This window comes from Paraburkholderia phytofirmans OLGA172 (genome assembly GCF_001634365.1).
Taxonomy (GTDB): domain Bacteria; phylum Pseudomonadota; class Gammaproteobacteria; order Burkholderiales; family Burkholderiaceae; genus Paraburkholderia.
Genome location: NZ_CP014579.1, coordinates 2,926,542 through 2,984,212, shown reverse-complemented (window position 1 = coordinate 2,984,212; position 57,671 = coordinate 2,926,542). Strand labels below are relative to the sequence as shown.

The following is a 57,671-nucleotide window of genomic DNA, read 5'->3' as shown; positions in this document are numbered from 1 at the left end:
GCGCTGCAAAAGAGTCTCGGCGCCGATATCAGCCTGCTCGACAAAGGCGCGTTGCAAGTGCGCTTTCCCTGGCTCAATACCGAAGACCTTATCGCCGGTGCTTTTGGCGAAAGCGGTGAGGGCTGGTTCGACGGTTACGGCCTCGTGCAGGCGCTGCGCAAGAAAGCGCAGTCACTCGGCGCGCGCTATGTTGCCGCCGACGTCACCGCGATGCATCGCGACGGCAAGCATGTCACGCAAGTGCAAACCGCGAATGGTGAGGTCTACGCCTGCGACTTCGTAGTGAACGCTGCGGGCGCCTGGTCGCGCAAAATCGCGCTGATGGCCGGCATCGACCTTCCGGTATTTGCACGACGCCGAAGCATATTCAATGTCACATCGCCCGCGCGGCTCGAACGGTGCCCTTTACTTATCGATCCGAGCGGTGTGTATTTCCGGCCCGAGGGCACAACGTTCATTTGCGGTACGTCGCCGTCACCGGACAACGATCCCGACGATTTGCCGCTCGATGAAGTCGATCGCGCGATATTCGACGACGTGATCTGGCCGACGCTCGCGCATCGCGTGCCGCAATTCGAAGCGCTGCGCGTGCAGAACTGCTGGTCTGGCTACTACGAATACAACGTGCTCGATCAGAACGCGATCATCGGCTATCACCCGGACGTCGATAACTGCATTTTTGCCAATGGTTTTAGCGGGCACGGTTTGCAACAGGGCCCGGCAACCGGCCGCGGCATCAGCGAATTGATTCTGCATGGCCGCTACACCACGCTCGATCTGGGTTCGCTGAGCTTTACCCGGGTACTCGAAAACCGGCCGATCGTGGAGAAGAACGTGGTTTAGCCGGCGCATTCGAGCGCCATCTGCCGCGGATCGTCGATGCCTACGCCGTGAAGTGCCGCACGTTGTGCGATGCGCTCGGTGAGCATTTGGGTGACGCTATTGCGTTTCATCGATCTGGCGGCACTGCGCTTGTCATTTGCAGCGTCGGGCGTAACCGATATCGAAACCGGCGTGCAGAAAATGAAACAGGTGCTCGCACTCGTTTGATGACGGATAACACGGCTAACTCAATATTGGCAGAAAAGCCGTAAGCGCAATACCTGAAATAACCCGGCGAGCACGCGGTGCGCAGCCGGGTTTTTTATGCAAGTGTTAAATCGTAAAGATTTAGCATAGACATCCCGATCGGGTAAAGCAGCGTAATGTGTCACACGCGTCCTGACTACGTTCGCGGGCTTTCGTCTGCTCCGCTCAAGGCAGCGGGCGCACATACCGCTTTGTATGCCGTCGCCTCCTCGCGTGCCGTTTTAACTCAAACTGCCCGCTCGATCGGACGCGTTTTTCCAATGGTTTATATCCTCCCGTTCAATATTTCCATCAAACTCCTGAAACATGGCTAATTGTTAAATGGAGAGCGCTGCCGGTTTCGATCAAAAAATATCGGTTATCATCGCTGCCATTCGGCGAATGATCCTGATGAGTTAATTCATCGGCCATCCACGTTAATACCGTCGCATCGAACCAGAAAAAATCAGATGAAGATGTCACGTAAAAAGATTGCAATCCTGGTGGTCGGTCTTCTGGTCGTGGCCGGCGTGATCATTCAGGCGGTGTGGCGTCCATTCGCGCATCGCAAAGCCGGCGAGACCGGCGAAATCGTGCTCGATATTCATCACCCGGACGCGGTGATCGACAGCGAAGCGCTCTCGCGTTTGCCGCGCGACATCTTGCGCGTGCCGCTGTTGCACGACGTGCTGACTCAGGACTTCGTCGACTATTACGAATCGAACGACACGCGGCTGTCCACAGAAGGCGCGCTGCGGCGTCTCGCATTCGAACATCAACTGGACTGGCGCGACGAACTGCTCCGCCGCGTATTCGACGAACCCGCGCATGTGTTGCTGTGGCGCTCGCCGGATGGCCGTCTGGGTTACTGGGTGATGTCGATGCGCCGTAACGGCCTGGCGAAGCTACTGCAAGGCTTCGGCAACGTCGCCGCGAGCGACTCGCAGTTGAGCCAGGTTGCCAGGCTTTCTGGCGACGTGCCCGTTTATGCATTGAAGCTGGCGGTTGGCCGCACGATTCTGTTCGCGACGAAGGACGACCGCCTTGTCTTGATGTCCGCCCCCGGCGTGCTGCTCGACGCGAAAGGCGGCTTGCTGAGCGAGCGGGCCGACGCCGTGTCGGAGATGCTGTCGTCCGGCCGCGACGACGCGGCGCGCGCCTATCAACTCGACGCGCCCGGCGATGCGCCGAAGGGGCATCGGCTGGTGGTGTCGGCGAATTATTTGTCGTTTGGCTATCAGGCATTTTTCTCCGGTATCGATGCACTGCGATTCGATTTTTCGCCGAACGCCAATCCCCCGAGTGGACTTCCTTCGGGGCGCGCGGCCGCGAACTGGCAGACCTCCGCGCTGATCGAGCCGGGCAAGTTGCCGCAGGCGTGGAATAGCGCCGACTTGTGGCGCGCTGTGCCGGCCAATCCAGCGGCGTGCACGAGTTTGCCGGCCGACTGGAAAGAAGCGTCGGGCCTGTTGGGCAAGGTTGCGGAGGTTGGCGCGGAGGGCGCTGCTGCGATCGGCGATCAGCTCGCCGGCCCCGCGGCCGTCTGCTGGTATGCGAAGTCCACGCTGGTCGCACCGGTGTTCATCGCTCGCGTGAAGACGCAGGACGTGGCGAGCATCGCTGCGTTGAAGACCGCGCTCGGTAAGACCTTTGGCGACGTGATTGGCGCGTACGAGGCGAAGGCCGCCAAATCCGGCGACGCCGATTCGGGCTATCGCCGTTTGCCGGTCACGAAGCACGATCAGGGCGCCGACGTCGCCGTGTGGCAACGGCCGGTTAGTGCGCGCTCGGGTACCGCTTTGTCCAGCAAGGCGTTGTTCGCGTCGCAGCTGTCGGCGGAGCGCTATTTCCCGGTGACGCTCGCTCTGGCGCACGGTTATTTAATCTTCTCCCCCGATTCACGCCTGGTCGACGACACGCTTGCCGTGCTCGATAAGCGCTATCCGGCGCTCGCCGATACGCTTGCGCCGCAACGCGTGCCACGCACGATTCTGACCCTGACGCCTTCGTCCGCGGCTGCGTTGATCGAACGCGAAGCGGGTGCGGCGTTGCCGGCGGATCAGGAAGCAGTGTTCCGCAATGCGTCGCGCACCCATCTCGTGCCGAAGTTGCATGCGCTCGCACACTACCCGCCGGTTTCGTTGACGCTGCCGCAGAACTTGCCGGGTTCGACGGGTTGGGTGCCAGTGGAGTGGTGGTTCGATCGCGCGAAGGCGGGGACGGATGGCGGTGCGGACGCGGGTGTGGCTGATGCGCCTGTGGATCAGCCCGGCACCGAGGGCGATTGAATGCGCCGCCTTCATGTCTTCAACGTGGCGTTCGCGACGTATGCACGCGAGCAGGCGCATGAATATGAATCGCGTGAGCGGGCGCTAGCTGCGCATTCCGCCACTGGCGCGGGCGACGCACCCGCCACGACTGACGTGGCTGCTACTTCGCAGATGACCCACGCCATCGCCACCACGCGCCGCATCTGGCTCAGTCGTGCGGCTTTCTCGGTTGTGATGGCCGGCCTCGCGCCGTACGCGAACGCGCTGACCAGCACCGTCTCCGCACCCGACCCCGACGCGCTCTCGCCGCAGCAATCCGCCGCATTTCGCGCCTGGTTCGTGCGCATCGTCGACCAGCAAATGCGCCGCGGCCCGACGCCGCGCTGGACGCAACGCGATTGTGCGGGCCTCGTGCGCTTTGCCGTCGGCGAGACGCTCAAGCCGCATGACAGCAAATGGCTGCGCGCCAATGGCATGACCAGTCTCGCGGACACCAGCAGCATGCCGCCCGAACTGCAACTGTCCGCATCGCAACGCGGAATCGCTAATCGCTGGACCCAGCTCGACGGTTCCACCGGCGCGTACGCGTCGGCGATCGCGCTGATTCAACGCAATAGCCGGTTTGTTTCGAAGGACGTGAACCAGGCGCTGCCCGGCGACCTGCTGTTCTTCGACCAGGGCGACGATCAGCATCTGATGATCTGGCTGGATCGCTACATCGCTTATCACACAGGCACCGTTACGCCGACCGATACCGGTCTGCGCGCCGTGGCCGTCTCCGACCTGATGCAATGGAAAGATTCCCGCTGGCAGCCGCTCGACGGCAATCCGAATTTCGTTGGCGTGTTTCGTTTGGACTTTTTGACACCATGACCCGAATGAATTCCGTCACCGCGTCGCGCGCCTGGCTCGGCAACTTACATCGTCGCGTGGGCGTCACGCTAGTCGCGCTCTTCGCGGCCATCACGCTCGTCATTGCACCGGCGGCCCATGCCGACGACAGCGCATCAAGCACTTCCGCCGATGCCAACATCGCCGCGAACCCGACGCTGCAAACAGCGCCGTCGAGCAGCTTCGCTTCGCAGAAGGTCGATGGCCAGCCGTTCTTCCTGCTCTCGGATGCGAGCTTCGGCAGCGATCAGTTGGCGCAGGTGCGGCTGGAGGCGCCCGGCCGCGAGTTCAAGGATGCGCTGCAAGCGTACGGCGGCGCGGACATCGTCGTGTATCGCGTGCCGAAGCCGTTGGACTTTTTGAAGGCGCAGAAGAACCTGCATCGCCTGAATGTCGCGCCGAATTATCAGGGCGAAGGGCTGGCGAATACGCTGGCTTATCTATGGGACCGCTGGTTCACCGAAGCACGCCGCGCCTGGCAGCGCGTGCTGTCGTTCGCGACGCGCAGCAAGGCGACCCAAGCCGAGCCGCAATTCAAGCTCGGCGAGCAGACCGGCAAGCAGACGCAATTCCAGCAGAACTCGCAGTTCGCGCCGCTGAAAGGCTATGACATGGTCGCGCGCTTTCGCTATCCGATCTGGGACGCAAAGGTGATCGAGCCGCCGAAGGGCGTGAATCTTGAAGGCAGCAGCAGTAACTTCATCGAAGCGGGTTCGGGCAACGTGATGATTCCGGTCGGCAAGCTGCCGCCGGGGCTGTATATCGTCGAGGCGGTGATCGGCAACTATCGCGCGCATACTTTGCTGTTCGTGTCGGACACGGTCGCGGTCGTGAAGGCGGCGTCGAGCGGCATGCTGGTGTGGACTACACGGCGCGACAACGGCAAGCCGGTGCCGAATACCGCCGTGAGCTGGACCGATGGCGTAGGCGTGCTGCAAAGCGGTACGACCGGCAACGACGGCGCGCTGGTGTTGCAACACGTGAGCCCCGAGCGCAGCTACGTGCTCGGTACCGATCCGCAAGGCGGCGTGTTCGTCTCGGAGAATTTCTATTACGACAGCGAGATCTACAACACCAAGATCTACGCGGTGACCGACCGTCCGATGTATCGTCCGGGCGACGCGGTGCATGTGAAGTTCATCGGCCGCACGTTCAAGAACGCGACGCAATCGACCGCGCCTGCCGATGCGGATATCAAGCTCGACGTGCTCGATCCGAACGGCTCGCCGGTGGCGAGCAGCAAAGTGCATTTCGCTTCCGATACGGGCGCGGATACGTCCTTCACGCTTCCCGCCGATGCTACCGCCGGCGGCTATACGCTGCGCTTCGATTACAACGGCGATGTATACGGCAGCGCATTTCGCGTCGCCGAATACGTGAAGCCGCATTTCGACGTCAATCTGTCGATGGATAAAGCCGACTATGCGACGGGCGAGCAACTGAAGGGCAAGATCCAGTTGCGCTATCCGGACGGCAAGCCTGTGCGCGACAGCAAGGTTTCGGTCACGCTGCGTGCGCAGAAAGTGACGATCGTCGACGGTGAACTGCGTTATGCAGGGTTGTTTCCGGTCAAGCTGGAACAGCAGGAACTCACGACCGATAGCGACGGCAACGCGAGTCTCACGCTACCGGCCGCCAAAGAACCGAGCCGTTATGCATTGACGCTGTTCGCGCAGGACGGCGCGGCCTACAAGGTGCGCGTGACGCGTGAGGTGCTGATCGCGCGCGGCGCGACGCCTTATCGGCTGTCGAGCGCCAAGTCGTTTTCGCAACCGAAGGAAGCGGTCAACTTCGATCTGCAAGCGCTCGGGTCGATCGATCCCTCTTCGCATGCGCCGGCCAAATGGGAATGGACTCGCCTCGAATCGCAGACACGCGGAGAAGGCGCACTCAAAGGCACGACGGCAGGCGGCAAGCTGTCGTTTCCGGTGCAGTTCGACGAACCGGGCTCGTACATGCTGTCGGTCACGGACGACACGGGCAATCTGCTTGCCGCCGCGAGCCATTGGGTGGCGGGCGATGGCCTGAAGGCGATTCCGGGCAGCGTCGAGATCGTGTTCGACCGCGACAGGTACAAGATTGGCGATACCGCCGAAGCGCTGATCACCTTCCCGCTGCCGGTCGACGATGCCTTGCTGACGCTGGAGCGCGACAACGTCGAACACCGCGCGTTGCTGACAGCAGGCGGCGACTGGCTGCAACTCCAACGCGTGGCTCCCTCGCAATGGAAAGCGCGCATCAAGGTCGGCGAAGCATTCGCGCCGAACATGACGTTCTCGGTGCTGTACGTGCATGCCGGCGAATACGTGTTCCAGAACGCGGGCATCGTGGTCGCGCAACCGCAGATCGAACTGAATGTGAAAAGCGACAAGCCGGTGTACGGTCCGGGCGATACGGTCACGCTGAACTTCGACAGCACGCTGAACGGCAAGCCGGAAGCGGCGAACCTGACGGTGAGCGTGGTCGATGAAATGGTCTATGTGTTGCAGCCGGAAATCGCGCCGAATATCGTCGACTTTTTCTATCACCCGCGCCGCAACAATGTGCGGACGTCGTCGAGTCTCTCGTTCATTACGTACGACCTTGCGCGCTCGCCGTTGAAGGGCGCGCCAGGCGGCCCGCAACGCGCGAACTACAACGAGCGCGGCGTGAAAGTGCTCGAACGGCCGCGTCGTGACGATCAGGACACGGCCGCGTGGGAAGGCACGCTGAAGACCGACGTGAACGGTCACGCCACCATGACGTTCAGGATGCCGGACTCGCTTGCGCGCTGGCGAGTCACCGTGCGCGCGGCAGCGCCGGACGGCATGGTCGGTCAACGCACCGCCTATGTGCGTTCCGACAAGGCGCTGTATCTCAAGTGGAGCGGGCCTTCGCATTTCCGCGTCAACGATAAGCCGGCCATCGACATGATCGCCTTCAATCAGACCGACGCGGATATGGACGCGGAGTGGGTGGTCGACGGCGGCGGTCTCTCGTTGAACCAGAAGGTCACGTTGAAGCGTGGCGCCAACTATCTGCGTCTGCCGAGCGGCGCGCTGAAGGCGGGTGTGATCGACGCGACCTTGCGTCGTGCGGGTAAGGATGTGGATCGCTTGCAGACCACCATCCAACTCGATGCGAGTGGCTGGCTCGATCTGCATCAGAACACGGTGGCGCTCGACGGCTCGAACAAGCCGCTCAATCTGCCGCAAGATGCGCAGGACGTCAGCGTGCGTTTCATCGGCAGTGCGGCGAGCCAATTCGCACGCGTCGCCGACGATCTGATCAACTATCCGTACGGTTGCGCCGAGCAGACGTCGAGCCGCCTGATTCCGTTGGCACTTGCACACGATGCGATCGGCCGCGGCGACAACGCGAGTGCTACGCAGGGGCTCGAAGCGCTGTTGCGCAATCAGCGGCAACGTCTGGCGATGCTGGCGGGTGTCGGCGGCACGTTCGGCTGGTGGGGCGATACGACGGGCGGCAGCTCGCTGATCACCGCCTACGCGTACTACGCCGACTGGCTCGCGAGCCGCAGCCTCGGCATTACGCTGCCCGCCGACAACTGGCAGCATGCGATGGACGTCTATCGCGATGCCGGTGCGAAAGAGCCGCTGTTGCATCGCGCGTTGGCGCTGTGGTTTATGCAGCAGATGGGCTTGCCGGTCGCGACGCCGGTGTCGGGCGTGGCGGCGGACTTGATGAGCGATGCAGCGGCCAGCGGCAATCCCCCATTCCCCCAGAATCCCCCAAAGGGACTTCCTTCGGGGCGGGCGGCTTCTGGCAACGCCGCATATGGCGCGTCGGACAGCATCGTGTTCGCGCAAGCCGATTCGCCGCGCGGCAAGCAGCTGGCGACGCTGCTGATCGCCAACATGGCGCGTAGCACGAGTGCTCAACTGCCGGACGGCTTCGATGCTGCGGCAAGTGCCGCGCGTACGGCATTGGCGAACGATCCTGCACCGCTCGTGCAAAGCCTGCTTTACATGACGGGTGGCGCTGGCGGCGCGGCGGCCGATGCATCGGCCTTGCTCGCGAAGAGCAGCGCAGACTACCCGACGCTCGATCGTGCATTGACCTTGCTATGGGTGCGTAAGGCGCTTGGCGGTGACTCGGTGCCGGCTTCGCTGCCGTCGCTGCAAGGCGCGGGCTGGACGCGCGCCGTGACGCCGACCGGCACGCCGCTCTGGAAGTGGACCGGCGCGGCGCGTTCCGAAGGCAATCCTCTCGGGAGATTGCCGGCCACGCTCGATGCAGGCGGCGCGCGTACGGACGTGAACGCACTGGTCTCGTTCCGCAGCCATACGAGCGAGGATAGTCGCCTGAACATCACTGTCGAACGCCGGTTCTACAAGCTGGAGCCGCTCGAAGTGAAGGTCGATCCGAAGAAGGCGGGTGGCGCAGAGAGTCAATTGGGCCGCTCGGCATTCACCGCACGTCGCGTAAAACCAGGCGATGCGATCGACAGCAATGCGCTGTACGTCGATGAAGTCACGCTCACGCCGCGCTCCGGCAACGCGTACCACTATGGTCTGCTCGACGTGCCGCTGCCGCCGGGCGGCGATGTCGAGGCGACCAGCTGGGGCGTGTCGATCGACGGCTTGCCGGGTGAGAAGGAAGGGGTAAGCGGCCCGCAGCCGTTCGCGCGCGTTGCGTCGTATGAGATGGGTGAACTGGCTTATCACCAGCCGGTGCCTTTGCTCGATCGTCCGGTAAGGCTGCGGCAACTCGTGCGTTTTGCATTGCCGGGCACGTTCGCGTTGCCGCCGGTTCGCTACTTCCGCATGTATCAGCCGGACGCCAAGGCGTTCGAAGGCGGCAAGAGCGATCGCGTGACGTCCCTGCGTATTCAGTAAGCGAGACCGCTATGTTCCGTGCTCTTCGGCATACGCGCGATCGTCTGGCAGCTAGGTTGCGGGTCGCGCTCGCGGTGGGGGCGGGGTGTTTTTTGGGTGGTGCGGCTGTGGCGGCGACTGCGGTGATGGCATCGTCGACTGCGCCACTGGCGGCGGCAAGCTCGTCGCTGATCGCGTCGTCAAGGTCGGCGCCGAGCTCATCGCTAAATGTGCCGTCAATGTCGTCTCCAAGCTCTTTGCCAAGATCGACGTCGGCCACATCGCCAACCTCGCTGTCTGCCTCACCCCCGGCAAACATGCTGCACTTCGCCTGGTTGCGCGATGGTCAATCGCAGCTTTGGCAATTCAAGGCCGGCGCCGCCGGCGACGGCCTTGCGCCGCAGTCCGCACGTCCCTTGCCGGCGACGCTGGAGACGCCGCTTGGCAGCGTGTGGAAATTGTTCGTCTATGGTTATCTGGTCGATCGCAATATCGCCACGCCGGATTACACCTGCAGCGGCGGCGATCCTGAAGAAGTGTATTGCTGCATGAAGGGTGGCCACGTCGACCGCGAACATGCGCTGGTGCAATCGTGCGGACGCTTTTTCGAGCCCGCGCGTCTGCAACTCGATCCCGCCGATTGGCGCAGGTATTGGACGGCCGCGCATGCGCCTGCCTGGCTGCGCGACCTCCACGCGATGACGCCGACGCACCGCGTGCCGGTGACCGACTTGCTCGCCGCATTGCAGTCGATGCCGGCACGGCCGCGCGAAGCGGCGGCGAGCACGCTGGTGTCCGTGCTGACCAGCGGACGCGGCGAGGGCACGGTGTCGCTATACGGCAGCGTGCTGCGCGCCAAAACCTGGACCATGCCAGATCCGGCTCGGCCAGGCGCCTCGATCGGCGGCGCGGCAGGCTGGCTCGCCGACGGCACGCCGGTGTGGCTAAGCGGCCCCGGCGGCAGTGCGCGTGTGCTGGCGGCCGCCGCCCCGCGCATCGCGCCGTTGCTCACGCAAGCCGCCGTGCCCGACGACAACGCCTGTGTGCTGGTCGACTTCTTCAGCCGTTATCCGGTTCGTCAGGTGCTCGGCGACAAAGGCCCTGCAGCGGCGCCCGAGGGTCCGCTGCGTGGCGATTTCCGGGTCGGCTTCGAGAACGGTAACTGGGCGCGTGTGGAAAGCCGCGGCGAGCTGCGGCTGGATCGCGACGCGGCAGGTGCGCCGCAACTGGTCGGCCGCTTCGGCATGAACGACTACGTCGCACGGGTGGTCGAGAGGGAAGGCGACACGAGCCAGCCGGAAGCGGCGAAAGCGTTGGCGGTGGCGGCGCGGACCTACGTCGTGCAGCACGGCAATCACGACCACGGCTGCTTCCGTATCGACGACAGCAGCAGCACGCAGCGCGTCCTGCCGCGCGCGCCCACCGCTGCCGCGCGCCGTGCGGCCGATCTGACCGACGCGCTGGTGCTCACCGGCGTGCCGGTTCAGTATCACCACGACAAGGCCGCTCCTGGTCAGATGAGCTGGCTGGCCGCGAAGGCATCCGCGCAAACCGGCCTCACTTTCGACGCCATTCTCTCGCGTATTTGGCCGCAAGCGACCTTGACGTCGTTCGAGAGCCCGTTGTCCGGCGATTGCATTCAAGTGGCCGGCGCCCAGCAATGGCTGCAGCGCAACGCGCCGCTGTGGGCGCGGCGCATGGACGGCGTGGCGGGCTACGAGACGCCCGATCTGCCGGCCGTGTGCGCGGTGCGCGAAGGACGGCCCTATGCGGACACGCAGCGCAATCGCGTGTACGTGTACCGCTTGCAGACCGAAGAGGACCGCATCGCGCTGGCGCATGAATATATTCACCTCGCGTTCCAGCATCATCCGCGTGGTCTTGATGAAGAATTTGTCGAGCGCACTGCGCGCACGCTGGTCCGGGACGGCAGCGGCTTCGACGTCGATTCGGTGGACGGCGTGGGGGCGGGCATATTTCGTCGGCGGCGCCCGAGCATGGTACGTGGCTGTTCTTTCCGCACTACTGGGGCAACTTCGATTCGACCGGCTACAACTTCGACGCCGCCGCGCATGAGCGCAATGCGGTTGCCGCGACGTTGACGCTGGTCTTCAATGAAAACACGCCGAACGAGCGGTGTGAAACGATGGTCATGCGCGCTGCGCGAGATCGGCGACCTGCAGCTCGTGAAAAGCGAGCGACGCTGACAGAGGGATAGGAGCAGTGACGATGAAGGTCAAGACGACGGGTTGGGTGAAGGTTGGCTGGATGATATTCGTCATCGCCTGTTTGCAGGCTGCGACGGTGGCGCACGCGAGCGATATCGACTTCGGCGCGCCGCTGAACGGCTGGCGCAACACCAGCGGCGACAGCGAGCGCTATACGCAGGACGTGCACTACCCGGCGGTGTTGGTGACGACGCCGGAAGGGCAGTCGAAGTTCGCGCTGATCGAAGGTCAGATCCGCAACGCGCCGAAGAAGAAGGGCACCACGGTAGGCACGCTGGTGGTCGACGGTACGCCGTTGCCGCAGCGCGTTGAGGAAGATGGCAAGTTCTCGCGGCCTTATGCGTTTCCGTCCGGCAGCAACAGCGTCGAACTGCGGGCGCCGGATGGCTCGCGCAAGCGCGTGCAGTTTTACGACGCGTACAGCGGCAAAACGCAGCCGAAGTTGCGCGTGGTGCTCGCATGGGACACCGATGGCACCGATCTGGACTTGCACGTGGTCTCGCCAGACGGTGTGCATACCTGGTATGGCGACCGCGTTGCGCCGAACGGCGGCGCGCTCGACGTGGATGTGACGACCGGCTACGGGCCAGAGATTTACTCGTCTGCGGCGCCGTTGAAGGGCACGTATCTGGTCTATGTGAATTACTACGGCAACGGAAACAGCGGCAGCGATATGACCGTCGCGCAGGTGACGATCATCACGAACGAAAATACGCCGAACGAGAAGAGCGAAACCATTCGGGTGCCGATGCGTAAGCCGGGCGAGTTGACGCTCGTGAAGACGTTTGTGATGCCTTAAGCCTGAGCCTGGCCTGCGCGTTTTTTGCCCGCGGAGCCGCGCGCTCCACCGCTTGCGACCCGGTGCGAGCAGAGGATGAAATCCCAACGCGCTCAACGACTTGCGTGAGTCTTGCGCAGGATATCCACAGGCTTGCGAACAATTTGTGTGGATAAATGAAGCAGTTGCCGGTGAAAGTTACGCGGCCCGGCTCGGTCGAGCGCGTCAAGGACAATCGGCAGAGGCGATTCAGCCTCAATCGGAAACAGGAAACGCCTCGATGTCATCGAAGGTCAGCGGGACGGAAGGCTATGCAGAGGAGGCCGAGGCACTGTTGCGGCATTGGCGGGCGATTCCGTTCGCTGAGTTGCATCGGCCCGTCCTGCATTTGATTCCCGGCGCGCCGGCTCGAATTCTGGACATCGGATCGGGTGCGGGTGGCGACGCAGCCTCGCTTGCTGAAATGGGACACACCGTCGTCGCCGTTGAACCGGTCGACGCGCTGCGCACCGCGGCAATGGCCATGTACACGTCACCCAGGATCGAATGGCTCGACGATAGTCTTCCCGATCTGGCGACGGTGCATGCAAGAAAGCAAACGTATGACGTGGTGATGCTCACCGCGGTGTGGATGCACCTGGATGCGCAGCAGCGTGCGCGGGCGATGCCGAGGGTAGCTGCGTTGGTGCGCGAAGCGGGCGTGGCGATCATGTCGTTGCGACATGGGCCGGTGCCGTTGGGGCGCCGCATGTTCGAGGTGTCTGCGCGGGAGACGATAGATCTTGCCGCTTTGCACGGCTTGCGGCTGGTGTTGAATCTCAGCGTGGCATCGATTCAGCAGGCTAATCGCCTGAGCGGCGTACGCTGGACGCGCCTCGCTTTTGAAAAGCCCGGCGCGAACTAGCCAATCGACATGGTTCGCGATTGAACCGCGCGGTGTTCATTGTTCACGGCATGCGCTTGCCGTGCATGACACACGGCAAGCGCAACTGCTTGCTTAACGGTCGAGGAACGACTTCAGACGGTCTGCGCGGCTCGGATGCATCAGCTTACGCATTGCCTTGCTCTCGATCTGACGAATCCGCTCGCGCGTGACGTCGAACTGCTTGCCGACTTCTTCAAGCGTGTGGTCCGACTTCGTGTTGATGCCGTAGCGCATACGCAGCACCTTCGCTTCGCGCGGCGACAGCGAGTCGAGCGCGTCGTCGATGGCGGCGCGCAAGTCGGCCTGCATCGCTGCGTCGGCCGGCGAGGAAGCGGCCGAATCTTCGATCATGTCGCCGAGCGTGGCGTCGCCGTCGTCGCCGACCGGCGTTTCCATCGACACCGGCTGCTTGGCGATCTTCAGAATGCCGCGCACTTTCTCTTCCGACAGTTCCATGCGTTCAGCCAGCACCGACGGATGGGCTTCCTGACCGGTCTGCTGCAGGATCTCGCGCGAAATACGGTTGAGCTTGTTGATCGTTTCGATCATGTGCACCGGCACGCGAATCGTGCGCGCCTGGTCGGCTAGCGAGCGCGTTACGGCCTGGCGAACCCACCAGGTTGCATACGTCGAAAACTTCCAGCCGCGGCGGTATTCGAACTTGTCCACCGCCTTCATCAAACCGATATTGCCTTCCTGGATCAGGTCGAGGAACAGCATGCCGCGGTTCACGTACTTCTTCGCGATCGAGATTACGAGACGCAGATTCGCCTCGATCATCTCGCTCTTGGCCTTGCGCATCTTCGACTCGGCCGCGACCATCTGACGATTGATCTCTTTCAGATGCTTGAGCGGCAGCGAAACGGTCGCCTCGATCTCGATCAGCTTTTGCTGTTCCGACTGGATTGCCGGCAGATGGCGCTCCAGCGCTGCACCGAACGACGACGAGCCGCGCGCGGCACGCTCGGTCCAACCGAGGTCGGCTTCGTGGCCCTTGAAAGATTCGATGAACTGCTCGCGCGGCATACCGCTCTTCGTCACGACGATTTGCAGAATGTTGCGCTCGATCGCGCGAACCTGCGCGACCTGGCTTTGCACGTCGCCGCACAGGCGGTCGATCGTGCGAGCCGTGAAGCGAATCTTCGCGAGGTGCTGCTGGATCTCTTCGCGGGCGCGCAGGTAAGCCTTCGAGCTGACGTCGCCGCGCGTGTGCGAAGCGTTCATCTGATCGGACAGGATGCCAACCTGGGTGAAGATTTCGAGGCAGTCGCTCGTGAGTTGCTTCAGACGTGCTTCGTCCGCTGCCGAGGAGTCGGCCGGACCGGCATCGTCGTCGTCTTCGCTATCGCTGTCGTCATCGTCGGTCGCTTCGGTGTCAACGTCCGCCACGGCGTCCGCGCTCGCGTCTTCCGCGGTGGCCGTGTCTTCATTCAGACCGTCGACCAGTTCGTCAATGCGCATTTCGCCGTCCACGACCTGTTGGGCGCTGGCCAGAATCGCGGAGATCGCGAGGGGGCAAGCGGCAATCGCCTGCACCATTTCGTGAAGACCGTCTTCGATGCGCTTCGCAATCGCGATTTCGCCCGCGCGGGTCAGCAGCTCGGTTGCGCCCATTTCGCGCATGTACATGCGCACGGGGTCAGTCGTACGGCCGAACTCGGAATCGACGGTCGACAACGCGACTTCGGTTTCCTCGTCTGCCTGATCGTCCGACACTACAGCGGGGGTGTTCGAATTGAGCAGCAGGGTTTCTGCATCCGGAGCCTGCTCATAGACCTGCACGCCCATGTCGTTGAAGGCGCTGACGATGCTGTCGATCGCCGCCGTCTGCGCGAAGTTGTCGGGCAGGTGGTCGTTGATCTGCGCGTGGGTCAGGTAGCCCTGCTCCTTGCCCAGCTGGATCAGCGCGCGCATCTGGCGCTGGCGCTCTTCGGCTTGTTGCGGCGGCAGTTCAGCCGCTACGGGGATCGCTTTGCCTGCGCCTTTGCCCTTGGCCGTACGGCCAGCGGGCACCTTGGCGGTGTATCCGGCAGTTTCGTGTTGCGAATCTTCGCGATCAAAAGGGTTCACGTATTCTCCTCTAGAGGCTTCGCTTTGAGACGCAAGACGCTACCGTCAGGCGTTTCGAGCATGGCTCAACATCACCTGAGTGACTCAACGCGGTTGTTTGGCTGTGCTCTGGGGAGCAAAAAAGATGAGCCCGCACGAAGCGGGCCGATAGAAATGCGCGAAATTCGCGCGGCTCGCATTATATACGACCTTGCGCTTTTGCGCTCATTATGAGCACACCTTTTGTCGTGCTCTCCTGCCGCAGGTGCCTTCATCGCCTGTCATCCTTACGTTCAGGTGGGGGCGGAAGGCGGCACTTCAACTGCTCGCCGTGCGCGTATGCAGGCTCTTAACTATAGGCGAAGTCGGTCGCTCTCGCACGACGGAATGATTGCCGTCGATCTTGCTACATATAGTGGTGCGCATGTTTTGCCGCCAAATCTCACTTGCCCAAAAGAAAATTCACAAAAGGGGGTTGACGACCTGTCGGTCGTTCTTCATAATCTCGTTTCTCTGCTGCTGATGCAGCGACGCAGAACGAAGCGGTGCCGGGTGGTTGTGATGTGATGCAACGCGGTGCTGGTTCGGTAGTGAATGCGTACTCGATCTTTAAAAATTAACAGCCGATAAGTGTGGGCGCTTGATGCGCGACGCGCCGGTGGGTTCTTCGGAGTCTGCCGGGAAGCGAAAGTATCAAGTCTCACACTAGTATTAAAGGAAGGTTTTCCTGCTGGGGTGAATTCACGCCGGCAGGATGATCATTCGTCAGTACGTTGAGTGAGCGACCGGGTTCGCAAGAGCCCGAAAAACAGTAACAGGTTTGAACTGAAGAGTTTGATCCTGGCTCAGATTGAACGCTGGCGGCATGCCTTACACATGCAAGTCGAACGGCAGCACGGGGGCAACCCTGGTGGCGAGTGGCGAACGGGTGAGTAATACATCGGAACGTGTCCTGTAGTGGGGGATAGCCCGGCGAAAGCCGGATTAATACCGCATACGCTCTACGGAGGAAAGGGGGGGATCTTAGGACCTCCCGCTACAGGGGCGGCCGATGGCAGATTAGCTAGTTGGTGGGGTAAAGGCCTACCAAGGCGACGATCTGTAGCTGGTCTGAGAGGACGACCAGCCACACTGGGACTGAGACACGGCCCAGACTCCTACGGGAGGCAGCAGTGGGGAATTTTGGACAATGGGCGAAAGCCTGATCCAGCAATGCCGCGTGTGTGAAGAAGGCCTTCGGGTTGTAAAGCACTTTTGTCCGGAAAGAAAACCTCCGCCCTAATATGGTGGGGGGATGACGGTACCGGAAGAATAAGCACCGGCTAACTACGTGCCAGCAGCCGCGGTAATACGTAGGGTGCAAGCGTTAATCGGAATTACTGGGCGTAAAGCGTGCGCAGGCGGTCCGCTAAGACAGATGTGAAATCCCCGGGCTTAACCTGGGAACTGCATTTGTGACTGGCGGGCTAGAGTATGGCAGAGGGGGGTAGAATTCCACGTGTAGCAGTGAAATGCGTAGAGATGTGGAGGAATACCGATGGCGAAGGCAGCCCCCTGGGCCAATACTGACGCTCATGCACGAAAGCGTGGGGAGCAAACAGGATTAGATACCCTGGTAGTCCACGCCCTAAACGATGTCAACTAGTTGTTGGGTCTTCATTGACTTAGTAACGTAGCTAACGCGTGAAGTTGACCGCCTGGGGAGTACGGTCGCAAGATTAAAACTCAAAGGAATTGACGGGGACCCGCACAAGCGGTGGATGATGTGGATTAATTCGATGCAACGCGAAAAACCTTACCTACCCTTGACATGTATGGAATCCTGCTGAGAGGTGGGAGTGCCCGAAAGGGAGCCATAACACAGGTGCTGCATGGCTGTCGTCAGCTCGTGTCGTGAGATGTTGGGTTAAGTCCCGCAACGAGCGCAACCCTTGTCCCTAGTTGCTACGCAAGAGCACTCTAGGGAGACTGCCGGTGACAAACCGGAGGAAGGTGGGGATGACGTCAAGTCCTCATGGCCCTTATGGGTAGGGCTTCACACGTCATACAATGGTCGGAACAGAGGGTCGCCAACCCGCGAGGGGGAGCCAATCCCAGAAAACCGATCGTAGTCCGGATCGCACTCTGCAACTCGAGTGCGTGAAGCTGGAATCGCTAGTAATCGCGGATCAGCATGCCGCGGTGAATACGTTCCCGGGTCTTGTACACACCGCCCGTCACACCATGGGAGTGGGTTTTACCAGAAGTGGCTAGTCTAACCGCAAGGAGGACGGTCACCACGGTAGGATTCATGACTGGGGTGAAGTCGTAACAAGGTAGCCGTATCGGAAGGTGCGGCTGGATCACCTCCTTTCTCGAGCTAACGTGTCAATGCGTTGAGCGCTCACGCTTATCGGCTGTGAACAAGACAGACTCAGGGGTCTGTAGCTCAGTTGGTTAGAGCACCGTCTTGATAAGGCGGGGGTCGATGGTTCGAATCCATCCAGACCCACCACTGTTTCTGCGGTGGCTGCGCTAATGACTGAAACCCCTGAGTAGATCAGTACGGATAGGGATGTATTGATATCTGTGTGACTGGGGGATTAGCTCAGCTGGGAGAGCACCTGCTTTGCAAGCAGGGGGTCGTCGGTTCGATCCCGTCATCCTCCACCAATCTTCAATGCTGGTTTATCTGCGGCGCACGTTGAAAGACGTTGGCGGTGTAGTGAAACAAGCATTGGCGATTGAGCCAGTCAGAGTGATACGTGGTTATAGCAACCGCGATATCGGCTGTCGTTCTTTAACAATCAGGAAGAAGTAGTAAAGAGATTCACGAAAGATCACTTAGAGATGGGTGATCGAGTAGGTGAATCAGGGTTGTGATTGTATCAATGTATGAAAAGGTGATCGAAAGATCGCTTTGGAATACGGCGCAACACGAATACTCAACCTGTAGCGATTGTGGCGAGCGTTGCATTCCCAGTGGATGCGACATGAGACACACCCGTTATAGGGTCAAGCGAACAAGTGCATGTGGTGGATGCCTTGGCGATCACAGGCGATGAAGGACGCGGTAGCCTGCGAAAAGCGGTGGGGAGCTGGCAAACGAGCTTTGATCCACCGATATCCGAATGGGGAAACCCACTCCTTATGGAGTATCCATAGCTGAATACATAGGCTATGCGAAGCGAACGCGGTGAACTGAAACATCTAAGTAACCGCAGGAAAAGAAATCAACCGAGATTCCCAGAGTAGTGGCGAGCGAAATGGGATCAGCCTGTACTCTTTATCTTCATTGTTAGTCGAAGGCTCTGGAAAGTGCCGCCATAGCAGGTGATAGCCCTGTAGACGAAAACAGCGGGGAAGAACTAGGTGTACGACAAGTAGGGCGGGACACGTGAAATCCTGTCTGAAGATGGGGGGACCATCCTCCAAGGCTAAATACTCGTGATCGACCGATAGTGAACCAGTACCGTGAGGGAAAGGCGAAAAGAACCCCGGGAGGGGAGTGAAATAGATCCTGAAACCGCATGCATACAAACAGTCGGAGCCTTTGAAAGAGGGTGACGGCGTACCTTTTGTATAATGGGTCAGCGACTTACATTCAGTGGCAAGCTTAACCGATTAGGGCAGGCGTAGCGAAAGCGAGTCCGAACAGGGCGTTCAGTCGCTGGGTGTAGACCCGAAACCAGGTGATCTATCCATGGCCAGGATGAAGGTGCGGTAACACGTACTGGAGGTCCGAACCCACTAACGTTGAAAAGTTAGGGGATGAGCTGTGGATAGGGGTGAAAGGCTAAACAAACCTGGAAATAGCTGGTTCTCTCCGAAAACTATTTAGGTAGTGCCTCGTGTATCACCTTCGGGGGTAGAGCACTGTCATGGTTGTGGGGTCCATTGCGGATTACTACGCCATAGCAAACTCCGAATACCGAAGAGTGCAATCACGGGAGACAGACATCGGGTGCTAACGTCCGGTGTCAAGAGGGAAACAACCCAGACCGCCAGCTAAGGTCCCCAAATATTGCTAAGTGGGAAACGAAGTGGGAAGGCTAAAACAGTCAGGAGGTTGGCTTAGAAGCAGCCATCCTTTAAAGAAAGCGTAATAGCTCACTGATCGAGTCGTCCTGCGCGGAAGATGTAACGGGGCTAAGCAATATACCGAAGCTGCGGATGCACATTTATGTGCATGGTAGGAGAGCGTTCCGTAAGCCTGCGAAGGTGCATTGAAAAGTGCGCTGGAGGTATCGGAAGTGCGAATGCTGACATGAGTAGCGATAAAGGGGGTGAAAGGCCCCCTCGCCGTAAGCCCAAGGTTTCCTACGCAACGTTCATCGGCGTAGGGTGAGTCGGCCCCTAAGGCGAGGCAGAAATGCGTAGCTGATGGGAAGCAGGTTAATATTCCTGCACCATTGTTAAATGCGATGGGGGGACGGATCGCGGAAGGTTGTCCGGGTGTTGGAAGTCCCGGTTCCTGTGTTGGAGAAGGCGCTTAGGCAAATCCGGGCGCGGAATTCAAGGGCATGGGACGAGTGATCTAGGTCACGAAGCAACTGGAAGTGGTTCCAAGAAAAGCCTCTAAGCTTCAGTTTAACAAGACCGTACCGCAAACCGACACAGGTGGGCGAGATGAGTATTCTAAGGCGCTTGAGAGAACTCGGGAGAAGGAACTCGGCAAATTGGTACCGTAACTTCGGGATAAGGTACGCCCCTGTAGCCTGACTGGCCTGCGCCAGAAGGGTGAAGGGGTTGCAATAAACTGGTGGCTGCGACTGTTTAATAAAAACACAGCACTCTGCAAACACGAAAGTGGACGTATAGGGTGTGACGCCTGCCCGGTGCCGGAAGATTAAATGATGGGGTGCAAGCTCTTGATTGAAGTCCCGGTAAACGGCGGCCGTAACTATAACGGTCCTAAGGTAGCGAAATTCCTTGTCGGGTAAGTTCCGACCTGCACGAATGGCGTAACGATGGCCACACTGTCTCCTCCCGAGACTCAGCGAAGTTGAAGTGTTTGTGATGATGCAATCTCCCCGCGGCTAGACGGAAAGACCCCATGAACCTTTACTGTAGCTTTGCATTGGACTTTGAACCGGTCTGTGTAGGATAGGTGGGAGGCTTTGAAGCGTGGACGCCAGTCTGCGTGGAGCCGCCCTTGAAATACCACCCTGGTTTGTTTGAGGTTCTAACCTTGGTCCGTGATCCGGATCGGGGACAGTGCATGGTAGGCAGTTTGACTGGGGCGGTCTCCTCCCAAAGTGTAACGGAGGAGTACGAAGGTACGCTAGGTACGGTCGGAAATCGTGCTGATAGTGCAATGGCATAAGCGTGCTTAACTGCGAGACCGACAAGTCGAGCAGGTGCGAAAGCAGGTCATAGTGATCCGGTGGTTCTGTATGGAAGGGCCATCGCTCAACGGATAAAAGGTACTCTGGGGATAACAGGCTGATACCGCCCAAGAGTTCATATCGACGGCGGTGTTTGGCACCTCGATGTCGGCTCATCTCATCCTGGGGCTGTAGCCGGTCCCAAGGGTATGGCTGTTCGCCATTTAAAGAGGTACGTGAGCTGGGTTTAAAACGTCGTGAGACAGTTTGGTCCCTATCTGCCGTGGGCGCTGGATATTTGAAGGGGGCTGCTCCTAGTACGAGAGGACCGGAGTGGACGAACCTCTGGTGTACCGGTTGTCACGCCAGTGGCATCGCCGGGTAGCTATGTTCGGAAGAGATAACCGCTGAAAGCATCTAAGCGGGAAACTCGCCTTAAGATGAGATATCCCCGGGGCTTCGAGCCCCTTGAAGGGTCGTTCAAGACCAGGACGTTGATAGGTCAGGTGTGGAAGCGCAGTAATGCGTTAAGCTAACTGATACTAATTGCCCGTAAGGCTTGATCCTATAACAGGTGTGTGTCGGCAGCCGTTAGTGCTTCAGCACTTATGGATGCCCACCCTGCGCCATGCGCAGGGTCTTGAGACCACATGCACAGGTTGAGATCGATGTTGTGCCTCGAACAACACAGCCCGAGCTTGCTGAAAGCTCCTCTGGTGAGCATCACCAGAAACTACTTCTTCCAGATTGGTTGTGTTGACAAAGTCAACACGACAACAAGTCATGCCTGATGACCATAGCGAGTCGGTCCCACCCCTTCCCATCCCGAACAGGACCGTGAAACGACTCCACGCCGATGATAGTGCGGATTCCCGTGTGAAAGTAGGTAATCGTCAGGCTCCCCAGCATGTCCAGAAACCCCACCCCACAAAGGTGGGGTTTTTGCGTTTACGGCCGTAAAAAGCGGCGGTAAATTCCGGCTTCTCGCTAGCCGATATCGAGGCGCCGTGTATTAGCGTCGCGATCGATCTGCTGGAGGAGGCGCTCAAGCAGAAGCTCGAAGGGATCGTCAGCGGGCCGTTGTGCGATCCGCAGGCGGTCGCGGCGCTGATGGCAGCAGGGCGTCGGCAGCACGGTGACGGTCTGCAACAAGGTCGCAAGCCGCGCGGAGACCCCGCAGCGGCCGCTTGCCGTGACCGGCGTAGCGCGTGCGCTAACCAATGGCAAATACGTGATCAGCGGCCCGACCTATACGCGCCAGCGTGCGTTCATGGGGCGCGCGGTGCTCGACACCGGCACGGTCAAGCTCGTGATGACGGAGCACACGCACGAACCATGGGATCTCGGCGACTGGGTGTCGACGAACTGAAGCAAGTTCACCGCCGAACCGCGCGACTCACTGCGCGACGAACCGATGGACCCCCGCTCGAGAACATACTTGCCGTGTGGGGTTGTGCGACGCGCAATGAGTCTCTATAATTCGCGCCTCTAAAGGCTCGTAGCTCAGTTGGTTAGAGCACCACCTTGACATGGTGGGGGTCGTTGGTTCGAATCCAATCGAGCCTACCAACGCATCAGTGACGTAGACGAAAGCGGCTCCGCTTTCGCCTACTGTCCTGTTCGCGCATCACATCGGCGCACATTGTCATCGTGCGGCTGTCCTGTCAGTCTCCCCCTTCTGCATTGCCTGTATTTCGCCACTGTCCGACTCGTTCGTTGATGCCTTCGCGCGGCTGCGGTCTTCGCATGTCGATGCGTTTTCACTAGCGCACGCTGGTCAGTATGCCGAGGCATGTGCGCCGGTACCGTCGCCGCTTCACGTCGCAATGCGCGGTACAGTTGAGCCTCCAGGTCTCGCAACTGCATAAACTGCCGTGAGCTCGGAACACAGGGCCGGCGGCTTAAAAGGAAGCTGACGCAATGAAGAAGCTCATCAACGAGGTCTCCGCGGTTGTCCCGGACATGCTCGACGGACTCGCGGCGCTCAATCCCAATCTCTTGTTGTTGCAAGGCAGCACGATCGTCGTGCGCGCCGACGCCGAGGCTGTTGCCGCGCGCGGAGAAGTCGCGCTGATCTCGGGTGGCGGCTCGGGCCACGAACCGGCTCATGGCGGTTACGTAGGTCATGGCATGCTGAGCGCCGCGGTAGCGGGCGAAGTGTTCACGTCGCCCTCCACGGATGCCGTGCTCGACGCGATCCGCGCAGTAGCCGGCACTGCGGGCGTCCTGCTGATCGTGAAGAACTACACGGGCGACCGCTTCAACTTCGGCCTTGCCGCCGAGATTGCGCGTGCCGAGGGAATCCCCACTGAAATGGTCATCGTCGCCGACGACGTCGCCTTGGCGGCGAGCGGTGACCATGCGGGCCGTCGCGGGCTTGCGGGGACCGTGCTGGTTCACAAGATCGCCGGCGCGGCTGCCGCAGCGGGACGCCCGTTGGCCGAGGTTGCACAGATTGCGCGCGACGTGGCCGCCTCGCTCGGCACGATGGGTGTCGCGCTCACGCCGTGCACGGTGCCGGCGGCGGGCAAGCCCGGTTTCGAGCTGGCCGACGGCGAGATCGAATGGGGTCTCGGCATTCACGGCGAACCCGGTGTAGAGCGCGGCGCGATGGAACCAGCAGATGTGATCGTCGAAAGGCTGCTCGCGAAGATCGTCGGCGACTTGTCGTTGCAATCTGGTGCGCGGGTAGCTTTGCTGGTGAACAATCTCGGCGGGACGCCTTCGAGCGAATTGAACATCGTGGCCGGGTCCGCGCTGCGTTATCTGGCGGCACGCGGCATCCATGTGGAACGTGCGTGGGCCGGCACGTTCCTGAGCGCGCTCGAGATGGCGGGCGTCTCGCTGACATTGCTGCGCGCGGACGATGAGCGGCTTGGCTGGCTCGACGCCGCCGCGCACACCACCGCATGGCCCGCGTTGAGCGGACGCGTCGCGCAGGTTTCCGTGCGGCCCGCACCCGCCACGCCGGATCGTAAAAACGGCGCGACGCTCACGCGAGAAGCCACGATGCGCCGCGTGATCGAAGCCGTTTGCGCGAGCCTGCTCGAAGCCGAGCCGATCTTGACCGACATGGATCAACGCGTCGGCGATGGCGACCTCGGCATCAGCCTGTCGCGTGGGGCGCGCGGCATTCTCAATGAACTCGATGCTTATCCTGCGGAAACAACACCGGGTGCGGTATTGCGCAGCATGTCCGCAACGATCCGGCGCGTGGTCGGTGGCACTTCGGGCCCGCTTTACGCGGTGATGTTGTTGCGCGGCGCGGTCGCGCTCGACCAGGCGGGCGGAGCGTCGGCGAAGGCGTGGTCGGCGGCGTTCAGTGAGGGTGTCGCCGGATTGATGGCGTTAGGCGGTGCGCATCCGGGCGATCGCACAATGGTCGATGCGCTGAAACCTGCCGCCGACGGGTTGCAAGCCGCGCTCTCAAAGTCAGAAACCGGGCTCGACGCGGCATTGAAAGCCGCGGTCGATGCAGCAACCGAAGGTGCGGCGCAAACCGCGTCGATGCATCCGCGGCGCGGGCGCTCAAGTTATGTCGGCGATCGCGCACTCGGTTACGCGGACCCTGGTGCACATGCCGTGGCGTTGTGGCTCGCTGCGATTCGCGCGGCGCTGGTTCCTTGAGCCGTGAAGTCCGGCTACGGCCGGAATAGATCGAAGCCAGCCAGTGCGACGATGCCGCTCAAGACGATCAGCGATACCGAGTGTTGCCCGAAGTAAAGAATGGCCGCGGCCGACCAGGTCGCGGCGGAAAATGCTGCAATGTGTTTCATAACTGATTTAAAACCCCAATACGATAGCCAGCAACCCGCTGATAACCCCGCAAACCACGACCGCCAGCGTCACCACCGTCAGCACGCGCGTCGGAAACGAGCGGCCGAGCATCGCCATAGACGGCACGCTGATCAGCGGCAGCGTCATCAGCAAAGCGCCGGCCGGGCCGGCGGCCATGCCGAAGGAGAGCATGGCCTGAATGATCGGCACTTCGCCCGCGGTCGGAATCACGAACAACGTTCCGGCGATCGCCAAAGCGACGATCCACAGCAGGCTGTTATCGATGCTGGGTCCGATGTGCGGAAACAGCCATGCCCGCGCCGCGCCGAGAATCAGCACCAGCACGATGTATTCGGGAATCAGCCGCAGCGTCATGGTGCCGAGGATTTTCACCCAGCGCGTGAACGCGGTGCCTGGTTCGTCGGTGGAAACGAGTTGCGCCATCGCTTCGCGCGATGCTTCGGCCTCCTTCGGCGTAACCATCCGGTTCACCAGATAGCCGAGGCCGAACACCATCACGAGGCCCAAGGCGAGCCGCAAACCCATCCATTGCCAGCCGAGCACGAAGCCCATGAAGATCAGCGTGGCCGGATTGAGAGCCGTGTTGCCCAGCCAGAACGCGATCGCCGCGCCCGGCGCCGCCTGACGGGCGCGCAAGCCGGCCACGACCGGCGCCGCGCAGCACGTGCACATCATGCCCGGCAACGACATCAGGCCGCCCTTCACCACGCTGCTGAAGTCGGTCCGGCCGAGCGCACGCGCGACCCACTGCGGCGGAATCAGCGCCTGCACCGCCGAGCCCAGCAGAAGGCCGAGCACCATGGCTTGCCAGATCGCCTTGCCGTAAGCCAGCGCGTAATCGATGGCCGCCTGCCATGAGGCCGGCGGTGCGCTCGACGACGCGCCCATCAGGATCGATTTGCCGATGGAATGCTGGCTCGCGGCGACGAAGGCGCGGTTGTAGTACGGGAACCACTTCACATAGAAGAGGCCGACGACGGCGATCAGCAGAAACACGATCCAGCCAAGGGCGACACGGGGCTGCCGAAGGGTTGATTGCATGATGGAGGGTCTTGGACGTTAGTTATTAATCAGATGACAGCGAGCGCGCTGTTATCGAGTTGAGCAAGGAGCGCCTTTGCCTGCTCAACGACATCGGCCCCATTGGGCCGAAAATTCATTTGCAACGCGTGCGGCAACTGGACGAAATGCTGGTGGCTGCTGCGCGCGTACGCCGGATCATAATGCTGTTCGATCAGCTCGCGAGCGAGTTCGGCCCGGCTATTTTCATCGACGAGGCGTTGCCAGCCCGCGACACGCTCCCGGCTATGCAGACCGATCATCTTCTGCAGTTGCGCTTTTAGCGATTCGGGATCGTCGAACAGATGCGCGTAGTCGTGCAGCAGGAAGGCCGCGCGGTCTGCGTGGCTCGACAACACTTCGACGCAGGCGCCCTGGTGGAACGTTTCGAGGAGCGCGAGCGGCAGGGCAATCGAACCGATCCGCCGGCTCTCCGCTTCGACGAAAACCGGCCGTTTGGGATCGAATGTGCGCAGCGCGCCGACCAGCAGCGTGTCGAAGCGCTTTTGCGAAGGCTGCGCAACGCCCGCCCACGCACCTAATAGCGAGCCGCGATGGGCTGCCAGCGCTTCGAGGTCCAGTATTTGCGCCCCGGCCTGATGCAGCGCTTCGAGCAGACGCGTCTTGCCGCTGCCTGTCGGGCCGACCAGCGCGATGTAGCGGAACGTCTTCGGCAACGATTCGAGGGTGTCCAGCGTCGCGCGCCGGTAGCCTTTGTAACCGCCGTCCAGCTGACGTGCCTGCCAGCCGATCATATTGAAGAGCGTCGTGACCGAACCCGAGCGTTTCCCGCCGCGCCAGCAGTAGATCAGCGGCCGCCAGTTGCGCGGCCGGTCGGCAAACGTCGTTTCCAGGTGATGTGCGATGTTGCGCGCAACCAGCGCCGCGCCGATCCGCGTGCCTTCGAACGGCGAGACCTGCTTGTAGGTCGTGCCGACCAGAACCCGCTCTTCGTTGCTCAGAACAGGCGCGTTGAGCGCGCCCGGAATGTGATCCTCGGCGAATTCGAGAGGTGTGCGCACATCGATGATTTCGTCGAAATCACCGGCTTGATCGAGGCTGACGAGTAGGTTTTTCAAGGGGTTACGGGCGAAACGGACCGGCGGGAGAAGCGAAATTATCGCATGCGCCGTCAAAGCCGGCTGGCGAGCCGCTCCGTGCCGCTTTCAAGCTATGTGCCAGCCCATGTATCGGGCGAAATGCCAATCCATCTGCCAGGCTCGTGCCTTGCCTTGCCCATCAACCCACCCGCGCCTCAAATCACCTCGACTCGCCGTTCTCCACTGACCATTTCGCCGATCACGCACGCCTCGTCGAAACCGTCGGCGCGGAACAGGGCGAGCACCTCGTCGACGGCTTCTGGCGCGCACGACACCAGGAGACCGCCCGAGGTTTGCGGATCGGTGAGCAGGGTGCGGGCCGTCGGCGGCAACGAGGCCGGCAAAGCGATGTCCTTGCCGTAAGCGTCCCAGTTGCGCCCCGAAGCGCCGGTAAAAATGCCGGCCTGGGCGAAGCTGGCCACATCCGGCAGCCAAGGCAAATCCGCATAGCGCACACGGGCGGTCAGATTCGAACCGCGGGCCAATTCCAGCGTATGGCCCAGCAAGCCAAAGCCGGTGATGTCCGTGAGGGCATGCACGCCGTCGAGCGCGGACAGCGCCGCGCCCGGCCGGTTGAGTTTGGTCGTGGCTGCGATCATCGCCGCATAGCCGTTTGAATCGAGCCGGTCTTTCTTCAACGCCGCCGACAGCACGCCCACGCCCAGCGGCTTGCCGAGGATCAGCACGTCGCCCCCCTGCGCGCCGGCATTGCGTTTGACACGCCGCGGATCGACCACGCCGATCGCAACCAGGCCGTAAATGGGTTCCACCGAATCGATCGAATGTCCGCCGGCGAGGGGAATGCCAGCTTCGGCGCAGACGGACTCGCCGCCCTTCAGCACCGCCGCGATTACGTCGTGCGGCAACACATTGATCGGCATGCCGACGATCGCCAGCGCCATGATTGGTTTGCCGCCCATGGCGTAGACGTCGGACAGCGCGTTGGTGGCGGCGATGCGGCCGAAGTCGAATGGGTCGTCGACGATCGGCATGAAGAAGTCGGTGGTGGCGACGATCGCCTGCTCGTCGTTGAGCCTGTAGACGGCGGCGTCGTCGGCGGTATCGTTGCCGACCAGCAGATCGGGAAAGAACGGCAGCGGCGCGCTGCGCTTGAGCAGATCGGCGAGCAGGCCGGGGGCGATCTTGCAGCCGCAGCCTCCGCCGTGCGACAAGCTGGTCAGGCGGGGCGACTGAATGGTGTTTGCGGTGGTATCGGTCATTGGTGCGGATTTCAGGCTCTGAATGACGACATTATGATGGTTGTTTCGGTATGGCGTCGGCATGGCGTGTCCTTCGCCGGGCGCGATCGTGCAGTACACGAACGGCATCGTGGATTTTCACGCACAGTCGAGGCTAGACGGCGAATTCGTCGAACACGAGTTGGCGCAGCCATTGATTGCTCGGCTCGCGATGATTCCTCGCATGCCATAAGACATTGACAGTGATGTCCGGAATTCTGACCGGGCATGGCGCACTCAGCAGATCGAACGGCGCAAGGGTCCGGGCCGCATAGGCCTCCGGGACCACGGCGATCAAGTCCGTCTCTTGCACGATATGTCCGACAGCTACGAAGTGGGGCACCCGCAGCCGCACATTTCTTTGCACCCCTGCGCGCTGGATCGCCGTATCGACCATGCCATGTCCGGTGCCCTCCGCGATGATGGAAACATGCTCGGCGTTGAGAAATGACTTCATCGTCAGACCGGATTCCGCGAAAGGGTGCCCTTTCCGGAACAGGCAGACGTAACGCTGGCGAAATAGCCGTCGCTGAAAGAAGGCCGTCTTGAGATCAGGCAGAAACCCGATCGCGAGATCGACCGCGCCGCGTTCCATTTCGTCACGCAGCGTGTCGGATTGATCTCGCACAGTGCTTATCGTGATTCCGGGTGCCACGAGTGCGAGTCGCTTCATTAGACCCGGAAGAAAATAGATTTCGCCGATGTCGGTCATCGCAATCGTGAATGCGCGAGAGGTCGAGGCGGGGTCGAATTCAGGCGTCACGTTCAGCGTGTTGTGAATCGTGCCCAGCGCATAGCCGATCGGCTCGGCGAGTGTCTCGGCGAACGGAGTGGGCACCATGCCTTTGGAGGTGCGAAGAAAGAGCTCGTCGCCGAGTACCTTTCTGAGCCGGTTGAGCGCGTTACTGATCGCCGGCTGGGATATGCCAAGGCTGGTCGCAACGGCCGACACGCGTCGCTGCCGCAGTAGTTCATTGAATACGACGAGCAGGTTGAGGTCGATGTCCTGAAGTTCCATCTCGTGTCTCCGAAAGCCTGACAAGCATTATTGATATTGGTGATATGTCATATCAAGAAACTTCTATTTATCAATTTTGCCTTTCCAAGCATCATAAAGCCATACGTTGTCCAGCTCGGAGACACTGGTTCCATGCAAGTTTCAATCCTGCCGCTTCAGCGCACGCTCGATGTACGTTCGGGCGAAAATTTGCTGGAAGCCCTGCGCAACAATCAAATTCCGGTTTCGTACAGTTGCATGGCCGGCCGATGCGGTACGTGCCGCTGCCGTGTCGTTTCGGGAAACGTTCTTGTCACTGGCGCGACTGATTCCAATTCGCCTGCCGCCAACGGGCAATCGGTGTTGGCATGCCAGACGACGGTCGTGGAAGACTGTGTGATCGAAATACCGGAGGTCGACGAGATCGTCGCGCACCCAGCGAAGATCATCAAGGCGACTGTCGTGGCGATCGACGACCTGACGCACGACATCAAGCGGGTGCGGCTCGCACTGTCGAAGTCATTCGAATTCTCGCCGGGACAGTACGCCACTCTTCAATTCACGCCGCAGCATAGTAGGCCGTACTCGATGGCGGTCACAGCGAATTCGGACGAAGTCGAATTTCACATTCGTCTGGTACCGGGCGGCCGCGTCACCTCATATGTGGCGGCAGAGCTCACGGTCGGACAGGCAGTGCGTTTGAGCGGTCCGCTCGGAACAGCGTACCTGCGGAAAAAATATCCTGGCCCGATCGTATGTGTCGCGGGAGGAACGGGGCTAGCGCCTATTCTCTCGATCCTGCGCGGCATGGCCGATGCCCGCATGAGCAACCCCGTACACGTCTATTTCGGCGTTCGTTCATCCGAGGACGTCTATGGCGTTCGTTGGCTCAATGAGATTCGCGAGGCGTTGCCGAACCTGACCGTGCACGTCGTGGTCGCGGCCGGCGCAAAAGACAGCCTGTATCGCACAGGCGTCGTGACCGAAGCGGTGAACGCTGACTGGAAAGACATGACCGGCTGGCGCGCCTATCTGGCGGGTGCACCGGTGATGGTGGACGCCGCTTCGATCCTGTTGCGCCAGAAGGGTGTCGATCCGGATCATATCTACGCGGATGCTTTTTACGCGAGCGGCGTCTAGACGCCGACGCTGTCAATCAATTCCGTATCTGGAGACAAATCATGAATGAGGCCCCCATTATCTTTACACGGCCCGAATGGAAGGGAGAGGGCTCGAGCCGCATCCCGTTCTGGGCCTATACCGACGATTCAACCTATCGCAAGGAGCTTGAGCGCTTCTTTTATTCGGGCCATTGGTGCTACGTGGGCCTTGAAGCAGAGATTCCTGATGCGGGTGACTTCAAGCGCACCGTGGTCGGCGAGCGCTCGGTCATCGTCACGCGGACGAACGACGGGGAGGTTGCCGTGGTGGAGAACGTGTGCGCCCACCGAGGCGTGCGCTTCTGTCGTGAGAAGTCCGGCAACCGGAAGGATTTCACCTGCCCATATCACCAGTGGAACTACGACCTGAAGGGTAATCTCGTTGGCGTGCCTTTCCGTCGTGGTGTGAAAGCAGACGGAAAGATCAATGGGGGAATGCCGGCGGACTTCGATCCTAAGCAACACGCCTTGACGAAGCTGAAGGTTGTCACGCGCAATGGCGTCATTTTCGCGTCGTTCGATCACGACGCGCCTTCGCTCGAAGACTACCTGGGACCAACTATCCTCAGCTATTTCGACCGCGTATTCGACGGCCGGAAGCTCAAGATCTATGGCTATAACCGGCAGCGCATTCCAGGAAACTGGAAACTGATGCAGGAAAACATCAAGGACCCGTACCACCCGGGCTTGCTGCATACGTGGTTCGTTACGTTCGGGCTCTGGCGCGCGGACAACAAGTCCGAACTCAAGATGGACGAGCAGTTCCGTCACGCTGCGATGATCTCGACGCGTGGTTCGATCGGCAAGGGCGAAGTCACAAGTGGCGTGTCCAGTTTCAAGGAGCAGATGACGCTCAACGACGACCGTTTCCTCGACGTCGTACATGAGCCTTGGTGGGGCGGTCCCACGGCTGTTCTCATGACCTTGTTCCCGAGCGTCATCATCCAGCAACAGGTCAATTCGCTTTCCACACGTCACATTCAGCCGAATGGTCACGGCTCGTTCGACTTTGTCTGGACGCACTTCGGATTCGAGGACGATAGCGAAGAAATGACGCGCCGGCGGCTGCGCCAAGCCAACCTGTTCGGCCCGGCAGGCTTTGTTTCTGCCGACGACGGCGAAGTCATCGAGTTTTCGCAGGAGGGCTTCGAGCAGAAGCCATTCCATCGAACCATCGCTGAACTTGGAGGGCGCGAAGTCGCGGACTCGGACCACATGGTCACGGAGACCCTGATTCGTGGAATGTACGACTACTGGCGCCGTGTAATGGAGGTCTGAGATGCTCGATTTCGAAACCTGGCAACAATTGCTTGCGCTATACACCGACTATGCCCTCGCTTTGGATACCAACGAGTGGGATCGCTGGCCGGAATTCTTTGTCGACGACTGCGTCTACAAGATCCAGCCTCGCGAAAACTACGATCGTGGCTTCCCGCTCGCGACTCTGGCGTTCGAAAGCAAAGGCATGCTAAAGGACCGCGTCTATGGCATGACCGAGACCATCTTCCACGACCCGTACTACCAGCGGCACGTAGTCGGCATTCCTCAAGTGAGTGCGGTTGACGCGGAGCACATCGTGTCGCAGGCCAACTACGCGGTATTTCGCACGAAGCCTGACGAACTGACGAGTGTGTTCAATGTGGGCCGCTATATCGACATCGTCCGACGAACACCCGACGGACTGAAGTTCGCCAGCCGCATCTGCGTGTTCGACAGCGAAATGATCGCGAACTCGATTATTTACCCGATCTGAGGTTGAAGATGGAAAAGCAGTGGACGAAGGTCATCGAGCTGGCCGCCATACCGGCCGACGATGTGACGGCTGTAATCGCCGGTGGGCGCGAGGTCGCTATCTACAGCGTCGATGGCGCGGTCTACGCGACGGACAACGTCTGCACGCACGGACACGCCCGTCTGTGCGACGGATTCCTGGATGGTCACGAGATCGAGTGCCCGCTGCATCAGGGCAAGTTCGACGTACGCAGCGGTAAGGCCATGTGCGAACCGTTGACCGTGGATATCCAGACCTATCCGATCAAGATCGAGGGCGGTTCGGTCTACATCGAAATCTAGCCCGGCGCTGGACGCTGGGGAATCTGGCGTTCGGCGACAGATTCCGCGCGTTCTCGCACCGTAAGAACGCAGATGCAGGGACGACCATCATCAGGAGACACACATGACTGCTAATACGGTCAAGGAACAGCGCGCTGCCTATTATCGGCAACTCTCGACTCAACAGCTTTCTCCGCTCTGGGAGTCGTTGCACAACCTAGTGCCCAAGGAGCCGCGGCCGCAGGCAAAGGCAGCGATCTGGAAGTACGCGTCAATTCGTGATCTGGTCATGCAGGCCGGCTCGGTCATTAGCGCCGAGGAAGCGGTTCGTCGAGTACTTGTGCTCGAAAATCCGGGCTTGCCGGGCAAGTCAAGTATTACACCGGCGCTTTACGCCGGCCTGCAGCTGATCCTGCCCGGCGAGGTCGCGCCGAGTCATCGCCATACTCAGTCCGCGCTGCGTTTCATTGTCGAAGGTCGGGGTGCGTGGACCGCCGTCAACGGCGAACGCACCACCATGCATCCCGGTGATTTCATCATCACGCCTTCCTGGACGTGGCATGACCACGGGAATCCGGTCGTCGCTGACGGTGGCGAGCCCGTCGTGTGGCTTGACGGTCTGGACATTCCTGTCGTTGGAGCGCTTGACGCAGGATTCGCTGAAAGCTACCCCGAACTCAGCCAACCGGTGCTTCGCCCGGAGGGCGACAGCTTTGCGCGGTTTGGGCACAACATGGCGCCTGTCCGTCATGTGGTCAGCGATCCGACGTCGCTCATCTTCAGCTACCCCTATGAGCGCAGCCGGGAAGCACTCGATGCGCTCTATCGCAACGGCGAGCTGGACGCATGGGACGGCGTCAAACTCCGCTATGTCAATCCTTTGACGGGCGGCTGGCCGATGCCGACCATTGCGACCTTCATGCAGTTTTTGCCAGCGGGGTTTTCCGGAAAGACTTATCGCACGACCGACGCCACCATCTTTTGCGTCGTGGAAGGCAAGGGTAGCGTGCGTATCGGCGATGCACACTTCGAGTTCGCACCACACGATGTCTTTGTCGTGCCGTCATGGCAGCCAGTGAGCCTGAACGCCGAAGACGATAGCGTGCTTTTCAGCTATTCGGATCGCCCCATCCTTTCCGCGCTGAACCTGCTGCGTGAAAAGCGTGACTAGGTTTTCGCCTTCAGCGCGACGGATACGCGGCGTGTCCCTTGCACAAATTGTCCAGCCTGCTAGCTATTAGGAGCCTCTTCTTATGGAATTCGTTTTTCAACCCGAAGCACCCGTCGCTGTGCCTGTTGCCGGTAGCGATGTGCATTTTGCCGTGCGCCGCGTCTATTGCGTCGGCCGTAACTATGCCGCACACGCGCGCGAGATGGGCTTCGATCCCGATCGTGAACCGCCGTTCTTTTTCTGCAAGCCCGCAGACGCAGTTGTGCCGGTGGCCTATGGCGAGTTGCTGGAGTTGAACTATCCGCCTAAAACCAGCAACTATCACTACGAGGCGGAACTGGTGGCGGTGATTGGCAAAGGTGGTTCGGACATCGCGGTGGCCGGTGCACTCGATCACGTCTGGGGCTATGCCGTCGGACTCGATATGACGCGCCGCGACCTGCAGATGAAGATGCGCGAAATGGGGCGCCCGTGGGAAATCGGCAAGGCCTTTGATCGCTCCGCGCCGATTGGCCCGATTCACAAGGCGAGCGACGTCGGGCATTTTGAAAAAGGTGGCATATGGTTGACGGTGAACGGTGAAATGAAGCAGCAGAGCGACATCTCGCATCTGATCTGGTCGGTTGCGGACACCGTTGCTGACCTCTCGAAGTTCTTCCGCCTTGAGCCGGGCGATGTCATCTATACAGGAACGCCAGAAGGGGTCGGCGCAGTAAAAGCTGGGGATTCAATTACGGTGGGCGTCGAGAAACTGGGCGAGCTTCACGTCCGCGTGGTGTAGAGCAACGAGGGCGTCATGGAGCTGCACAGCTTTTTCAATAGTTCGACATCCTATCGGGTACGTATTGCGCTTGCGCTGAAGGGCGTTCCGTTCGAATACGTACCGGTCGACATCCGGACCGGTGAGCACCGCAAAGAAGCGTATGTCGCAGCGGTGAATCCCTCGGGGGCCGTTCCGGCCTTGACGGAGGGAGAGTTCAGCCTGAGCCAGTCACTCGCAATCGTCGATTGGCTCGACACACGCTATCCGGAGCCGCAACTCATTCCTGCCGAGCCGGAGCAGCGTGCACGTGTGCTGGAACTGTCACTGCTCATTTCTTGCGATATGCATCCGGTCAACAACCTTCGTGTGCTCAAATACCTGGATACGGTTCTGAAGGTCACACCGGAGCAGAAGAGCGAGTGGTACAAGCACTGGGTGGCTGAAGGGATGGATGGCGTCGAACGGCTGCTTTCGAAATACGGAGCACGCCCCTGGTGCTTTGGTGAACAGCCTACGTTGGCCGACTGTTGCCTCGTTCCACAGATTGCGAACGCGCTGAGGATGGGGTGCGATCTGGATGTGTACCCAACGAGTATGGCCGTTTATCGCCACGCGGCCTCTCATCCGGCATTTCAGGCAGCACAACCGGGACGTCAGCCGGACTTTGTCGCGCCGTAAAACGCTACTCGCGCTCCGACAGCAGGGCAGAGAGCAGGCGCCGCGGTTCCGAAGAGTCCTGCGGAGTAAGCGCAGCGGTGAGGATGCGCTCGACCCCTTCGACGCGCGGGCGCAAGCAAGAAAGCCGCCGGCAGCATCCCTAACCTGTTCGCCGCGCTGGGCGCGCTGTCTCCTGAAGTGCTCAAGACGTTCCTGAACGCCGAAGGCGTGCTGGCTTCGGGCACGCTGAGCAAGCAGGACGTGGAGACAATCAAGCTGCTGGTCAGCGAACTGACCGGCTGCGACTACTGCGTGGCCGCGCATGTGATGCTGGGCAAGATGGCGGGCCTGTCGCCGGAAACGCTCAAGCAGATCCGGACGGGCCAGCCAACGGGCGATGCGAAGCGCGACGGGCTGGTGCGCTTCGTGAAGAACCTGCAGCAAACCAGCGGCACGATCAGCGCGGACGAGTTTGCGGCGATCAAAGCAGCTGGCTATACCGATGGGCAACTCGTGGAAATCACGTGGGCCATTGCGTTGACGGTGTTCACAAACACTTTCAACCGCATCAACGACACCTACGTGGACTTCCCGCCGGTCAAGTAAAGCGCAACGGGGCAGGCGCGCTTCTCCGGCGCCTGCGCCTTTGCCTCGAAACGGTTTGCATGCCTGATTAACTAACGCGTTCGACGGCTGCTTTCATTCCGGTACACGCGCCGAACGGCGCCAATCCCCCGGCGTCATGCTCATACGCTGCGTGAAGGCACGCCTGAAGGCCGCGAGGGATTGATAGCCCACGACTTCGGCGACGGCTTCGGTGGATGCCGATGGTTTCTTCAATTCGTTGGCCGCCAGGGTCATTCGGATATCGGTCAACAAATCACTGGCTGAACGCCCCACTTTGTCGTGAAATTGACGAACCAACGTTGCACGCGACATATTGCACAGCTGCGCCAATTCGGGGAGGGTCCACGGGTGCGCCGGCTCATTGAACATGGCCGTCAGCGCGGGCGCGAGCCGTGAGACAGCAGCACGATATCACCCGCCGCCAGGTGCTGTGGCGCACCACCGCCCGGAATCTCAAGTATGGCTGACCCGCCAAGCACGACGTGATAGGGCATCTCTCCGGCGTTGGCGCGATCATATGCAATACGCCATGGCGCGCCATAGGAGCAGCGGATTTCGAGCTGGCCGCTGACGGGCATCATGACAAGCAGGCGACTGAGCCAATCCAGAGAGGGCATGACGATCCTCGCAACGAGACGAGCCAGCATTCTACCGAGCTTGCGGCACAGTGTGGCAACGCGGTCGACCGCTGCCGGCCGGCGGCGTCGTCGAACTCGACACGTCGACATGCCAATTCGATCTTCAGCGATATTCAGTTTTTGAATAGAAGCAACTAAGTCATTCGCATTGCGTGCTGACACCCGTGGAAACATACTGACGTCGCGAGATCATTCAACCTCTCGGAGAGGACGTGCTAGAAGCCGGCCCGGGTGTTCATTTTTTTCTTCCGAACGGCCCGTCCAACAGGTATTGGGTCGTTGGCGCGAAGGGAAAATTTCGTAGTCTGTCAGGAGAAAATCATGGAATTTGCAGTTCCAGTCGCTCCCGTGTCCGCGCTCCAGGTAGCAGGTCACACGGAAGTGTTTCCCGTCAACCGCGTGTTTTGTGTCGGCCGTAACTACGCCGCCCACGCACGTGAAATGGGCAAGGATCCTGACCGGGATCCGCCGTTCTTCTTCATGAAGCCGGCCAATGCCGTGGTGCAGGCCGGCGCCACCGAGGTCACGATTCCGTACCCGCCGAAGACATCAAACTTTCACCACGAAATCGAACTGGTCGTCGCCATCGGCAAAGGGGGCTCGCGCATCCCGGTGACCGACGCGTTGAAGCACGTTTACGGCTACGCGGTGGGATTGGACATGACCCGCCGGGATCTGCAGCTCGAAGCGCGCGACAAAGGACGCCCCTGGGAATTCGGGAAATCCTTTCCGAAGTCGGCTCCGATTGGCCCCCTGCACCGGGCCGGCCAACTCGGCGTGTTCAATGCCGCGGCCATCACGTTGACGGTCAACGGACAGCCCCGCCAGGCATCCGATATCTCGAAGCTGATCTGGTCCGTGGCCGAATGCATCGCACACCTGTCTGAATACGACACGCTTGAACCCGGCGATCTCATCATGACAGGTACCCCGGAGGGCGTGAATGCCGTGCAACGCGGCGATGTCATGCGTGGTGCGATCGATCGCCTTGGCGAGATCGTCGTTCGCGTATGAAGCTATATAACTACTTCCGCAGCACGTCCTCCTACCGGGTGCGCATTGCGTGCAATCTGAAGGGATTGCCGTATGAATATGTGCCGGTCCATCTCAACCGGAATGGCGGCGAGCAGTTTGCTGCAGATTTTTCGTCGCTCAATCCGCAGCAACTGGTACCTGTGCTACTCGATGGCACATTGCCGATCTCTCAATCAATTGCGATCATCGAATACCTGGAGGAATGCTATCCGGATGCGGCATTGCTACCCGCGGCGAGCAGCGATCGGGTCCGGGTGCGACAACTCTCGCAATACATCGCCTGCGAAATACATCCGCTGAACAATCTTCGTGTCCTGAAGTACCTCACGGGGCCGCTCCAGCTGTCCGTCGAGCAAAAGCAGGCATGGATTGTCCATTGGCTCAAGAAAGGGCTCGAAGCGCTCGAACGCGAACTCGATGGTACCGCTACGCGTGGAAAATTCTGTTTCGGCAATACGCCCACAATGGCGGACTGCTGCCTGGTGCCGCAGTTATACAGCGCACGACGTTTCGGCGTTGACGTTGATGGCTATCCTGCGTTGCGGGCGATTGACGCTGAATGTCAAACACTTGATGCGTTTCAGGCAGCGCATCCGGACCGGCAACCCGATGCGGAGTAACGGCTGCGTCTGCCTGTGATTGCGCCGCCAGTTCGTCAATCCGTGGGCGACCGGATGATCCGCTCTTTTGCAATCGATGCAGTTTTGCAGGTTCTGATGGACGTGGCATACTATTTTAATGATAACGGCCCATTCCGATCGTGAATAAGCAGTCGCTCGACTTGAATTTACTTCGTGTCTTTCGCGCGGTATGGGAGCGGCGCAATGTCTCGCGTGCGGCAGAGGACCTGGGGGTATCCCAGCCGACGGTGAGCCATGCGCTGCGAGAGATTCGTGAGCATTTCAACGATCGCATCTTTGTGCGGGTACCTGGCGGGGTTATGCCGACCCCGCTGGCGGAAATCATCGCGCGTCGCATCAGTCAGGCGCTTGCGCTACTCGAGCAGGGGCTGGACATCCGCGGCGACTTTGATCCTTCGTCAAGTCGTCGAGAATTTGCGATCATCATGACCGACATTGCAGAAGCCGTCATTCTGCCCCGTATCATCGGCGTTTGTCGGGAGAGCGCACCGGCTGTTTCGTTTCGCGCGATACAGTTGCCCACCGAATCGGTCGTGGGCGCACTGCGTGACGGGGGGGCGGACATCGCGATTGGTTTTAATCCGGCATTGCGCGCCAGCCTTCTTCGCAAATCCCTCTTTCGAAGCGAGTACGTCTGCATTGCAAGTTCGGCCCATCCACGAATCAAGAATGTGCTCCGTTCCGAAGACTTCCTGAATGAGCGCCATGCAGTCGCGCAATCCCAGGGAACCGGACATCACACGGTGGAAGCCGCATTGCAGCGGATGGGCTTGCTCGACTCCATTGGCGCTCGTGTCCCCCACTTCATGTCGCTGCCGACCATCGTGGCAGCGAGCGACATGATTGCGACCATCCCGCAACCATTGGCGGAACTGATGCTGCCCGTTGCCCGAGTGAGAATCCATCCGGTTCCCATCCGATTGCCAAAACTCTTGATCGAGCAGTTCTGGCACGAACGTTTTCACGACGACGCCGCGTCTCGCTGGCTGAGAAACCTTGTTCATCGTGCCATGCAACAGGTGTTTGCAAGCGGAACACCGGGCTTTCGTCGCGAGGCGGACTAGCTGACAGTCTGACTGATCGTGGGCCGTTTCCGGGAGCGTGCTCCAGCGAGCGCCACGGCGATCGTCGTCTAAGGACTGGGTATTCGGGTGGCGCGACACGTCGTTCGCGTAGATATACAGCAATGCGAAATTAAATCAAAGCCCAGCCTTGCGTGCAGAACGGCGATACGCTTCGCGACGGCGCCACCCGCCGGATGCTCCACTGCCGTATCAGCCCACGCATTCAATACGTTGTTTGACCGTTGAGCGGTCGTGCGACGACCCCAGCCGTGCGATTCTCGTACTGGATTATTTTCCCATTCATCGCTGGTCCTTGTGGTGTGTACCTGCCGCGATGAAGTGATGGGTGCCGGCGGCATCAGGTCCATGGGAGCCGGACCATCATTCGTCTCTCGAATAGTGAGAACAAAACGATCAACATTGCGTGGATAGACCGTTCCGACGAAACTTCAGGTTAACGAAATAAGGATAGGTATCCATATGAACGGTATCGATATTGAGCATCTTTCGTTTCCCGGTGGCGCATCGTGCCGCCTTCTGCGGCCAGTCCAGGACACGCAGGTTGTACCGGCGCTCGTTGTGATGCTGGCGGCAATCGCCGGCGTCAACGACTACGTCGTCACTCGGGCGCGAAATCTGTGCGCGGACGGCTACACCGTCGCGGTGCTCGACTACTTCGGACGGGAAGGCGCGGTCCCGGACATTTCTACGCCGCAGCTGATTGGTGAGGCTGTTGCCGCACTGGACGATCGGCGTGTGCTCGCGGATCTCGAAGAAATTTTGGGGTGGGCGCGTACCGCAGGCTTCCCGCTTTCGAATGTGGGTCTGCTCGGTTTTTGCATCGGCGGAACTTATGCCACGTTGGCAAGTGCCCAACATGCGATCGGTTGCGCGGTCGACTACTACGGTCAGTTTGACTATGCATCCCGTACCGAGCGCAAGCCCATTGCACCGGTTGATGTCGCCGAGTCCCTGAAGGCGCCGTTGCTGTGCCACTACGGCGACTGGGACCGCCTGGTCGGCCGGGATGAGATTGACCGATTTACCAGCCGGCTGCGCACGGCCCAGAAGCCGTACGAGCTTTTCATCTACGGCGGCGCGCCGCACGCGTTCGACGAGTGGTTCCGACCAGCGGTTTTTCGGCCGGCTGCGTCGAGCGCCGCCTGGCAGCGCACGCGAACTTTCCTGAATTGGCACCTGCGCGGACGCGTCGGCGCGCACTAGTCAATAACTCTCATTTTAATTAAGGAGGCAAACATGAGCGAAGACAACGCAGTTAATCTCAAGACGTCGCCGGTGACGGAAGTCGTCGACCGGACCGAGTGGGCTCAGATGATGACGGACGACGAGTACTATCCGTTCCTCATCAAGAAGAACCTGCGTCCCGCCATCTGGCGCTGGCAGGATGTGGTGGAGCGGCTGGATGTGGTGATGAAAGACCCGCTGCGCAACGCGGATCGGCGCTTCATTGCGCTGGTTCATGGCGATACCGGCGAAGCGGGTGGCGTGTTCCCGTCAATCTTTCTGGGCATTCAGGCGATCAACCCGGGTGAGCACATCGTCGCGCACCGTCACAACTCGTACGCGCTGTATCACATCATGCAGGGCGAAGGTTACTCGATCCTGGACGGCAAGCGCTTTGATTGGAAGCGCGGCGACACGTTCGCCTGCCCACCGATGGCCAGCCACGAGCACATCAACACCGGCACTGAGCCCGCGATCCAATACGTGATCCAGGACATGCCCGCACGTGCGATGGAACGCAACCTGATCTGGGAAGAACCGATGGGCCACGTCTTCCACGCGGTGGAGGGAAATCGCCCCCATCAACCGTGATGTGACGGCACCTCTTTGGAGGTGCCAGCCAGACTGCTGGCAGACCGCATGTTTTCCGAAGCGTGGGGTTTGTTGTCGTCGCGGAGCAGCCTGTAGATAGCCTCACCTCAGTTCGAATTCCAAGCTTCTCCGGCTGCCCGACCGATGACGCCTGCGTCGTAACCCAGTCGCTCCGATGCGAGCGCGGCGCAATCGAGCAACGACTTGATATGCGCCGATTCTCCGGAAAGCGGCAGGTCGTTGTCCCGTCCAAGCACGCCGATCACGACAGTGACTTTACCCTTGTGATCGTAGATAGGAGCGGCGACGGCATTGATGCCGGGTACGCTCAGCCCCGAGATTGCCGCGTAACCGTTTGCGCGTACTTCTCCATGGAGTTCGCGCAGTTGGGCCGACGTAAACTTTTGCCCGGAAGCGGAAAGCGTGTGCTCCTGAAACCTGGCTGCCCTCTTCACACGCTCCTCGGGCAAATAGGCTGCGAATACCCGTCCCGCCGCGCTACGGTGAATGGCCAGTTGCGCTCCGACGCGGATGTTCATGTAAACGGGGCTGTCGGCTTCCTCCAGCAAACAGACGACCGGACCCATATCGGTCCAGATCGCGCCGAAAGTTGTATCTCGCGTGGCGTCCCTCAACTGTGCGATTGCCCGGGCCGCTTCCTTGACCGGTGAGCACGCCCATAGTCCGGAGAGTCCTATCGCGATCGCGCCCCGACCAACCCCGTAGTAGCCGCTGGCCGCGTCCTGCTCGACCAGTCCCGCTCGCGTGAGGCTCACCAGGTAGCGGTGCACCTTGCCGACGGGCATGCCGCATTTCGCCGCGAGTGATCGCAAGGGAACGAGCGTTCCAAAAGTCGCGAGTGCTCTGAGAATTTCCGCCCCGATTTCGACCGACTGAATGCCGGGGCGCTGGTCGTCGGCCTGATCGTCCTGCTCGGCTTTCATTTCTACGTTCATCGCCTTCCTTTCATGGATTGGTGCAAAGGGTATCAGCGGCATCACTTGCCTTCAACCTGCGCCGTCCTCGCTGCCGTGCCGAACCTTCGCGACGGGTACGCTTGACGGGCGATATTTCATCTTATATTGTGTGATGCATCATACAATGTATTATTAGAAGTGAACCCAAAAAGGAGAAGGAGATGACCATGGAGCTTGATCACGCTGGCGTGCGCGCCCAACTCTCGAGCGATGCATCCGCGCTCAATCTGGTGGAGTTCTGGGAACAGCGTATGGAGATCGAAATTGAGGAACCGCGGCCGAGGGCTGTGCCGTATCACTGGCAGTGGTCCGATATCCAGCCGCGGCTCGCGGTGGCCGCCAGGACCGTGCCAATCGAGGAATGCGAGCGGCGGGCTCTGGTGTTCGCCAATCCCGGGCTGTCTGGCAAGCCCTACATCACGCAGACGATATTTGCGGCCTATTCGCTGTACAACCCGGGGGAACAGGCGCCGGTCCATCGCCATACGCCGAATGCGAGCCGCTTCGTGCTGGAAGGCAAGGGCGGGTTTACCGTGGTGAATGGCGAGAAGATCCTGATGTCGCGCGGCGATCTCGTGCTGACGCCCAACGGCTGCTGGCACGATCACGGAAACGAAGGGACGGAACCGGTCATCTGGGTTGACGTTCTCGATGTTCCGCTAGTCGAGTCGCTCAATGCAACGATGTTCGAGTTCGACTACGTCGAAGATGAGCAGCGCAGGACGGTCCAGTCAATCGCCGCACCGTCGGGTCATTCCACGCATCTGTATTCGCGCGGGGGACTCACGCCGACCTTCGTTGACCACCGCAGGGGCCGCGTCGATCACTCCCCGATGTTCGTCTATCGATGGAAGGACACGCGGGCAGCGCTCGATGCCATGTCCAGTCTGCCTGGCAGTCCATACGACGCGATCACGGTCGAATACACAAACCCGGTTAGCGGCGGCCCTGTTATGCAGACAATGTCTTATAGAAGCACGTTGCTGCGCGCAGGCGAACGGACACTGCCCCAAAGGCGAACTTCTTCCTCAGTATTCGTCGTGCTGGAAGGCACCGGAAAAACCGAAATCAACGGGAAAACTTTCGAGTGGAAACCCAACGATGTATTCTGCGCGCCCCCGTGGTCGTGGTATCAGCATGAATCGACCGGCGGCGAAGCAGCGCTTTATTCGGTGACTGACGAGCCCGCTCTCAAGAAACTCGGCTTAATGCGCAAACAGGCGCGTAACGACGACGGAACCATTTTTGAACTGGAGGTAGCATGACCGCAGCGCAATTCCCGTCCGGCTGGCAGACAGTTTCTCAGCAAGAAGACATCGAAGCGTTCTGCGTCGGTCCCGCCCACGGCGAGGACGATGCACCGCGCGGCACCGTTCTGCTGCTTCAGGAAATCTTCGGCGTGAACCAGGCGATGCGCCACATCGCGACGAAACTGAGCGAGAAGGGATTCAGGGTGGTGTGCGCAGACGTTTTCGGCCATCTCGAGCGCCGGGTCGATCTCGGCTATAGCGAGGCCGACCGCCAACGTGGCTTCGCACTGCTTCAGGCATTTAACCCGGAGACAGCACTCAATCACTGCAATGCCGTAGCGGAGTGGGCGCGTCACCTACCCGGCGCCAATGGCAAGCTGGCCGTTGTCGGGTTTTGCATTGGCGGCCTGCTCGCGCTGAAGTATGCCGCCCGCTTTCATTGCGACGCCGCGGTTTCTTTCTACGGAGTGCGGGTTCACGAGCATCTGAAGGAGTTGCGCACTATCGAATCTCCGCTGCAATACCACGTAGGCGAAGACGATACGCACATACTTCCCGAGCATGTCCGTGCCGTCGAGAGTGTCGTCAGCGGCATGCCGAACGCCACCGTATACACCTACAAGGGCGCGCAACATGGATTCTTCAATTCGTTGCGCGAGGAGGCGTTCAACCGGGAGGCTTTCCTCGCAGCGGATCACCGCATGCTCGAACTGTTGACGGAGCGACTTCGATGATTCCGGCGTTCCAGTTTGAGTGCCACTCGCCGACAGTCCTGTTCGGGGCAGGCCGCGTCGCGGACCTCGCGGGCCGTCTCGATCAGATGGGAAAGTCGCGCGCACTGTTCGTCACAACGGAGGGCGGCGCCCGCCGCTACCGGGAAGTCGCCGAGGTGCTCGCGTCCCGGCTTCGCGCCTCGTTCGATGGCGCGTTGCCGCACTGTCCACTCGAGGTGGCGAATGCTGCACTAGACGCGTTCCGTCGGCGGGAATGTGATGCCATTGTCACCGTTGGAGGAGGGTCGACTGTCGGCCTCGGCAAATATATTGCGGCGGAAACCGGCGCCCCCCATATCGCATTGCCGACCACGCTCTCGGGGTCGGAGATGACGCCGCTGTTCGGGGTGCTGGTGGATGGCGAAAAGCGCACCAGGCGGGAGCCCAGGGCGCTCGCCAACACCGTCATTGTCGATCCGGTGCTCGCGCAATCTTTGCCGATCCGCGAGACAGCGACCACTGGCATGAATGCACTCGCACATTGCATCGAGGCGCTGTATGTTCCGAAGAGCAATCCGTTGACCAACCAGCTCGCGCTGACCGGCATCGACATGCTCTACCGTGCGTTGAAGAAGCTGGCGGACGAGCCTACCGACCTGGAAGCCCGGACCGAGGCGGCTTATGGCGCGACGATTGGCGGCTTGATGGTCAACTCGGTGGGCATCGGCATGCATCACCGGATCTGTCACGTACTGGGCGGGCGCTTCGAGGTGCCCCACGGCGAATCCAACTGTGTCGTGCTGCCGCACGTGCTTGCTTACAACGCGTCGGCGATACCCGAGGCATGCGCGGCGATGGAGTCGGTGATGGGCGCGCATCCTGCGGTGGCACTGTACCGGCTCGCGCGCAGTTTGGGGGCTCCCGCCTCGCTAGGCGAGCTGGGCGTTCCGGCCGACAGCATTGTCGCCATCGCCGCGGAATCTCACCACCACATCGACCACAACCCCTTGCCTGTTGACGAGGCAGCCGTGCTCAACTTGCTGCAAGCCGCATGGACTGGAGAGGAGCCGTCCTCGAGGTAAGCGGCGCGGGAGTTCATCGCACTATCCATCCGACACTGGCGGTTTCCCCTTGAGGCCGCTAGCGGCTGGCGTGTATCGCATGAGCTGGGCGATACCGGCCGTCCGGCTCACCCGCTTTGCTCGGTGATTGCCCGCCCGGCGTGTCGAGCGGGAATACGGGCGAGCGCAGCAACACGGTAGACAGTCGGCGTGTTGCGGTCACAAACACAGGGCCACGCACAAAGATACAGAGCCGTTTATATGTTTGATTAGTATGCCAAAAATTACAAAACACCGGTCGTTAAAAAAAGGAGACGTCAATGGAAATGCGTAGTCTGTTGAGGAGTGTCGCGTTCTTTTCGCTCATGCAAGCGTCATGCCTCGCCCACAGCCAGAGCAGTGTCACGCTATACGGCATCATCGATACAGGAGTCGAATACTACAACCATGCAGCCGGTGGTGGCAGTTTTGCCGGTGTGCCCACATTGACTGGCGAAATGCCTTCGGAGTGGGGATTGACGGGCGTGGAGGATCTCGGGGGCGGCAACAAGGCGATTTTCAGGCTGGAGAGCGGCTTCGCGCCGGGTACCGGCGGCTTCAATTTCGGTGGCCGGGAGTTCGGGCGGCAGGCGAACGTGGGGCTGCAGACCGCCTACGGCTCGTTGACACTTGGTCGGCAGATCAACATGACGACCTACACACTCCTGAACGCCGACGTTATCGGACCGTCGATTCATTCGTTGTACGTCTTCGACAGCTATCTGGCCTATGCACGCAGCGACAACGCCGTTGGCTACATGGAAAAGTTTGCGGGTGTGACCGTCGGCGCCACGTACAGTTTCGGGCGTGACGCTGCCGGGCCCGCCGGCCCCTCCGCGACGAATTGTCCGGGCCAGGTGGCCGGCAATTTCCTCGCCTGCAAGCAATACACCGCCATGATTGCCTACGATTCGTCCCACTTCGGGGCGGCGGCATCGTATGACCGGATGCGTGGCGGCGCGGGGGCGTCGGCACCGCTGACCAGTAGCGCCTACACAGACACTCACACTGTCGTCGATGGCTATTTCAAGCTCCCGAGCGTGAAGGCAGGCGGTGGCTGGATTCACCGTAACCTGTCGGCCGGCGCGGCAAGCACACTCTATAACCTGTACTTTTTCGGACTCACTTATACGCCGATAGCGTCGCTAGCCCTCGACGCGCAGGTCGACAAATACATCCAGTCGGGCGTGACGAGTTCGACCGGGCTGGCTGCGCGTGCCAGCTACTATCTGAGCAGGAGTACGTCCGTCTATTCATCCGTGGGTTACATGATCAACGGCCGTCACGGCAGCACGCCGGTATCCGCCGGCGGTACGGTCGAGGCAGGTGCGGAGCAGCTTGGCGTGATGCTCGGTATGCGCCACCTATTCTGAATCGGGGGCACGACTGCGTTGCACCTCGACCCGATGCGCGGGCATGTAGTCTCCACAACTGGGAAACAACCAGACGCAATGTCACCTGCAGGATCGCAACGCCACAGGGGCGGCATGTTGCACAGTCGGTTCGCGGCCGCCCCGTTTCCGTGCCTGGCGCTCGTCTTCATGGCGCAGCCTCGTTGGAAAATGCAGGACGCCGGGTTCGTGACGGACATGGCTCTCACCCTCGTGCGGCATCCGAGAACGTATCGGCAATCAGATTGCGCAGCCATTGGTTGCCCGGTTCCTTGTGCAATTTCGCATGCCAGAAGATGTTGATGTCGATCCCTGGCAATTCGACCGGATGCTTGACGTACGCGAGCTTGAATGGCGCCAGACACTCCATCGCGTAACGCTCCGGAACCGTGGCGATCATATCCGTATTGGAAAGGATGTGCCCGACGGCGACGAAATGTGGCACGGTAAGCCGGACGTTTCTGCGAATGCCTTTTCGCTCGATCATGTCGTCCACTTGCGCATGTCCTGTTCCCGGAGAAACGACAACCACGTGGTCGGCTTCGGTGAACTGTTTGAGGGAAATTTTCCTCCCTTGAAGCGGGTGACCTTGGCGAAACATGCATACATAAGCCTGATGGAAGAGGCTGCGCTGAAAGAATCCGGCCTTTAGTTGTGGCAGCAAACCCATTGCAAGATCGATCTGTCCCGCTTCCATCGCATCCCGTAGATTCACCGACGTGTTGCGCAGCGTGCTCACAGAAACATGGGGGGCGACGTGCGCCAGCCTGTCCATTAGCTTGGGCAAAAAATAGATTTCCCCCACATCGGCCATACCGATGGTGAATCTTCGCGTGCTCGTGTCGGGGGAAAACTCCGGTTGCTGGTTCAAGGAGCTTCGAATCGTGCTTAACGCGAAGCTGATTGGCTCTGCAAGCTGACTTGCGTAGGGGGTTGGTTCCATCCCCTTTGGTGTGCGAATGAAAAGATCGTCATGAAGCAGCTTGCGTAAGCGGCTGAGCGCATTGCTCACGGACGGTTGCGTTAAACCAAGCTTGTCAGCCACTCTGGCTACACGACGCTCGATGAGCAGTTCGCTAAATACGACCAGCAGGTTCAGGTCGATGTCATTCAGTTCCACGATTTCATTCACAAGGTAAATGTTGGCAATTCACGATATCGCATTTACCAATGTTAGAGCAGTTCATAGAATTCATCCACGATAGATTTCCGAGTTGAACAAATCTCATGAAGCTAGTTGTCTGTCCGCTCAATCGCACGATGACTGTACTTCTTAAACAGCGCGGGATACCGCCCGAGCATATCTACGCCGACGCGTTCTACTCGAGCGGCCCGTAAATCGGAGACAACTCCCATGCAAAGTCACACCGTTGAACCAGAGCAAGCGCGGGCGAGGCGCGAATACTACGACCGCATCAGTCAACAGAACCTGACGCCGTTGTGGGAAGTGCTTGGCCGCTTGGTCACGCCGACGCCGGCCTCTGCCGCCGTGGCGGCCCTGTGGGGCTACGCCGAGATTCGCGAGCCTCTCATGGAAGCAGGCCGCCTCATCAGTACAGCCGAGGCTGAACGCCGCGTACTGGTCCTCGAGAACCCCGCGCTGCGCGGGCGTTCGGCCATCACGCAATCCCTGTATGCGGGCCTGCAACTGATCATGCCCGGCGAGGTGGCGGCGGCCCATCGCCACACTCAGTCGGCGCTGAGGCTTCTACTTGAAGGCGAGGGCGCATATACCGCTGTCGATGGGGAGCGCACCACGATGCGACGAGGCGACTTCATCCTTACCCCTTCCTGGATATGGCACGACCACGGAAATCCTGGCACTCAGCCGGCTGTTTGGCTCGATGGGCTCGACGTGCCACTGGTGCAGTTCCTTGATGCCAGCTTTTCGGAGCGGGCGAGTGTGACCACTCAATTGCCCATCAGGCCGGAAGGGGACAACCTGAAGCGATACGGCGCGAACATGCTGCCTATCGACCACCAGCCCGTTGGTGTCTCATCGAGCCCAGTGTTCGTCTATCCCTACGAACGTACCAGGGAATCGCTGCTAGGGATTGCTCAAGGGGAGCCGGACAAACACCTCGGTTTCAAGCTGCGTTATGTGAACCCTGCCACCGGCGGATCACCGATGCCGACGATCGGGGCCTATGCGCAGAGGCTCCCTCGCGGTTTTGAGACCCGACCTTACCGATGCACTGACGGTACCGTCTACGTCTGTCTGGAGGGTTCCGGCCACGCCGAAATAAACGGGACCGCGCATGGCTTCGGTCCCAATGACATCTTTATCGTTCCTTCCTGGAATGAGCTGCGCATCCATGCAACAACGGACACGCACCTGTTCAGTTTCAGTGATCGTCCGGTCCATCAGGCGCTTGGTCTTTGGCGCGAGTCGCGGGAGTAAAAGAAATGACAAACCACATCGATTTCGCAGTTTCGCCTTCACCCCTTTACTCGCTGACCGTACATGGGAGCGAGAAGCGTTTTCCGGTCAATCGCATCTTCTGCGTCGGCCGTAACTATGCGGCCCACGCGCGCGAGATGGGCAAAGATCCGGACCGGGATCCGCCGTTCTTCTTTATGAAGCCGGTCAGCGCCATCGTGGACGCCTCGGCGCCCGTGTCGGTTCCCTATCCGTCGATGACCTCGAACTACCAGTACGAGGTCGAACTCGTGGTTGCCATTGGCAAGGGCGGCTTTGAGATTCCGGCGAGCGAGGCGCTCGATCATGTGTTCGGTTACGCCGTTGGACTGGACATGACGCGTCGCGACCTGCAGCTTGCGGCTCGCGACGCAGGCCGGCCGTGGGAGTTTGGAAAAAGTTTCAGTGAGTCGGCTCCGATTGGGGCTGTGCACCCCGTCGGCGAAACTGGGCATCTGAACTCGGCGGCGATTGAATTGACGGTCAACGGAGCGACCAGGCAGGCATCCGATGTGGCAAAGCTCATCTGGTCAACTGCGGAGTGCATCGCGCACCTGTCGCTCTACGAACCGCTGCGCCCTGGCGATCTGATCATGACGGGAACACCAGAAGGCGTCGGTCCCGTGGTGGCTGGAGATGTGATGCGTGGCCGAATCGAAGGACTCCCGGAAGTGAGCGTGACCGTGATCCAGCGGACGATGGAGGCAACACAATGACATCCACCCTATTTCCCCAAACCGTCAAGTGGGAAGGCGAGGGTACCAGTCGTATCCCGTTCACGGCATACACCGATGAGTCGACGTACAAGAAAGAGCTGGAGAGATTCTTCTATCGCAAGCACTGGTGCTATGTCGGCCTTGAAGCCGAGATTCCGAACCCCGGCGACTTCACCCGTACCGTAATTGGTGAGCGGTCCGTCATCATGGTCCGAGGCGCCGACGGCAATATCAACGTCATCGAGAATGCGTGTGCCCATCGCGGCATGGCGTTTTGCAGAGAGCGTCACGGGAACAGGAAAGACGGGTTCACCTGTCCGTACCACCAATGGAATTACACGTTGGAGGGGGATCTGCAGGGCGTTCCATTTCGCCGGGGTGTGAAGCAGGACGGTAAGGTGCTGGGCGGCATGCCAGCTGACTTCAAGATGCAGGACAACGGCTTGACGAAGCTGAAGGTCGCGACACGGGGCGGGGTGGTTTTTGCCTCGTTCGACCACGGGATCGAGTCGTTCGAGGATTTCCTGGGTCCGACTATCTTGCAGTGTTTCGACAGGACGTTCAACGGCCGGAAGCTGAAGGTTCTCGGATACAACCGGCAGCGCATTCCGGGCAATTGGAAACTGATGCAGGAGAACATAAAGGATTCCTATCATCCCGGACTTCTGCATACGTGGTTTGTGACCTTCGGACTCTGGCGTGCCGACAACCGGTCCGCGCTGAAGATGGACGCGCACAAGCGGCATGCCGCAATGATCTCCACACGGGGCAACTCGCTCAAGGCGTCGGAGGTGTCGCAGGTCGCGCGCTTTAAGGAGGACATGCAACTCAACGACCCGCGCTTCCTGGATATCGTGACGGAGCCCTGGTGGGGCGGCCCGACTGCGGTCATGACGACCCTCTTTCCGAGTGTCATCCTCCAGCAGTCGGTCAACAGCGTCTCGACGCGGCAGATTCAGCCCAACGGACACGGCTCCTTCGACTTCTTCTGGACGCACTTCGCGTTTGAGGACGATTCCGAGGAGATGATCCAGCGACGGCTGAGACAGGCCAATCTGTTCGGCCCGGCCGGCTTCGTCTCGGCCGACGATGGCGAGGTGATCGAATTCTCCCAGTCGTCGTTCGAAAGCCGTCCGTTTCATCGGGCACTGGCCGAGCTCGGCGGCCATGAGGTCGCCGACACGGATCATATGGTGAGCGATACGCTCATCCGGGGCATGTACCGCTACTGGCGCGAAGTCATGGAGGCACCGGAATGATGGAAAACCTGAAAGACTGGATGGCGCTGACGCAGTTGTACGCAGACTACGCGAGCGCGGTGGACTCCGGCAACTGGAACCTGTGGCCGGAGTTCTTCACCGAGCGGTGCATCTACCGTCTGCAGCCCCGGGAAAACTTCGAGCGCGGATTTCCACTGGCGACGCTGTCGTTCGAAAGCCAAGGGATGCTCAAGGATCGCGTCTACGGCATCCAGGAGACGCTTTTCCACGACCCGTACTATCAGCGGCACATTGTGGGTGCGCCTCTGGTGCACAAGGTCGAGGACGGTCGCATCTACAGCGAAGCCAACTACGTCGTGATCCGCACGAAGCTGAACCAGCTGTCGACCGTATTCAATGCGGGTCGTTACATCGACGAAATAGTTTCAACACCTAACGGTCTGAAGTTTGCGTCGCGTCTGGCGATCTACGACAGCGAAATGATTCCGAACTCCATCATCTACCCGGTTTGATCATGAATACCGATGCGATTTTTTCGTGGCAGGACGTCATCGCGGTCGATGACGTGCCGGTGACGCAGGCCATCCGGACCTATCCCGTCAGGATCGGTAACGACCGGGTCTACGTCGCTTTTGAGTAGCAAGGCGTTCCACCAGAACATAGAGAAGGATGTTTCGATGAAGCCAGTTTTTGATTTCTTCTGCCATTCGCCGACCGTCATGTTCGGCGCTGGCCGCTTCGCCGATCTGCCGATCCGACTGGAGCAGCTGGGAAAATCGCGCGCCCTGCTCATCACGACGGAGGGAGGCGCCCGCCGTTATCGGGAGGTCGCGGAGGTCCTCGCGTCGCAGCTTGCCGCCTCGTTCGATGGTGCCGTACCGCATTGCCCTATCGAGGTGGCGCGCGCTGCACTCGAGACATTCCGCACGCGTGAATGTGACGTCGTCGTCACCGTTGGCGGGGGCTCGACGATCGGCCTCGGCAAATATATTGCGGCGGAAACTGGCGCGCCCCATATCGCATTGCCGACCACGCTCTCGGGGTCGGAGATGACGCCGCTGTTCGGGGTGCTGGTGGATGGCGAAAAGCGCACCAGGCGGGAGCCCAGGGCGCTCGCCAACACCGTCATTGTCGATCCGGTGCTCGCGCAATCTTTGCCGATCCGCGAGACAGCGACCACTGGCATGAATGCACTCGCACATTGCATCGAGGCGCTGTATGTTCCGAAGAGCAATCCGTTGACCAGCCAGCTCGCGCTGACCGGCATCGACATGCTCTACCGTGCGTTGAAGAAGCTGGCGGACGAGCCTACCGACCTGGAAGCCCGGACCGAGGCGGCTTATGGCGCGACGATTGGCGGCTTGATGGTCAATTCGGTGGGCATCGGCATGCATCACCGGATCTGTCACGTACTGGGCGGGCGCTTCGAGGTGCCCCACGGCGAATCCAACTGTGTCGTGCTGCCGCACGTGCTTGCTTACAACGCGTCGGCGATACCCGAGGCATGCGCGGCGATGGAGTCGGTGATGGGCGCGCATCCCGCAGTGGCACTGCAGCGACTCGTACGCGCTCTAGGGGCTCCGGTCGCGCTGCGCGAGCTGGGCGTTCCGGCCGACAGCATCGCCGCCATCGCCAGTGAATCTTTTCACCACATCGATCACAACCCCTCGCCTGTTGACGAGGCAGCCGTGCTCAAGTTGCTGCAAGCAGCATGGGCTGGAGAGTAGCCGTCCGTGAGGTAAGCGGGGCACGGGGGCATCGCACTATCCATCCGACACTGGCGGTTTCCCCTTGAGGCCGCTAGCGGCTGGCGTGTATCGCATGAGCTGGGCGATACCGCCGTCCGGACTTGCAAGGAACCTGGAAGTCGATCCACACAGAAAAATGCGCAACCTCTGATCTGATTGATTAGCAGACCATAGGTTACAAAGTGCCGGTCATTAAAACAAAGGAGACGTCAATGGAAATGCGTAGCGACTGGAGTCTTTCCTGCACCGAATCGGTACTACCCGGAATGCGCGACTTCTGCGTGAAAAACGGGCGTTGGGTTCTACTGCAATAAAGACGTCGATTGGGGCGGCGTGTCGAGGTGCTTGTATCACGTTCGCGGTAAGTGTGACGGGTCGACGTCGGCCCGGTCCGGTCGTCCTCAAAAAGTTTTTGCATATATCTGCGAAGTCAGATATATTGCGCATCAGAAACGGAGATATCAGGGATGAGTCATTATTGCGACGACTTTTTTGGACCCGGTCATAGCATCGTCTTTGCGTTGAGCAAAGCACGCCACCTGCTCACGGCGGAAATGGATGTGGCGCTCTCGGGCACCGGCGTCACCAGTTCGCAGGTCGGCGTGCTGCTGCTCCTGTCGCGGGACAGGGCGCACACTTCGGTGGGATTGTCCAGGCTGCTTGGCATCGATTCGGGATTCGTTACACGGATGCTCGACCGTCTGGAAAGACAGGGTCTCCTGCGCCGGGCTCGCATCAGTGCGGACCGGCGGGTGGTCAGCCTGACGCTGACCGAAGCAGGGCGGGATGTCGCCACGCGGATCGCGGAGATTGCGCCGGCGATGTTGAACCGGCGCCTGGCGGGCTTTACCCCACTGGAATTCGCAACCTTGTGCAGGCTCCTCAACAAGTTGCTGGAAGGGTAGGCCGTTTTTTTTATTCTAATATCTGACATATCAGATAAATGACGACATTGTCAGGACAACCGATCGTCAAATCCCCTTAAAGGACGCAACATGAATCCGCCGAAAAACGCGAGCGCTCCGGCGCCATTGGTTGGCTGGCAGTTCGCACTGGGCACGTTCGCCGTGGCTCTCGCTACCTTCATGAATGTGCTGGACTCGTCGATCGCCAACGTCGCGATCCCGACGCTCTCGGGCGACCTCGGCGTGTCGGTCGACGAAGGCACATGGGTCATCACGATGTTCTCCGCGGCCAACGCGGTGTCGATTCCGCTGACCGGCTGGCTCACGCAGCGGGTCGGGCAGGTGAAGCTCTTCGTGGCCGCGATCCTGCTGTTCGTGGTGTCGTCCGCGGCGTGCGGCCTCGCGCCGAACCTGCCCGTGCTGCTCGTGGCGCGCATCGTGCAAGGCGCGGTGGCGGGGCCGCTGGTGCCGCTGTCGCAATCGCTCCTGCTCGCTTCGTTTCCGCGGGAAAAAAGCTCGAGCGCGCTGTCGCTGTGGGCGATGACCGCAACGGTCGGGCCGATCGCCGGGCCGGCTCTCGGCGGCTGGATCACCGACAACTACAACTGGTCGTGGATCTTCTACATCAACGTGCCCGTCGGCCTCTTCGCCGCCGCGGTGATCTGGGCGCTCTACCGCAAGAGCGAAACGCCGTCGCGCAAGCTGCCGGTCGACAAGATGGGGCTCCTCTCGCTGATCGTCTGGGTGGGCGCGCTGCAGGTCATGCTCGACAAGGGCAAGGATCTCGACTGGTTCAATTCGCCGGTGATCTGGGCGCTCACGATCGTCGCGCTGGTCGGGTTCGCGTTCTTCCTGATCTGGGAGCTGACCGAGGCCAGGCCGATCGTCGACCTGCGCCTGTTTAAGGGACGCAACTTCCTGGGCGGCACTATCGCGATTTCGGTCGCGTACGCGGTCTTTTTCGCCAACCTTGTGATCCTGCCGACGTGGATTCAGGAGTACCTGGGCTACCGGGCCGTCGACGCCGGCATGGTGACCGCGCCGCTCGGCATCTTCGCCGTGCTCCTTGCGCCGGTGATGGGCAAGGTCATGCCGAAATCGGACGTGCGGATGCTGGCGACGCTCGCGTTCCTGGGTTTCGCCGGCGTGTTCTTCATGCGCTCGCTCTACACCACGGACGTCGACCCCTACACGCTCGTGTTGCCCACGCTGTTGCAGGGCATCCCGATGGCGCTGTTCTTCACGCCGCTCACGGCGATCATCCTGTCGGGCTTGCCGCAGGAGAAGATCCCAGCGGCCGCGGGCCTGTCGAACTTCGCGCGGATCTTCGCCGGTGCGGCGGGGACGTCGCTCATGAGCACAGTCTGGAACGACCGGACGATCCTGCACCATTCGCAGCTCGCCGAGCAGACCAGCGTGAACAACCCGGCCTACGTGCACGCGCTCGCCGGTATTCAGACGACGCTGCACGCGAGTCTCTTCAAAGCCCAGGCCTTCTTCGAAACACAATTGAGCGCACAGGCGTCGATGCTTGGCCTGAACGATGTGTTCTGGTTGTCGGCGGTGATCTTTGTCGTAATCATTCCGCTCATCTGGATCACCACGCCCGGCAAGGACGGTGCCAGGAACGCAGCGGGCGCGGGCGGTCACTGAGCAGCGCGCGTCCCGGACGGGAAGAAATCGGAAAATTGTTCTTGCAGAAATCTGACTTTGCAGTTATTGTGCGAGTCACTCACATTGAGGCGCACCATGAAGCACTACACGCCCGAAAACTTCTCGCTGACACAGAGCGTCGGATTCTTGCTGACCAAGGCTCGCAACCTGATCACTGCGGAAATGGACACGGCCCTCGAGGATCTCGACATCACCGGCCCACACATGGGCATTCTCCTCGCAATGCAGCGCGGCCTGGCCTCCACGCCGTTCGAGCTCTCGAAGATGTTGTCCGTCGACACCGGACTGATGACGCGGATGCTGGACAAGCTGGAAACGAAGGGGTTGCTGGAACGCTCGCGCAGCGTGGACGATCGTCGGGTGGTTAACCTGATGCTGACGAAGAAGGGCGAAGAAATCGCGGCCAAGATTCCGGGTATCGCGCCGGAAGTGCTCAACGCGCGGTTGAAGAAGTTTACGAGGGCGGAGTTCGAAGAGCTGTGCCGTCTGCTTAACAAGTTCATTGGAGAGTGAGCGCCGCGGCGCTCCCCTTTTTTTAAGCATTAATCGGACAGGTCAGAAAATGAAAGTGCAGATTATTAAATCCGGCAGCGGTATCCGTGTAATGAAGGCGGGGCTGTCGGCGATCCTGGCTGCGGTGCTCTCGGCATGCGCCAACTATGCGGGCATCCACAGCGACAAGCAGATGGCCCGGCCGCAACAGTTCGCGACGACGCAAAGCCTGCCGGGCGAAAGCGGTCACTGGCCGGCGGCTGGCTGGGCCGACCAGTTCGGTGACGTGCAACTGAAGGCCTTGCTCGAGGAAGCGCTCAAGGGCAGCCCGACGATTGCGCAGGCGCGCGCCCGCATCGCCGGGGCGCAAGCCTATGCGGAAACCGCGAAGGCCAGCACGATGCCGCGTGTCGACGCCGATTACTCGCTGACGCGCCAGCAGTTCAGCGGCACGGCGCAAGTGCCGCCGCCCTACGCGGGTAGCTGGCAAACCCAGAACAGCGGGCTGTTGACCGCTTCATACGATCTGGATCTGTGGGGCAAGAATCGCGAAGCGCTGAAGGCGGCGGTCTCCCAATTGCAGGCAAGCGAGGCCGACGCGGAAGTCGTCAGGCTCACGCTCACGACCGCGATCGCTCGCACCTATAACCAGCTTGCGCGGCTTTACGTGCTGCGCGATATCGCACAGCAGGAAGTCGAGCGCCGCGAACAGATCGACCGCATCACGGCCGGCCGCATCGCGACCGGGCTCGATACCCAGGTCGAGCGCAAGACGGCGCAGGCGAATCTCGCGACCGCCCGCTCGGCGCTCGCCGCGCTCGACGGCAGCGTCCTGACGACCCGCTACCAGTTGGCCGCGCTCATGGGCGAAGGCCCGGACCGCGGGCTCGCGATTGCGCGGCCTGCGCTTGGCGTCGGCGACGAGGTGCGCCTGCCGGACAACCTTCCCGCCGACCTCGTGAGCCGCCGCCCGGACATCGTCGCGGCCCGCTGGCGCGTCGATGCGATTACGCACGAAGTGAAGGAAGCGAAGGCCGAGTTCTACCCGGACATCAATCTGAGCGCCGCGATCGGTCTGGATTCGTTCGGTTTTGGCCGCTTCCTGACGGCGGCGAGCCGCACGGCCAGCGCGGGTCCGGCGATCCATCTGCCGATATTCGACGCGGGTGAACTGCGTGCGCAATTGAAGGGCCGTTACGCCGATTTCGACGACGCCGTCGCGACTTACAACCAGACGCTGATCAGCGCCTTGAGCGGCGTGGCGACGCAACTCGCGCAGATTCGCTCGAGCGACGTGCAGCTTGGCGATGCGCAAACCGCGCAGCAAGCCGCGCGCGAGGCCGACGATCTGGCGATCACGCAGTACAAGGGCGGACTGACCAATCAGCTGACCGTGCTCAGCGCCGACATGAACGCGCTGCGGGCCGATCAGGCCGTCGCCAACCTGCTGATGGACCGGCGCGACCAGCAGATCGCGCTCGCATCGGCGCTCGGCGGCGGCTACGTCGATACGTCATCCGACTCGGCACACAGTGCGGCTTTAGCCACGCATTCCAACTCCGTCGTCGCCGCGCGTTGAACCGGCACGTTCGCAAACTCTTTGGAGAATTGACATGAGCGACAGCATCACGACCGAGCGCACGAGCGCGGACTCGGCACAATCGAACCGCAACGGTGCACACGATGCCCCGGCCGGAACACCGCCGAACGCGACGGCGCCTGGCGCCTCCGGCAAGCGCAAGCTGTGGCTCGCCCTGCTGGGCATTGGGGTCGTGGTCGCGGGTGCTGCGTACGGCGGGTACTACTTTACGTATGGGCAATATCACGAGTCGACCGACGACGCGTACGTCAACGGCAACCTCGTGCAGCTCACGCCGCAAGTGACCGGCACGGTCAACGCGGTCGACACGGACGACACGCAGATCGTGAAAGTGGGCGACCCGGTCGTCACGCTGGACCCGGCCGATTCGAGGATCGCACTCCTGAACGCCGAGGCGGCGCTCGGCCAGGCCGTGCGCCAGGTGAGCACGCTCTACGTGAACAACGACTACTACGCGGCCAACATCGCGCTGCGCGAGTCGGACCTGGCCCGCGCGCAGGACGATTTGAAGCGCCGTCTGGCGGTGGCCAACACCGGTGCGGTGTCGGCGGAAGACGTCTCGCACGCCCACGACGCCGTGGCCGCCGCTCAGGCATCGCTCGACGCTGCTCGCCAGCAGGCGCAATCGAACCATGCGTTGACCGACCGCACGTCGATCGAACAGCATCCGGACGTGCAAGCCGCCGCCACCAAGGTCCGCGACGCCTACCTCAACTACGCACGCAATACGCTGCCGGCGCCGGTGACGGGCTACGTCGCGCAGCGCTCGGTGCAAGTGGGCCAGCGCGTCGCGCCGGGCACGCCGCTGATGTCGATCGTGCCGCTCGACGGCGTGTGGGTCGATGCGAACTTCAAGGAAGTGCAACTGCACCGGATGCGTATCGGTCAGCCGGTCACGATGACGGCAGATGTCTACGGCTCGAGCGTCAAGTACCACGGACGGGTGATCGGCTTCTCGGCGGGCACGGGCAGCGCATTCGCGACGTTGCCGGCGCAGAACGCGACCGGCAACTGGATCAAGATCGTGCAGCGCTTGCCGGTGCGTATCGCGCTCGACCCGAAGGAGTTGGAGGCGCATCCGCTTCGCATTGGCTTGTCGATGGCGGTCGACGCCGACACGCGCGACGACTCCGGCACGCAGCTTGGCGCTGCTGTGAACACGACGTATCACACCGACGTGTTTGCGCAGTACGGCGAACAAGCCGATGCGGAGATCGCGAAGATCGTCGAGCAGAACGAGGTGGCGGTGCAGGCGAAGACGGCGATGTCGGCCGCGAGGAAGGTGAGGGGGATCATCC

General features: G+C 60.7%; 44 protein-coding genes, 3 tRNA genes, 3 rRNA genes and 4 pseudogenes (2 of these 54 cut by a window edge). 44 read left to right on the top strand and 10 right to left on the bottom strand.

Annotated elements, in window-relative coordinates; translation table 11 throughout:
- The 8 genes and pseudogenes from AYM40_RS33265 to AYM40_RS33235 form a co-directional block, all read left to right on the top strand.
- Nucleotides 1–843, top strand: the 3' portion of a protein-coding gene (locus tag AYM40_RS33265; protein WP_063500200.1) for an NAD(P)/FAD-dependent oxidoreductase. 330 nt of this gene lie to the left of the window's left edge; 843 of the gene's 1,173 nt are visible here — the last part of the coding sequence; its start codon lies off the left edge, out of view; the stop codon is at nucleotides 841–843.
- 695 nt (nucleotides 844–1,538) lie between these two features.
- Nucleotides 1,539–3,356: a DUF2138 domain-containing protein gene (locus AYM40_RS33260; protein ID WP_063500199.1), complete on the top strand. Its 1,818-nt coding sequence runs from the start codon at nucleotides 1,539–1,541 to the stop codon at nucleotides 3,354–3,356.
- A 153-nt stretch (nucleotides 3,357–3,509) separates the two neighbouring features.
- On the top strand, nucleotides 3,510–4,211 hold the full coding sequence (locus AYM40_RS33255; protein WP_063500871.1) for a DUF1175 domain-containing protein: 702 nt from the start codon (nucleotides 3,510–3,512) through the stop codon (nucleotides 4,209–4,211).
- Nucleotides 4,208–9,067: an alpha-2-macroglobulin family protein gene (locus AYM40_RS33250; protein ID WP_063500198.1), complete on the top strand. Its 4,860-nt coding sequence runs from the start codon at nucleotides 4,208–4,210 to the stop codon at nucleotides 9,065–9,067. Before AYM40_RS33255 ends, AYM40_RS33250 begins: the two co-directional genes overlap by 4 nt.
- A 296-nt stretch (nucleotides 9,068–9,363) precedes the next feature.
- A pseudogene (locus AYM40_RS33245) lies at nucleotides 9,364–10,971 on the top strand (DUF2300 domain-containing protein); the annotation flags it as partial.
- Nucleotides 10,938–11,264 carry a DUF2135 domain-containing protein gene (locus AYM40_RS43550; protein WP_335341242.1) on the top strand — a complete coding sequence of 109 codons (327 nt, stop codon included), beginning with the start codon at nucleotides 10,938–10,940 and terminating at the stop codon, nucleotides 11,262–11,264. The pseudogene AYM40_RS33245 and the gene AYM40_RS43550, both read left to right, overlap by 34 nt.
- A gap of 11 nt (nucleotides 11,265–11,275) precedes the next feature.
- Nucleotides 11,276–12,073 carry a YfaP family protein gene (locus tag AYM40_RS33240; protein WP_063500197.1) on the top strand — a complete coding sequence of 266 codons (798 nt, stop codon included), beginning with the start codon at nucleotides 11,276–11,278 and terminating at the stop codon, nucleotides 12,071–12,073.
- Between the two features lie 259 nt (nucleotides 12,074–12,332).
- Complete coding sequence (locus tag AYM40_RS33235) at nucleotides 12,333–12,956, top strand: class I SAM-dependent methyltransferase (protein WP_063500196.1); 624 nt, start codon at nucleotides 12,333–12,335, stop codon at nucleotides 12,954–12,956.
- A 93-nt stretch (nucleotides 12,957–13,049) separates the two neighbouring features.
- Here AYM40_RS33235 and rpoD read toward each other — a convergent pair whose 3' ends face one another.
- A complete protein-coding gene (gene rpoD, locus AYM40_RS33230) occupies nucleotides 13,050–15,047 on the bottom strand; it encodes an RNA polymerase sigma factor RpoD (RefSeq protein ID WP_063500195.1) in 1,998 nt (665 codons plus the stop codon).
- A gap of 801 nt (nucleotides 15,048–15,848) precedes the next feature.
- On the opposite strand from rpoD, the gene AYM40_RS33225 reads away from it, so the two are divergent.
- The 8 genes and pseudogenes from AYM40_RS33225 to dhaK all read left to right on the top strand — a co-directional run bounded on the left by AYM40_RS33225 (nucleotide 15,849) and on the right by dhaK (nucleotide 23,959).
- A 16S ribosomal RNA gene (locus AYM40_RS33225) occupies nucleotides 15,849–17,379 on the top strand.
- A 64-nt stretch (nucleotides 17,380–17,443) separates the two neighbouring features.
- Nucleotides 17,444–17,520 (top strand) — tRNA-Ile (locus AYM40_RS33220).
- An 82-nt stretch (nucleotides 17,521–17,602) separates the two neighbouring features.
- A tRNA-Ala gene (locus tag AYM40_RS33215) sits at nucleotides 17,603–17,678 on the top strand.
- Nucleotides 17,679–18,018: 340 nt separating this feature from the next.
- Nucleotides 18,019–20,899 (top strand): 23S ribosomal RNA (locus tag AYM40_RS33210).
- Nucleotides 20,900–21,118: 219 nt separating this feature from the next.
- Nucleotides 21,119–21,231 (top strand): 5S ribosomal RNA (gene rrf / locus AYM40_RS33205).
- The 16S, 23S and 5S rRNA genes sit together here with 2 tRNA genes alongside, the layout of an rRNA operon.
- Before the next feature lie 124 nt (nucleotides 21,232–21,355).
- Nucleotides 21,356–21,680, top strand: a pseudogene (locus AYM40_RS33200) (MlrC C-terminal domain-containing protein); the annotation flags it as partial.
- A gap of 144 nt (nucleotides 21,681–21,824) precedes the next feature.
- Nucleotides 21,825–21,901: transfer RNA gene (locus AYM40_RS33195), tRNA-Val, on the top strand.
- Nucleotides 21,902–22,252: 351 nt separating this feature from the next.
- On the top strand, nucleotides 22,253–23,959 hold the full coding sequence (dhaK, locus tag AYM40_RS33190; protein WP_063500193.1) for a dihydroxyacetone kinase subunit DhaK: 1,707 nt from the start codon (nucleotides 22,253–22,255) through the stop codon (nucleotides 23,957–23,959).
- A 14-nt stretch (nucleotides 23,960–23,973) separates the two neighbouring features.
- On the opposite strand, the gene AYM40_RS43335 is transcribed toward dhaK, so the two are convergent.
- The 5 genes from AYM40_RS43335 to AYM40_RS33170 all read right to left on the bottom strand — a co-directional run bounded on the left by AYM40_RS43335 (nucleotide 23,974) and on the right by AYM40_RS33170 (nucleotide 28,545).
- Complete coding sequence (locus tag AYM40_RS43335) at nucleotides 23,974–24,108, bottom strand: hypothetical protein (RefSeq protein ID WP_256390490.1); 135 nt, start codon at nucleotides 24,106–24,108, stop codon at nucleotides 23,974–23,976.
- A 7-nt stretch (nucleotides 24,109–24,115) separates the two neighbouring features.
- Complete coding sequence (locus tag AYM40_RS33185) at nucleotides 24,116–25,171, bottom strand: permease (protein ID WP_063500192.1); 1,056 nt, start codon at nucleotides 25,169–25,171, stop codon at nucleotides 24,116–24,118.
- Between the two features lie 29 nt (nucleotides 25,172–25,200).
- Nucleotides 25,201–26,268, bottom strand: a complete 1,068-nt coding sequence (mnmH, locus tag AYM40_RS33180) for a tRNA 2-selenouridine(34) synthase MnmH (RefSeq protein ID WP_063500870.1) — start codon at nucleotides 26,266–26,268, stop codon at nucleotides 25,201–25,203.
- A 176-nt stretch (nucleotides 26,269–26,444) separates the two neighbouring features.
- Nucleotides 26,445–27,509 (bottom strand): selenide, water dikinase SelD, encoded by a 1,065-nt coding sequence (gene selD, locus AYM40_RS33175; protein ID WP_063500869.1) that lies wholly within the window; start codon nucleotides 27,507–27,509, stop codon nucleotides 26,445–26,447.
- 133 nt (nucleotides 27,510–27,642) lie between these two features.
- Nucleotides 27,643–28,545 (bottom strand): LysR family transcriptional regulator, encoded by a 903-nt coding sequence (locus AYM40_RS33170; RefSeq protein WP_063500191.1) that lies wholly within the window; start codon nucleotides 28,543–28,545, stop codon nucleotides 27,643–27,645.
- Between the two features lie 132 nt (nucleotides 28,546–28,677).
- Between AYM40_RS33170 and AYM40_RS33165 the strand changes: the two genes are divergently transcribed.
- The 7 genes from AYM40_RS33165 to maiA (AYM40_RS33135) all read left to right on the top strand — a co-directional run bounded on the left by AYM40_RS33165 (nucleotide 28,678) and on the right by maiA (AYM40_RS33135) (nucleotide 34,348).
- The gene (locus tag AYM40_RS33165; protein WP_063500190.1) at nucleotides 28,678–29,664 is read left to right on the top strand and encodes a 2Fe-2S iron-sulfur cluster-binding protein; all 987 of its coding nucleotides are present in this window, start codon (nucleotides 28,678–28,680) and stop codon (nucleotides 29,662–29,664) included.
- A 41-nt stretch (nucleotides 29,665–29,705) separates the two neighbouring features.
- Nucleotides 29,706–30,962 (top strand): aromatic ring-hydroxylating dioxygenase subunit alpha, encoded by a 1,257-nt coding sequence (locus tag AYM40_RS33160; protein ID WP_063500189.1) that lies wholly within the window; start codon nucleotides 29,706–29,708, stop codon nucleotides 30,960–30,962.
- Nucleotide 30,963: 1 nt separating this feature from the next.
- Nucleotides 30,964–31,437, top strand: a complete 474-nt coding sequence (locus tag AYM40_RS33155; RefSeq protein WP_063500188.1) for an aromatic-ring-hydroxylating dioxygenase subunit beta — start codon at nucleotides 30,964–30,966, stop codon at nucleotides 31,435–31,437.
- A gap of 8 nt (nucleotides 31,438–31,445) precedes the next feature.
- Nucleotides 31,446–31,757: a non-heme iron oxygenase ferredoxin subunit gene (locus AYM40_RS33150; protein WP_063500187.1), complete on the top strand. Its 312-nt coding sequence runs from the start codon at nucleotides 31,446–31,448 to the stop codon at nucleotides 31,755–31,757.
- Nucleotides 31,758–31,860: 103 nt separating this feature from the next.
- Nucleotides 31,861–32,907 carry a gentisate 1,2-dioxygenase gene (gene gtdA / locus AYM40_RS33145; RefSeq protein WP_063500186.1) on the top strand — a complete coding sequence of 349 codons (1,047 nt, stop codon included), beginning with the start codon at nucleotides 31,861–31,863 and terminating at the stop codon, nucleotides 32,905–32,907.
- A gap of 82 nt (nucleotides 32,908–32,989) precedes the next feature.
- Entirely contained in the window at nucleotides 32,990–33,688 is a 699-nt protein-coding gene (locus AYM40_RS33140; protein ID WP_063500185.1) for a fumarylacetoacetate hydrolase family protein, read from the top strand.
- 15 nt (nucleotides 33,689–33,703) lie between these two features.
- Complete coding sequence (gene maiA, locus AYM40_RS33135; RefSeq protein WP_063500184.1) at nucleotides 33,704–34,348, top strand: maleylacetoacetate isomerase; 645 nt, start codon at nucleotides 33,704–33,706, stop codon at nucleotides 34,346–34,348.
- 4 nt (nucleotides 34,349–34,352) lie between these two features.
- Here the strand turns inward: maiA (AYM40_RS33135) and AYM40_RS42980 are convergent.
- Nucleotides 34,353–34,478: pseudogene (locus AYM40_RS42980) on the bottom strand (MarR family transcriptional regulator); the annotation flags it as partial.
- Nucleotides 34,479–34,525: 47 nt separating this feature from the next.
- On the opposite strand from AYM40_RS42980, the gene AYM40_RS33130 reads away from it, so the two are divergent.
- Nucleotides 34,526–34,933 carry a carboxymuconolactone decarboxylase family protein gene (locus tag AYM40_RS33130; protein ID WP_236721022.1) on the top strand — a complete coding sequence of 136 codons (408 nt, stop codon included), beginning with the start codon at nucleotides 34,526–34,528 and terminating at the stop codon, nucleotides 34,931–34,933.
- Nucleotides 34,934–35,026: 93 nt separating this feature from the next.
- On the opposite strand, the pseudogene AYM40_RS33125 reads toward AYM40_RS33130, so the two are convergent.
- Nucleotides 35,027–35,571: pseudogene (locus AYM40_RS33125) on the bottom strand (AraC family transcriptional regulator).
- A gap of 342 nt (nucleotides 35,572–35,913) precedes the next feature.
- Between AYM40_RS33125 and AYM40_RS33120 the strand changes: the two are divergent.
- The 5 genes from AYM40_RS33120 (at nucleotide 35,914) to AYM40_RS33100 (ending at nucleotide 40,168) form a co-directional block, all read left to right on the top strand.
- Nucleotides 35,914–36,606, top strand: coding sequence for a fumarylacetoacetate hydrolase family protein (locus tag AYM40_RS33120; protein ID WP_063500183.1), 693 nt, complete (start codon nucleotides 35,914–35,916; stop codon nucleotides 36,604–36,606).
- On the top strand, nucleotides 36,603–37,247 hold the full coding sequence (gene maiA / locus AYM40_RS33115) for a maleylacetoacetate isomerase (RefSeq protein WP_063500182.1): 645 nt from the start codon (nucleotides 36,603–36,605) through the stop codon (nucleotides 37,245–37,247). Before AYM40_RS33120 ends, maiA (AYM40_RS33115) begins: the two co-directional genes overlap by 4 nt.
- A gap of 140 nt (nucleotides 37,248–37,387) precedes the next feature.
- Nucleotides 37,388–38,332 carry a LysR family transcriptional regulator gene (locus tag AYM40_RS33110; protein ID WP_082855437.1) on the top strand — a complete coding sequence of 315 codons (945 nt, stop codon included), beginning with the start codon at nucleotides 37,388–37,390 and terminating at the stop codon, nucleotides 38,330–38,332.
- Between the two features lie 480 nt (nucleotides 38,333–38,812).
- Complete coding sequence (locus AYM40_RS33105; protein WP_063500180.1) at nucleotides 38,813–39,556, top strand: dienelactone hydrolase family protein; 744 nt, start codon at nucleotides 38,813–38,815, stop codon at nucleotides 39,554–39,556.
- 33 nt (nucleotides 39,557–39,589) lie between these two features.
- Entirely contained in the window at nucleotides 39,590–40,168 is a 579-nt protein-coding gene (locus AYM40_RS33100; protein ID WP_063500179.1) for a cupin domain-containing protein, read from the top strand.
- A gap of 107 nt (nucleotides 40,169–40,275) precedes the next feature.
- Here AYM40_RS33100 and AYM40_RS33095 read toward each other — a convergent pair whose 3' ends face one another.
- Nucleotides 40,276–41,124, bottom strand: a complete 849-nt coding sequence (locus AYM40_RS33095; RefSeq protein ID WP_158515373.1) for an IclR family transcriptional regulator — start codon at nucleotides 41,122–41,124, stop codon at nucleotides 40,276–40,278.
- Nucleotides 41,125–41,312: 188 nt separating this feature from the next.
- On the opposite strand from AYM40_RS33095, the gene AYM40_RS33090 reads away from it, so the two are divergent.
- The 4 genes from AYM40_RS33090 (at nucleotide 41,313) to AYM40_RS33075 (ending at nucleotide 45,581) form a co-directional block, all read left to right on the top strand.
- On the top strand, nucleotides 41,313–42,410 hold the full coding sequence (locus tag AYM40_RS33090) for a cupin domain-containing protein (protein WP_158515372.1): 1,098 nt from the start codon (nucleotides 41,313–41,315) through the stop codon (nucleotides 42,408–42,410).
- The gene (locus AYM40_RS33085; RefSeq protein ID WP_063500178.1) at nucleotides 42,407–43,129 is read left to right on the top strand and encodes a dienelactone hydrolase family protein; all 723 of its coding nucleotides are present in this window, start codon (nucleotides 42,407–42,409) and stop codon (nucleotides 43,127–43,129) included. Before AYM40_RS33090 ends, AYM40_RS33085 begins: the two co-directional genes overlap by 4 nt.
- Nucleotides 43,126–44,190 carry a maleylacetate reductase gene (locus tag AYM40_RS33080; RefSeq protein ID WP_063500177.1) on the top strand — a complete coding sequence of 355 codons (1,065 nt, stop codon included), beginning with the start codon at nucleotides 43,126–43,128 and terminating at the stop codon, nucleotides 44,188–44,190. The genes AYM40_RS33085 and AYM40_RS33080 overlap by 4 nt, the downstream gene beginning before the upstream one ends.
- 299 nt (nucleotides 44,191–44,489) lie before the next feature.
- Nucleotides 44,490–45,581: a porin gene (locus AYM40_RS33075; protein ID WP_420488496.1), complete on the top strand. Its 1,092-nt coding sequence runs from the start codon at nucleotides 44,490–44,492 to the stop codon at nucleotides 45,579–45,581.
- A 223-nt stretch (nucleotides 45,582–45,804) separates the two neighbouring features.
- Here AYM40_RS33075 and AYM40_RS33070 read toward each other — a convergent pair whose 3' ends face one another.
- The gene (locus AYM40_RS33070) at nucleotides 45,805–46,719 is read right to left on the bottom strand and encodes a LysR family transcriptional regulator (RefSeq protein WP_063500865.1); all 915 of its coding nucleotides are present in this window, start codon (nucleotides 46,717–46,719) and stop codon (nucleotides 45,805–45,807) included.
- Between the two features lie 234 nt (nucleotides 46,720–46,953).
- On the opposite strand from AYM40_RS33070, the gene gtdA (AYM40_RS33065) reads away from it, so the two are divergent.
- From gtdA (AYM40_RS33065) to AYM40_RS33020, 11 genes are all read left to right on the top strand, one after another.
- Entirely contained in the window at nucleotides 46,954–48,000 is a 1,047-nt protein-coding gene (gene gtdA / locus AYM40_RS33065) for a gentisate 1,2-dioxygenase (RefSeq protein ID WP_063500176.1), read from the top strand.
- Nucleotides 48,001–48,017: 17 nt separating this feature from the next.
- Nucleotides 48,018–48,734, top strand: a complete 717-nt coding sequence (locus AYM40_RS33060; protein WP_063500864.1) for a fumarylacetoacetate hydrolase family protein — start codon at nucleotides 48,018–48,020, stop codon at nucleotides 48,732–48,734.
- Nucleotides 48,731–49,993, top strand: a complete 1,263-nt coding sequence (locus AYM40_RS33055) for an aromatic ring-hydroxylating dioxygenase subunit alpha (RefSeq protein WP_063500175.1) — start codon at nucleotides 48,731–48,733, stop codon at nucleotides 49,991–49,993. Before AYM40_RS33060 ends, AYM40_RS33055 begins: the two co-directional genes overlap by 4 nt.
- Nucleotides 49,990–50,466: an aromatic-ring-hydroxylating dioxygenase subunit beta gene (locus AYM40_RS33050; protein WP_063500174.1), complete on the top strand. Its 477-nt coding sequence runs from the start codon at nucleotides 49,990–49,992 to the stop codon at nucleotides 50,464–50,466. Before AYM40_RS33055 ends, AYM40_RS33050 begins: the two co-directional genes overlap by 4 nt.
- A 2-nt stretch (nucleotides 50,467–50,468) precedes the next feature.
- A complete protein-coding gene (locus AYM40_RS43330; RefSeq protein ID WP_256390489.1) occupies nucleotides 50,469–50,594 on the top strand; it encodes a hypothetical protein in 126 nt (41 codons plus the stop codon).
- A gap of 37 nt (nucleotides 50,595–50,631) precedes the next feature.
- Nucleotides 50,632–51,681, top strand: coding sequence for a maleylacetate reductase (locus tag AYM40_RS33045; RefSeq protein ID WP_063500173.1), 1,050 nt, complete (start codon nucleotides 50,632–50,634; stop codon nucleotides 51,679–51,681).
- Nucleotides 51,682–52,169: 488 nt separating this feature from the next.
- The gene (locus tag AYM40_RS33040) at nucleotides 52,170–52,607 is read left to right on the top strand and encodes a MarR family winged helix-turn-helix transcriptional regulator (RefSeq protein ID WP_063500172.1); all 438 of its coding nucleotides are present in this window, start codon (nucleotides 52,170–52,172) and stop codon (nucleotides 52,605–52,607) included.
- Nucleotides 52,608–52,697: 90 nt separating this feature from the next.
- Nucleotides 52,698–54,260, top strand: a complete 1,563-nt coding sequence (locus tag AYM40_RS33035; protein WP_063500171.1) for a DHA2 family efflux MFS transporter permease subunit — start codon at nucleotides 52,698–52,700, stop codon at nucleotides 54,258–54,260.
- A gap of 96 nt (nucleotides 54,261–54,356) precedes the next feature.
- The gene (locus AYM40_RS33030) at nucleotides 54,357–54,794 is read left to right on the top strand and encodes a MarR family winged helix-turn-helix transcriptional regulator (RefSeq protein ID WP_063500170.1); all 438 of its coding nucleotides are present in this window, start codon (nucleotides 54,357–54,359) and stop codon (nucleotides 54,792–54,794) included.
- A 49-nt stretch (nucleotides 54,795–54,843) separates the two neighbouring features.
- Nucleotides 54,844–56,352, top strand: coding sequence for an efflux transporter outer membrane subunit (locus tag AYM40_RS33025; RefSeq protein WP_063500169.1), 1,509 nt, complete (start codon nucleotides 54,844–54,846; stop codon nucleotides 56,350–56,352).
- A 34-nt stretch (nucleotides 56,353–56,386) separates the two neighbouring features.
- On the top strand, nucleotides 56,387–57,671 hold the 5' portion of the coding sequence (locus AYM40_RS33020) for an HlyD family efflux transporter periplasmic adaptor subunit (RefSeq protein ID WP_063500168.1). The gene runs 32 nt beyond the window's last position; only the first 1,285 of its 1,317 coding nucleotides appear in the window; it begins with the start codon at nucleotides 56,387–56,389; its stop codon lies off the right edge, out of view.

Bases quoted from the DNA above. Each gene is read 5' to 3' on its own strand.
- AYM40_RS33260 (WP_063500199.1), top strand. From the start codon at position 1,539: ATGAAGATGTCACGTAAAAAGATTGCAATCCTGGTGGTCGGTCTTCTG.
- AYM40_RS33255 (WP_063500871.1), top strand. From the start codon at position 3,510: ATGACCCACGCCATCGCCACCACGCGCCGCATCTGGCTCAGTCGTGCG.
- AYM40_RS33250 (WP_063500198.1), top strand. From the start codon at position 4,208: ATGACCCGAATGAATTCCGTCACCGCGTCGCGCGCCTGGCTCGGCAAC.
- AYM40_RS33240 (WP_063500197.1), top strand. From the start codon at position 11,276: ATGAAGGTCAAGACGACGGGTTGGGTGAAGGTTGGCTGGATGATATTC.
- AYM40_RS33235 (WP_063500196.1), top strand. From the start codon at position 12,333: ATGTCATCGAAGGTCAGCGGGACGGAAGGCTATGCAGAGGAGGCCGAG.
- dhaK (WP_063500193.1), top strand. From the start codon at position 22,253: ATGAAGAAGCTCATCAACGAGGTCTCCGCGGTTGTCCCGGACATGCTC.
- AYM40_RS43335 (WP_256390490.1), bottom strand. From the start codon at position 24,108: ATGAAACACATTGCAGCATTTTCCGCCGCGACCTGGTCGGCCGCGGCC.
- AYM40_RS33185 (WP_063500192.1), bottom strand. From the start codon at position 25,171: ATGCAATCAACCCTTCGGCAGCCCCGTGTCGCCCTTGGCTGGATCGTG.
- selD (WP_063500869.1), bottom strand. From the start codon at position 27,509: ATGACCGATACCACCGCAAACACCATTCAGTCGCCCCGCCTGACCAGC.
- AYM40_RS33170 (WP_063500191.1), bottom strand. From the start codon at position 28,545: ATGGAACTTCAGGACATCGACCTCAACCTGCTCGTCGTATTCAATGAA.
- AYM40_RS33165 (WP_063500190.1), top strand. From the start codon at position 28,678: ATGCAAGTTTCAATCCTGCCGCTTCAGCGCACGCTCGATGTACGTTCG.
- AYM40_RS33160 (WP_063500189.1), top strand. From the start codon at position 29,706: ATGAATGAGGCCCCCATTATCTTTACACGGCCCGAATGGAAGGGAGAG.
- AYM40_RS33155 (WP_063500188.1), top strand. From the start codon at position 30,964: ATGCTCGATTTCGAAACCTGGCAACAATTGCTTGCGCTATACACCGAC.
- AYM40_RS33150 (WP_063500187.1), top strand. From the start codon at position 31,446: ATGGAAAAGCAGTGGACGAAGGTCATCGAGCTGGCCGCCATACCGGCC.
- gtdA (WP_063500186.1), top strand. From the start codon at position 31,861: ATGACTGCTAATACGGTCAAGGAACAGCGCGCTGCCTATTATCGGCAA.
- AYM40_RS33140 (WP_063500185.1), top strand. From the start codon at position 32,990: ATGGAATTCGTTTTTCAACCCGAAGCACCCGTCGCTGTGCCTGTTGCC.
- maiA (WP_063500184.1), top strand. From the start codon at position 33,704: ATGGAGCTGCACAGCTTTTTCAATAGTTCGACATCCTATCGGGTACGT.
- AYM40_RS33120 (WP_063500183.1), top strand. From the start codon at position 35,914: ATGGAATTTGCAGTTCCAGTCGCTCCCGTGTCCGCGCTCCAGGTAGCA.
- maiA (WP_063500182.1), top strand. From the start codon at position 36,603: ATGAAGCTATATAACTACTTCCGCAGCACGTCCTCCTACCGGGTGCGC.
- AYM40_RS33105 (WP_063500180.1), top strand. From the start codon at position 38,813: ATGAACGGTATCGATATTGAGCATCTTTCGTTTCCCGGTGGCGCATCG.
- AYM40_RS33100 (WP_063500179.1), top strand. From the start codon at position 39,590: ATGAGCGAAGACAACGCAGTTAATCTCAAGACGTCGCCGGTGACGGAA.
- AYM40_RS33095 (WP_158515373.1), bottom strand. From the start codon at position 41,124: ATGAACGTAGAAATGAAAGCCGAGCAGGACGATCAGGCCGACGACCAG.
- AYM40_RS33090 (WP_158515372.1), top strand. From the start codon at position 41,313: ATGGAGCTTGATCACGCTGGCGTGCGCGCCCAACTCTCGAGCGATGCA.
- AYM40_RS33085 (WP_063500178.1), top strand. From the start codon at position 42,407: ATGACCGCAGCGCAATTCCCGTCCGGCTGGCAGACAGTTTCTCAGCAA.
- AYM40_RS33080 (WP_063500177.1), top strand. From the start codon at position 43,126: ATGATTCCGGCGTTCCAGTTTGAGTGCCACTCGCCGACAGTCCTGTTC.
- AYM40_RS33075 (WP_420488496.1), top strand. From the start codon at position 44,490: ATGGAAATGCGTAGTCTGTTGAGGAGTGTCGCGTTCTTTTCGCTCATG.
- gtdA (WP_063500176.1), top strand. From the start codon at position 46,954: ATGCAAAGTCACACCGTTGAACCAGAGCAAGCGCGGGCGAGGCGCGAA.
- AYM40_RS33055 (WP_063500175.1), top strand. From the start codon at position 48,731: ATGACATCCACCCTATTTCCCCAAACCGTCAAGTGGGAAGGCGAGGGT.
- AYM40_RS33050 (WP_063500174.1), top strand. From the start codon at position 49,990: ATGATGGAAAACCTGAAAGACTGGATGGCGCTGACGCAGTTGTACGCA.
- AYM40_RS43330 (WP_256390489.1), top strand. From the start codon at position 50,469: ATGAATACCGATGCGATTTTTTCGTGGCAGGACGTCATCGCGGTCGAT.
- AYM40_RS33045 (WP_063500173.1), top strand. From the start codon at position 50,632: ATGAAGCCAGTTTTTGATTTCTTCTGCCATTCGCCGACCGTCATGTTC.
- AYM40_RS33040 (WP_063500172.1), top strand. From the start codon at position 52,170: ATGAGTCATTATTGCGACGACTTTTTTGGACCCGGTCATAGCATCGTC.
- AYM40_RS33035 (WP_063500171.1), top strand. From the start codon at position 52,698: ATGAATCCGCCGAAAAACGCGAGCGCTCCGGCGCCATTGGTTGGCTGG.
- AYM40_RS33030 (WP_063500170.1), top strand. From the start codon at position 54,357: ATGAAGCACTACACGCCCGAAAACTTCTCGCTGACACAGAGCGTCGGA.
- AYM40_RS33025 (WP_063500169.1), top strand. From the start codon at position 54,844: ATGAAAGTGCAGATTATTAAATCCGGCAGCGGTATCCGTGTAATGAAG.